This window comes from Curtobacterium sp. MCLR17_043 (assembly GCF_003224215.1).
GTDB lineage: Bacteria > Actinomycetota > Actinomycetes > Actinomycetales > Microbacteriaceae > Curtobacterium > Curtobacterium flaccumfaciens.
The window spans coordinates 221,494-278,564 of record NZ_QKLH01000003.1 but is presented as its reverse complement, the minus strand read 5'-3'; the positions used below and the strand labels follow the sequence as shown (position 1 = coordinate 278,564).

Sequence of the window (57,071 nt, the reverse complement as noted above, 5' to 3'; positions counted from 1 at the left end):
GACCCTCACCCTCGGACTCCGAGTGGAAGCCCTTCTCAGCGACCAGATCGTGCACGAGCTTGCGTTCGTACGACGACATCGGGGGGAGCGCAGCCGACGACGAACCGGCTTCGATGCGCTCGACAGCGGTGTCCACGAGCCGCTGGAGCTCGTCAGCACGGGCGTCCCGCGAGCCACCAACGTCGAGGATGAGCCGGCTGAACTCGCCGGTCTCGGCCTGCACGGCGATCCGGGTGAGCTCCTGCAGCGCCGTCACGGTGTCGGGCTTCGACAGCACGCGGAGTGCCTCGCCGTCATCGGTGACGGACAGGTACACCCGACCGGCGCGTTCCTCGATCTCGATGTCGCCGTCGAGGTCGCAGATGTCGAGGAGTTCCTCGATGTAGTCCGCTGCGATGTCCGCCTCGTCGCGGGCGTCCTCGGTCTCGGTCTCCGTCGTCTCGACGGCGCCTGCGGTGTCCTGCTCGGTCACTTACTTCTTCCCGTTCTTCTTCTGGCGCTGCTTGCCGACCGGCTGCTGACGCTGGGTGGTGACGCGCACGGGCTCGATCTCCGTCGCACCGGCGCCGGCACCGGCCTCGGCCAGGACCGGGGTGGCGGTCCCGCGACGCTGTGCCTTCTTGGCCAGGCGGGCTTCACGAGCCAGTGCGGCTTCGGAGCCGGGGGTCGGCATGCTGCGGATGACGAAGTACTGCTGCGCCATCGTCCAGAGGTTCGAGGCCAGCCAGTAGAACATGACACCGAGGGGGAAGCTCAGACCCGAGATCACGAAGACCAGCGGGAGGATGTACAGCATCATCTTCTGCTGGCGGTACATCGGAGACTCCTTGGTCTCCGGCGACATGTTCTTGGCGACGAGCTGCAGCTGCGTGATGAACTGCGACGCCGTCATCACGACGATCATGAAGCCCGCGATCGCACGGACCTCCCACCCGGAGGCGTTCGTGAACGTCTCGTGCAGGGGAGCACCGAACAGGGCCGCGTTGCCGAACGACGCCGCGAGGTCGTTCGTCAGCAGGCCGATGCCCGTCCTGTTGATCTGGGCCTCGTGCAGCACCGAGTACAGCGAGAAGAAGATCGGCATCTGCAGCAGCAGCGGCAGGCAGGAGCTGAGCGGGTTGGTCCCGGTCTCCTTGTAGAGCGCCATCGTCTCGCGGCTCATGGCCTCACGCGAGAACTGGTCCTTCTTTCCCTTGTACTTGTCCTGGATCTTCTTCAGCTGCGGCGCGACCTCGAGCATGCGGCGCTGCGACTTGATCTGCCGGACGAAGATCGGGATCAACGCTGCGCGGACGACGAACGTCAGGAAGATGATCGAGAGCACCCACGTGATGCCCTCGTTCGGGTCCATGCCGATGTTCTCGAAGATCCAGTGGAAGCCGACGAGGATGGCCGAGACCACCCATTTGAGCGGCCAGAGGATCGTTCCGATGATGTCCATGGGGACGGCTACGCCTTTCGAGTGCGCTGGGGGAGCAGGACCGGCCGAACCGTTCCGACCGCGGGGTGCGGCTGCTGCGGGATCGGCGCGAGGACGAACCCGAACCGGTTGACGACGAACGGGTGACGGCGTTCCTTGACGTCGTCGATGCCACCAGCAGCCCAGGGGTTGCAACGGGCGATGCGCCAGGCGCCCATGGCGGATCCGCGCACGACGCCGTACTGCTGGATCGCCTCGAGGGCGTACCGGGAGCACGACGGGTGGTAGCGGCAGACGTTGCCGTAGAGCGGGGAGATCACCGCACGGTAGGCCCGGAGCACGACGACGCACGCGTTGCGTGGGAGCAACGCGATGACCCAGGCAAGCCGGGTCCACAGAGTGCGGTTCATGCTGCCTTCTCCACCCCGCGCGCGAAGGAGCGCGTGACGTCTTCGAGCAGGGTAGGCCATCCGGCCTGCGATGCGGCTGGCAGTACACGGACCACCACGTCGAACCCCTGTGGGGTCTCGTCGAGCAGGTCGTGCGCGATCGCCTTGAGCCGCCGCCTGATCAGGTTCCGTGTCACCGCGTTCCCCACCGTCTTCGCGACGATGAAGCCGAACCGCGTCGGTCCGTTGCGGTCGACCGGCTGACGGACCACGGACACGACGACGTGCGCCGTGGCGCTCTTGCGACCACGACGCACGACGTTCCGGTAGTCATCCCCGCGCACGATGCGGTTGGCGCTGGCCAACACTGCGACGCCGGGGTCAGACCGAGGACCGGATCAGGCGATGAGCCTGATCAGGCCGAGAGCTCGGTACGGCCCTTGGCGCGGCGCGCCGACAGGATGGCACGGCCGGCACGCGTCCGCATGCGGAGGCGGAAGCCGTGCTTCTTGGCGCGGCGGCGGTTGTTCGGCTGGAAGGTGCGCTTGCTCATGATGTTCTCCACACGGCTGCTCGCGGCGAGCCGTCACGTATGTGTAGCCGTCCGGGTGTCGAACGACGCAGATGGGCGCGACCAAAGGGCCGCAGTCAACTGGTTAACGGTACGTGACAGCGGCGAGCAGGTCAAACCCCGCCCGGACCGGTTGCGTCGGCGCCGTCGGGTCTGCCGCTGCTCGAGCCCATTCTCCACATTGGGGACAACTTCCGTTCGGTGGGACTCGGTCCGGTCCTTTACAGTGGTGTGATCGATCGCCCCGATGGCCGGTACGACAGGGAAGTACTCCTGTCGGACGACTCGAGGTGGTCGTGGACAACACTGTGGACAACCCTGTGGGAACCTCCGCGGCAACGAGGCGTCGACGAAGCCCCCGGAGCCACCGACGATCCGCCGGCGACGACCTGGTCCCGAGTGCGGTCGCCGAGGACGCCACGGCATGTCCGACCCCGCAGGACGCACTCTCGTCCGACAGCGAACGCACGACACGACCCCTGGAGACGAGCGCGACATGACGATGCCGGCCGACCCCGTCGAGGACCTCTGGTCATCCGTACTCGGACTCCTCGCCGAGGACCCCCGCATCACGCCGCAGCTCCACGGGTTCCTGAACCTGGTCGAGCCGAAGGGCGTGCTCGCCGGCACCCTGTACCTCGAGGTCCCGAACGACCTGACCCGGGGCATGCTCGAACAGCGCATCAGGATCCCGATCACCGAGGCAGTCGGCCGCATCGGTGACGACTCGGTCGCGAACTTCGCCATCACCGTCAACCCGGACATGGCGTCGGAGCCGCGGGTTGACCCGAACGTCCCCGAGTACGCCGAGCCCGTGCAGGAAGCCGTCGAGCAGAGTGCCGCACCGCGCCAGTACATCGAGGCGCCGTTCGTCCCGAGCCAGATCGACTCTCCCGGCACCAGCGGTCGGCCCGAGTCGCGACTCAACCCGAAGTACAACTTCGACAACTTCGTCATCGGCTCGTCGAACCGGTTCGCCCACGCGGCAGCGGTCGCCGTGGCTGAGGCACCGGCCAAGGCCTACAACCCGCTCTTCATCTACGGGGACTCCGGGCTGGGCAAGACCCACCTGCTCCACGCCATCGGGCACTACGCCGAGAGCCTCTACCCGGGGATCCGCGTCCGGTACGTGTCGAGCGAGGAGTTCACCAACGACTTCATCAACTCGATCGCGAACAACCGCTCGAACCAGTTCCAGCAGCGGTACCGCGACATCGACATCCTGCTGATCGACGACATCCAGTTCCTGCAGGGGAAGGACTCCACGCAGGAGGCCTTCTTCCACACGTTCAACACGCTGCACGACCACAACAAGCAGGTCGTCATCACGTCCGACGTCGCGCCGAAGCACCTGACCGGGTTCGAGGACCGGATGCGATCGCGCTTCGAGTGGGGCCTGATCACCGACGTGCAGGCGCCCGAGCTCGAGACGCGCATCGCGATCCTCCGCAAGAAGGCACAGTCCGACCACCTGCAGGTGCCCGACGACATCCTCGAGTTCATGGCGTCGAAGGTGTCGAGCAACATCCGCGAGCTCGAGGGCACCCTGATCCGGGTCACCGCGTTCGCGAGCCTGAACCGGACGGCCGTGGACATGGCCCTGGTGCAGACGGTCCTCAAGGACCTGATCACCCTCGACGAGGACAACGTCGTCGCGCCGACGGACATCATCAACCACACCGCGGAGTACTTCAAGCTCTCCGTCGACGACCTGTACGGGTCGTCCCGCTCCCAGGCGATCGCCACGGCACGACAGATCGCGATGTACCTGTGCCGTGAGCTGACGAGCCTGTCCCTGCCCAAGATCGGGCAGCTGTTCGGCAACCGCGACCACACCACCGTGATGTACGCGAACAAGAAGATCACCGAGCTGATGAAGGAGCGTCGGTCGATCTACAACCAGGTCACCGAGCTCACCAGCCGCATCAAGCAGGACCGCCGTTACCGCTGAGATCGGCCCGTTCCCGGCCCCATCCACCATCTGAGACGGTTCCATGGGCCGGACTTCTCACAGTGTGGATAGCCTGTGGATAACTGTGGAGGACACGCCGCCCGGTTGTACACAGGTGGGGGGTCACCTGTGGAGACTGGGGATGGAAGTGGATAGATGAGATTCATTCATCCCGTTAACGCTCACACACCGCTCACAAGTCACAACCGTGTAGTTCCCTACTGCGGAGCGGGATGCACAGGGTTATCCACAGTGTGCACAGGCGTTAACACCATTACTCCTGGTTAACGATCAATCTCTGCGGGACAACCTTGTGGACGGCGGGATGACAAGAAATCCGGCCCCCGTCCGCCTGTGCCAGAATGGGGCGGCCGGACAGTCCAAGCCGATCGACAGGGGTTCCAGCTGTGAAGTTCGAGGTCAACCGGGACGTCTTCTCCGAAGCCGTCTCCTTCGCAGTGAAGCTCCTCCCGCAGCGCACGACCCTCCCGATCCTGTCGGGCGTCCTGATCCACGCCGACGGAGATCGTCTGACGCTCTCGTCGTTCGACTACGAGGTGTCGGCGCAGACGTCCATCTCGGCCCAGATCGACGAGCCGGGCACGGTCCTGGTCTCCGGTCGACTGCTCAACGACATCGCGAGCCGGCTGCCGAACGCCCCCGTGTCGTTCACCACCGAGGACGCCAAGATCTCCGTCTCCTGCGGATCGGCGCACTTCACGCTGCTGTCCATGCCCGTCGAGGAGTACCCGACGCTCCCGGAGATCGGCCCGCAGACCGGTGTGATCCCCGGCGACGCGTTCTCCGAAGCGGTGTCCCAGGTCGCCGTCGCCGCCAGCCGCGACGACGTCACCCCCGTCATCACGGGCGTGCAGCTCGAGGTCGGCGACAACGACCTCTCCCTCATCGCCACCGACCGCTACCGCGTCGCCGTCCGCACCATCGCGTGGGACTCCGGCCGAGTCGGCTCGGACCCCCTGCACGCACTGGTCCCGGCCCGCACCCTGCAGGAGGTCGGCCGCACGTTCGGTTCGGCGTCCACGGTGTCGGTCTCGATCAGCGGCAACTCCGACCGCGAGCTCATCGCGTTCCACGCCGACGACAAGACCGTGACGTCGTTGCTCATCAAGGGCAACTACCCGCCGGTCCGCCGGCTCTTCCCCGAGACCGTCAACGACCACGCGGTGATCAACACCGCGGAGCTCGTCGAGGCGGTCCGACGGGTCTCCCTCGTCCTGGAGCGCGAAGCGGCGCTCCGGTTCTCCTTCACGGTCGACGGGCTCACGCTCGAGGCGATCGGATCCGAACAAGCGCAGGCGTCAGAGTCGATCAGTGCGTTGTTGACCGGCGAGGAAACGGTGGTCTCGTTGAAGCCCGCCTTCCTCCTGGACGGGCTGAACGCGGTGCACTCCGAGTTCGTCCGCATCTCCTTCACCAAGACGGAGAACCCCAACAAGCCGGGCCCGGTGCTGATCACCGGCCAGACTTCGCAAGAGGCCGCAGAGACCGATGGATACCGGTACCTGCTGCAGCCGAACCTGCTGCTGCGATAGGCGCAACAGGCAACCTGCGCTGGCGCACACCACCGGCAGCATCAGCGCGACGACGAACAGAAGAGGAAATCATGCACATCGGTCTTGTCGGCCTTGGTCGCATGGGCAACAACATGCGTGCCCGTCTCCGCAACGCAGGGATCGAGGTCACCGGGTACGACGCGAACCCCGCCGTCTCGGACGTCGCCGACCTCGGCGCCCTCGCCGCTGCCCTCCCGGAGGGCAAGCGTCTCGTGTGGGTCATGGTCCCGCACGGCAAGATCACCGACGACGTGATCACCGACCTGGCCGGCGTCCTCGGCGAGGGCGACCTGGTCATCGACGGTGGCAACTCGAAGTGGCTGGACGACACCACGCACGCCGAGCAGCTCGCTGCGCGCGGCATCCGCTACATGGACGCCGGCGTCTCCGGTGGCGTCTGGGGCAAGGACAACGGCTACGGCCTCATGGTCGGCGGTGACGCCGCGGACGTCGAGTTCGCGATGCCCGTGTTCGACGCGCTGCGCCCCGAGGGTCCCCGTGAAGAGGGCTTCTCGCACGCCGGCCCGATCGGCGCCGGCCACTACGCGAAGATGGTCCACAACGGCATCGAGTACGCGATCATGCAGGCGTACGGCGAGGGCTACGAGCTCCTCGAAGCCAAGGACCTGATCACCGACGTCCCCGCCGTGTTCGCCGGCTGGCAGCGCGGAACGGTCGTCCGTTCCTGGCTGCTCGACCTGATGGTGCTCGCGCTGAACGAGGACCCGAAGCTCGACGAGCTCGAGGGCTACGTCGAGGACTCGGGTGAGGGCCGCTGGACGCTCGAAGAGGGCATCGAGCTCGCCGTGCCGATGCCGGCGCTCTCGGCGTCGATCTTCGCGCGCTTCGTCTCGCGCCAGGGCAGCGCCTCGCCGACGATGAAGGCCGTCGCGGCGCTCCGCAACCAGTTCGGCGGTCACGCCGTCAAGAAGTCCTAGGACTTCCCGGGGGAACCCGGACTCGGCCCGCGTGCACGTCGACCATCTCCAACTGTCCGACTTCCGGAACTACCGGGAGGCGGACGTCGACCTCGCACGCGGGCCGAACCTGTTCGTCGGGCGCAACGGACAGGGCAAGACCAACCTGGTCGAGGCGATCGGGTACCTCTCCACCCTCGGCTCGCACCGCGTCCCCACCGACGCAGCGCTCGTCCGCCAAGGATGCGACGCCGCGATCGTCCGGGCTCGACTCGCGCACGAGGACCGCAGCATCCTCGCCGAGGTGCAGATCAACCGCACCGGTGCGAACCGTGCGCAGGTGAACCGCTCCGCGATCAAACCGCGCGAGCTGCCGCGCTACTGCACGAGTGTGCTCTTCGCCCCGGAGGACCTCGCCCTCGTGCGGGGCGAGCCGGCCGGGCGACGCCGGATGCTCGACGAGCTCCTCGGCCAGATCGCACCGCGGATGCAGGGCGTGCTCGCCGACTACGACCGCACGCTCCGACAGCGGAACACCCTGCTCAAGTCAGCCCGTGCCACCGGCGCGAAGGCGAACGCCCTGTCGACGCTCGACGTCTGGGACGACCGGCTCGTCGGACTCGGCGCGGAGATCGTCGCGGCCCGTGACCACCTGACCCGGCGGCTCGCTCCCTTCGTGGCCGAGGCCTACGCGACCGTCGCCGGCGAGCACCACGACGCCTCGATCACCGGCGTCCTGTCGATCCGCGGTGGCGACCCCGAGTCCGCGGCAGCCACCGACCCCGTGCTCGGGACCCCCGACGAGCCCGTCACGGTCGCGTCGGCGGCCGAGGCCTTCGCGGCCGCGCTCGAGCGTCGTCGCCGGGACGAACTCGACCGCGGGCTCACCCTCGTCGGACCGCACCGGGACGACGTTCTGTTCCAGCTCAACGGGTTACCAGCCCGCGGGTACGCCAGCCACGGCGAATCCTGGTCCTTCGCGCTGGCCATCCAGCTCGCGAGCGCCTCGATCCTGCGCGCCGAGTCGAACCTGGGTGACCCGATCATCATCCTCGACGACGTCTTCGCCGAACTCGACGAATCGCGGCGGGAACGGCTGGCGAACGCCGTCGCCGACTACGAGCAGGTGCTCATCACGGCCGCGGTGTTCAACGACGTGCCCCCGAAGCTGGCGGCGCACACCGTGCGGATCGAGGCGGGCACGATCGTGACCGACGAGGCGGACGCGACCCGGGCCTCCAGTCCGGCGACGGACGCGACGGACGCGACCGACGCGACGGAGCCGACGGACGCGGACAGCAAGACCGACCCGACCGACACCCCCACCCCCGCCGAAGCCGACGCCTGATGCCGAAGCCCCGCAAGCCCACCGAACCCTCGCAGGTGTACCGCCACCTGCGCGCGGTGTTCGGCGACCCGTCCAAGCGCGGCACCGATGCCCGCCGCCGCCGTGCCCGCGAGTTCGACGCCGACACCGTGCCGTACGGGCGCGGCCGCGAGCCGAAGGGGCTCGCGGACATCGTCGGTTCGCTCGCTCAGGAACTCGGTTGGACCGAACCCCTCGCCCGCTCCGAGCTCTTCGTGGACTGGCCGAGCGTCGTCGGCGAGGAGCTGGCGAAGCACTCCCGACCGGTCACCATCGAGGACGGCGCACTCGTCATCCGGTGTGACTCGACGGCCTGGGCGACCCAGCTCCGACTGATGCGTGCGACGGTCACGACGACCATCGCGGAACGGCACCCCGAAGCCGGGGTCGAGTCGATCAGGGTTTCCGGCCCGGACGCCCCCACGTGGAAACGCGGCCCCAGGACGGTCCAGGGGCGCGGTCCTCGCGACACCTACGGTTGAGGCGACGAAATCATCCTGGAGTGCCAGAAAAGCCCGTCTGCGGGGCAGATGAGCCCTCGAAAGAGGGGGCTCTGCGATAGACTGGGAGATGCAGTGCGCGGGCGTTCCGCGCGCAGGCAGGAGCACGCTCGACATGGCATCAGAATCTGAAGACGACCCGCAGAACCCGCTCGACGCGGAGACCCCGCAGAGCGAACCGTCCTACGGAGCAGACCAGATTCAGGTGCTCGAGGGGCTCGAGGCGGTCCGCAAGCGTCCCGGTATGTACATCGGTTCGACGGGGCCCCGCGGTCTGCACCACCTGGTCCAGGAGATCGTCGACAACTCCGTCGACGAGGCCCTCGCCGGGTACTGCGACACCATCGACGTCACCATCCGTGAAGACGGTGGTGTCCGCGTGGTCGACAACGGCCGTGGCATCCCGGTCGGCATCCACGCGGCCGAGGGCGTTTCGACCGTGCAGGTGGTCCTGACGGTCCTGCACGCCGGTGGCAAGTTCGGCGGCGGCGCCTACGCGGTGTCCGGTGGTCTGCACGGTGTCGGTTCCTCCGTCGTGAACGCACTGAGCTCCGAGCTCGACGTCGAGGTCCGGCAGCAGGGTCACGTCTGGCGCCAGAGCTACACCGACGGCGTCCCGGTCGCACCGCTGACCAAGGACGAACCGTCCGACGAGCACGGCACCACGATCACCTTCTGGCCGAACGCCGAGATCTTCGAGACCGTCGTCTTCGACTACGAGACCCTGCGCACACGGTTCCAGCAGATGGCGTTCCTGAACAAGGGCCTGCGGATCAACCTGCGCGACGAGCGCACCCCCGAAGAAGGGGAAGAGGCGCGCAACGACTCCTTCATGTACGAGCGCGGTCTCGCCGACTACGTCGAGTACATCAACGCGCAGAAGAAGGCCGACCTCGTCCACCCCGACGTCATCGGCTTCGAGTCCGAGGACCCGGACCGCAAGATCGCGCTCGAGGTCGCGATGCAGTGGAACACCTCGTACCAGGAGAGCGTCCACACCTTCGCGAACACGATCAACACGCACGAGGGCGGCACCCACGAAGAGGGCTTCCGTGCCGCGCTCACGACCCTCGTCAACCGCTACGCGCGCGAGACGAAGATCATCAAGGAGAAGGACGACAACCTCACGGGTGACGACATCCGCGAAGGGCTGACGGCCGTCATCTCCGTGAAGCTCGGCGAGCCGCAGTTCGAGGGGCAGACGAAGACCAAGCTCGGCAACACCGAGGCGAAGTCGTTCGTGCAGCGCGTCGTCGGCACCGAGCTGACCCACTGGTTCGAGAGCAACCCGACGCAGGCACGCGACGTCGTCCGCAAGGCGATCCAGGCGTCGCAGGCGCGGCTCGCCGCCCGCAAGGCGCGCGAGACCACCCGCCGCAAGGGGCTGCTCGAGTCGGGCGGCATGCCCGGCAAGCTCAAGGACTGCCAGTCGAAGGACCCGACCGTGTCGGAGATCTTCATGGTCGAGGGTGACTCCGCCGGCGGTTCCGCCGTGCAGGGCCGCAACCCGATGACCCAGGCGATCCTGCCCCTGCGCGGCAAGATCCTGAACGTCGAGAAGGCCCGGCTCGACCGCGCCCTCGCCAACCAGGAGATCCAGTCGATGATCACGGCGTTCGGTGCCGGCATCGGTGAGGACTTCGACCCGGACAAGGCCCGGTACCACAAGATCGTGCTGATGGCCGATGCCGACGTCGACGGCCAGCACATCACCACGCTGCTGCTCACGCTGCTGTTCCGCTACATGCGTCCGCTCATCGAGCACGGCTACGTGTACCTCGCGCAGCCGCCGCTCTACCGCCTGAAGTGGTCGAACTCGGCGCACGAGTACGTGTTCAGCGACCGGGAGCGCGACGCCCTGATGCAGGCCGGCCTCGCAGCCGGCAAGCGCATCCCGAAGGACAACGGGATCCAGCGCTACAAGGGCCTCGGCGAGATGGACTACAAGGAGCTCTGGGACACCACCATGAACCCGGACACCCGCACGCTGCTGCAGGTCACGCTGGAGGACGCGGCTGCGGTGGACAGCACCTTCTCGACGCTGATGGGTGAAGACGTCGACGCACGTCGCCAGTTCATCCAGCAGAACGCCAAGGACGTCCGCTTCCTCGACATCTAACGGCCAGGAGGCGCGGCGTGAGCCGCGTCGACCAGTCCTGACCACCTGTGGTCGCGCCCGGTGCGACCAACGGAACCACAGCCTCCAGGCTGTCCAGAAAGGGAACGAAGCCACATGGCTGACGACAACGAGAACGGCGCCGACGAGCAGCCCGAGATCGTCCACGGCGACAGCGGGGACATCGTCGTCTCCGGTGACCGCATCTCGCAGGTCGACCTGCAGCTCGAGATGCAGCGCTCGTACCTCGACTACGCGATGTCGGTCATCGTCGGTCGTGCCCTGCCGGAGGTCCGCGACGGCCTCAAGCCGGTGCACCGCCGTGTGATCTACGCGATGTTCGACGGCGGCTACCGCCCGGACCGTGCGTTCTCGAAGTGCTCCCGCGTCGTCGGTGACGTCATGGGCCAGTTCCACCCGCACGGTGACTCGGCGATCTACGACGCCCTCGTCCGCCTGGTGCAGCCGTGGTCGCTCCGGTACCCGCTCGCGCTCGGCCAGGGCAACTTCGGTTCGCCGGGCAACGACGGCGCCGCCGCTCCGCGGTACACCGAGACGAAGATGGCGCCGCTCGCGCTCGAGATGGTCCGCGACATCGACGAGGACACCGTCGACTTCCAGGACAACTACGACGGCCGCACCCAGGAGCCGGCGATCCTGCCGGCCCGGTTCCCGAACCTGCTCGTCAACGGCTCGGTCGGCATCGCGGTCGGCATGGCCACGAACATCCCACCGCACAACCTGCGCGAGGTCGCCGAGGGCGCCAAGTGGGCGCTCGACAACCCCGACGCCACCCGTGAAGAGCTGCTCGCCGCGCTCATGCAGCGCATCAAGGGCCCGGACTTCCCGACGGGTGCACAGGTGCTCGGCACCAAGGGCATCCAGGACGCCTACCGCACCGGCCGTGGTTCGATCACGATGCGTGCTGTCGTCTCGGTGGAGGAGATCCAGGGTCGCACCTGCCTCGTCGTCACCGAGCTGCCGTACCAGGTCAACCCCGACAACCTGGCGATCAAGATCGCCGAGCTGGTCAAGGACGGCAAGCTCGCCGGTGTCGCCGACATCCGTGACGAGACCTCCGGCCGTACCGGGCAGCGCCTGGTCATCGTGCTGAAGCGTGACGCCGTCGCCAAGGTCGTGCTGAACAACCTGTACAAGCACACCCAGCTGCAGGAGAACTTCGGCGCGAACATGCTCGCGATCGTCGACGGGGTGCCCCGCACCCTGCCGCTCGACGGCTTCATCTCGGCGTGGGTCGCCCACCAGGTCGACGTCATCGTCCGCCGCACGCAGTTCCGTCTGCGCGAGGCCGAGAAGCGCGCCCACATCCTGCGTGGCTACCTGGCTGCACTCGACGCCCTCGACGAGGTCATCGCGCTCATCCGTCGCTCGCCCGACGTCGAAGAGGCCCGCACCGGCCTGATGGACCTGCTGTCCGTCGACGAGATCCAGGCGCGCGCGATCCTCGAGCTGCAGCTCCGTCGTCTCGCCGCCCTCGAACGTCAGAAGATCCACGACGAGGCCGAGGAGCTCGAGCGCAAGATCGCCGACTTCCAGGACATCCTCGGGTCGGAGAGCCGCCAGCGCTCGATTATCCGCGACGAGTTGAGCGAGATCGTCGACCGCTTCGGCGACGACCGCCGTACCGAGATCATGTTCGGCTACGACGGCGACATGTCGATGGAAGACCTGATCCCTGAAGAGGAGATGGTCGTCACCATCACCCGCGGTGGCTACGTCAAGCGCACGCGCAGCGACCAGTACCGCTCGCAGCACCGTGGCGGCCGAGGTGTCCGCGGGGCCCAGCTCCGCGCCGACGACATCGTCGAGCACTTCTTCGTCACGACGACGCACCACTGGCTCCTGTTCCTCACCGACCAGGGCCGGGTCTACCGCGCGAAGGCGTACGAGCTGCAGGAGGCCGGCCGCGACGCGAAGGGCCAGCACGTCGCGAACCTGCTCGCGATGCAGCCCGACGAGCAGATCCAGCAGGTGCTCGACATCCGCGACTACGAGGTGGCGCAGTACCTGGTCCTCGCGACCGAGCACGGTCTGGTGAAGAAGACCGCGCTCACGGAGTACGACACGAACCGCACCGGCGGCATCATCGCGATCAACCTGCGCGACGGCGACAAGCTCCGGCAGGCGCTGCTCGTCGACGAGCACGACGACCTGCTCCTGGTGTCCCGCCAGGGCATGTCGCTCCGGTTCACGGCGACGAACGACACCCTGCGTCCGATGGGTCGCTCGACCTCGGGTGTGAAGGGCATGTCCTTCCGCGACGGCGACTCGCTGCTCGCGGCCCGGGTCGTCTCCGACGACGGCTTCGTCTGGGTGATGACCGAGGGTGGCTACGCCAAGCGCACCGCGGTCGACCAGTACCGGGTGCAGGGCCGTGGTGGTCTGGGCATCAAGGTGGCCAAGTTGGCGCTCGACCGAGGCGATCTTGTGGGCGCTCTCATCGTCGGCGAGGACGACGAGGTGCTCGTCGTGCTGCAATCGGGCAAGGTGGTAAGGTCTGCCGTGGCCGAGGTCCCTGCCAAGGGCCGTGACACGATGGGCGTCGTCTTCGCGAGGTTCGCGGAGAACGACCGGATCATCGCGGTGGCCCGGAACACCGAGCGGAACCTGGACGACCAGGACGACGCCGAGATCGAGCCCGCGGGCCCGGTGGAGACGGTCAGCCCAGCCGAAGCGGCCCCGGATTCCACTGATCCCATCGACACCGAGCCCGTCGCAGACGAGGCCGGAGAGGACCAGTCAAGCAATGAGTAGTGTCGCCGAGAAGCTCCAGAAGAAGGCGAAGCGACCCGTCGGCACCCGCCAGGTGCGGTTGCGACTGGTCTACGTCGACTTCTGGTCGATGGTGAAGCTGAGCTTCCTCATCGCCCTGGCCGGCAGCATCGTGATCGTGGTCGCCACGGCACTGGTGTGGGTCATCCTCAACCAGACGGGTGTGTTCACCCAGGTCGACGCCCTGTTGAAGGACGTCACCGGGCAGAACAGTTACTCGATCATGGACCAGTTCTCGCTGGGCCAGGTCCTCGGGTTCTCCATCGTCGTGGGCATCCTCAACGTGGTCGTCGGCACCGTGCTCGGCGCCATCGTGAGCGTGCTCTACAACCTCAGTGTTCGGATCACGGGCGGTCTGCTCGTGGGCTTCACGAACAACTGACACACCCGGGCCGGATGGGCCCACTGCTCGATTTCGTTCCGGCGGGATCGTACGGTAGGCTTTCATCCGGTCTGAGGGGCTATAGCTCAGGCGGTTAGAGCGCTTCGCTGATAACGAAGAGGTCCAAGGTTCAAGTCCTTGTAGCCCCACCAGTTCTCCGGAACAGCACGACAATCCCATCCTGTCGCCGATCACCTCGGTGGCACTCGGGGCCTTAGCTCAGTTGGTAGAGCGCCTGCTTTGCAAGCAGGATGTCGGGAGTTCGATTCTCCCAGGCTCCACTCGCATCAGCCCCTGGTTGCCGACTCCGTCGTCTTCCCAGGGGCTTCGTTCTGTGCCCATGCGCGCCGCCGCCCCTGCGGCGCGATCGTCGCGGGCGGCTCGGTCGTCGTGCTGGTCTGCGTGCCTTCGGCGACGCGCCGCTCCGCGATGGCTGGGACCTCCACTCGCCGTGCGGCCGGCATCTTCTCGAGTGGTCACGACATGCCGCGTGTGGTTCGCCGAGGTCGCCGGAACTGTCGTCTGCGCGTCCTCCGCACGACAGGTTGCGACCTCTCGGCGGCGTCACCGGGGCGTGTTGCGTGAGCGCGTGGCGGACGGGAGGCGCGGGGCCAGGCCGGTACGGGCCTCCAGGTCGGTGGGTGGGTGCGTTCACGGCACGCGGTGCGCCGGTTCAGTGCGTGCCCGGGGAACGACGAAGGGCCCCGGCAGCAGCCGGGGCCCTTCGTACGAACCGGGAGGTCAGGCGGCGGGCTTCTCCGCCGTGTCAGCGTCGTCGGCGACCCACAGGTCGTCGTCGGCGCGGAGCGTCTGGTACGCGGCGTACGCAGCACCGGCGACGGCGACGACGCCGACGATGATGAGTGCGACTCCGCCGAAGCCGAGACCCTTCTTCTGCTGCGACGGGACGTACTTCGCGGCAGCCTTCTTCGCGCTCTTGCTCTTCTTGTGCGCGTTCTTCACGATCTTCTTGACCCGGGGGTCCTTCGCGAGGTCGGTCACGCTCAGCACCGAGCCAGCGGTCGAGACGAGTCCGGGGACCACCTCGGACTGGAACTTGTGCGAAGCGCTCTGCGCTGCCGAGGTGGCAGCGTGCACGCCGGTGGCGAACGCGGGACGGATCCCGTTGTCGATCGCGTTCTGCACGCGGGGTGCGATGTCCTTGCGAGCTGCGTCCGCGGCGTTCGACCGGGCCTCAGCCAGGATCGCGTTCGCGTGCTCGAGGACCTTGCGCTGCTCGCCGAGGAGCGAGGCGGTCTGGCCCTTGAGCTTCTTGATCTGCTTCCGACGCTTTCGCGGGATCTCGATCGTCGTCATCTGGTACCTCCATCGGATCGGCGTGACCCCATCCTGCCACCACACTGCCTGACAGGTCACGGAACCGCAGCTGTGCAATCCGTCCGCGGTCAGGAGTACATGCGAGAATCGGAACATGTCTCTGCACACCGCTGTCGCAACGATCCACACCAACAAGGGCGACATCCGCGTCAACCTGTTCGGCAACCACGCACCGAAGACCGTCAAGAACTTCGTCGACCTCGCCACGGGCCAGCAGGAGTGGACCCACCCCGGCACGGGCAAGGTCTCGACCGACAAGCTCTACGACGGCGTGATCTTCCACCGCATCATCAAGGACTTCATGATCCAGGGCGGCGACCCGCTCGGCCAGGGCATCGGTGGCCCCGGGTACCGCTTCGACGACGAGATCTCCCCGGAGCTCACGTTCCAGAACCCCTACATCTTCGCCATGGCGAACGCCGGCATCCAGGGCGGCCGCGGCACCAACGGCTCGCAGTTCTTCATCACCACGGTGGCGACGCCGTGGCTGCAGGGCAAGCACACCATCTTCGGTGAGGTCGCCGACGACGAGTCCCGTGCGGTCGTCGACGCGATCGAGGGCGTCCCGACCGACGGTCGTGACAAGCCCGTCGAGGACGTCGTCATCCAGAGCATCGACGTCGAAGGCGTCTGACCAGCACGTGACCGACCAGGCGTACAACCCGAACAACACCTGCTACCGGCATCCGGACCGGCAGAGCTTCGTGCTCTGCCAGCGCTGTGGGCGGACGATCTGCCCGGAGTGCCAGACGCCGGCGGCGGTCGGGGTGCACTGCCCGGAGTGCGTGCGTGAACAGCGCGCACAGTTCGCAGCGAACCGTCGAGCGTCCGGAGCCCCCAGTGGGTTCACGGTCGCTCGGCGGCGCTTCGCCATGCTCGACCAGAAGGGCACCACCGTCATCGTGGCGATCACGGTGGCGATCTGGTTGCTCGACCAGGTCAGCGGGCGGTTCTTCACGAGCTTGCTCGCCTACAACTCGTTCCTGCTGCCGACGCAGCCCTGGCGTGTGGTGACTTCGTTGTTCGTGCACTCGGGCCTCTTCCACATCCTGTTCAACATGTGGGCGCTCTGGATCTTCGGTCGGATGCTCGAGAACATGCTCGGCACCTGGCGGTTTGTGGCGCTGTACTTCATCACGGGGATCTTCGGCTCCATGCTCGTCACATTCCTGGCGCCCGGGACGACCGTGCTGGGTGCTTCGGGTGCGATCTTCGGGCTGTTCGCCGCGTTCTTCGTGCTGCAGCGCAGTCTGGGGAACAACGCCGTGCAACTCCTCGTGCTCATGGGACTGAACCTGGTCATCGGGTTCCTGCCCGGAGTCAACATCTCGTGGCAGGCGCACGTGGGCGGGATTATCGGTGGCTTCCTGATGGGCTTCGTCTTCGCACAGACGCGCAACGTCCGGAAGCGTCCGCTGCAGATCGCGCTGATCATCGGTGCGGCGGTGCTCGGCATCGCGCTCACCGCTGTGGGCTACGCGGTCACGATCGGCTGACACCGCCACAACGTTTCCCGAACGCCCCGTCGCACTGCGGCGGGGCGTTCGTCGTTCCCAGGGCTGCTCGCGTCCTGCTCATCCACAGCTGTCCACAGCGCTGCTGCGAGTTATCCACAGGTGTGGAGAAGTCGGTGAGTTACACCAGTGTGATTATCCCCACTGTGGAATCGGTTGTGGATAACTCCGGGGTCGGGGTGTGGATGACGGTGTGGAGAGTGGGGAAAGATGTGGAGAACGGCGAGATCCTCGAGGATGTGCGTTCCAGGAGCGCTTGAGCTTGTGGAGAACCACGACGCCCGCCGCACCTTGCGGTGCGACGGGCGTCGGGAGAACAGCGGGCTGAGGGTCAGCGCCAGCGAGTGGTCATGAGGAAGCCGACGAACATGATGCCGAAGCCGACGACGATGTTCCACGAGCCGAGGCTCGGAACCGGCAGCGTGGCGTTCGAGATGTAGAAGACGATCACCCACACCAGACCGATGAGCATGAAGCCGAACATGACCGGCTTGAACCACACCGGGTTCGGGGCGTCCCCCGCGGTGTCGACCGAGTCAGCTCGGGTCGTCCGGGCGGGCTTGGTGCGGTCCTTGTCCTTGGCCATGGCCGGTATCCTACCGTGACCACGTGTGTGGATCGGCCCGCGGACCGCCGCACACATCCCCCACGAGTACGGTGAACCGCCATGACCAGGATCCTCGTCGTCGACAACTACGACAGCTTCGTCTACACGCTCAACGGGTACGTGCAGCAGCTCGGCGCCGATACCGATGTCGTGCGCAACGATGCCTTCCCCGAGTCCGAGATTGCCGACCGCATCGCCGAGTACGACGGCGTGCTGCTGTCGCCCGGCCCGGGAACACCGGCGGCTGCCGGCGTCTCGATCCCTACGGTGCACGCGGCCATCGCCGCCGAGACCCCGCTGCTCGGCGTCTGCCTGGGACACCAGGCCATCGCGGAGGCACTCGGCGCCACGGTCACGCACGCCGAGGAGCTCATGCACGGCAAGACCTCCGAGGTCGACCACGACGACAGCGCGCTCTTCGCCGGTGTCCCGCACCCCTTCACGGCCACGCGCTACCACTCGCTCGCGATCGTCGACGGTACCGTCCCCGACGAACTCACCGTGACTGCGCGCACCGAGGGCGGGGTCATCATGGGCGTCCAGCACCGGGCGCACCCCGTGTTCGGCGTGCAGTTCCACCCGGAGTCGGTCCTGACCGAGGGCGGGTACCGCATGGTCGGCAACTGGCTCGAGACCACCGGGCTGTCCGGCGCAGCCGAGCGCGCCGCCGACCTCGGGCCGCTCATCGCGACGCACCGCGCCTGACGAGCGTCCCATGGCGGCAGACGCCGTCGTGTCACCGAGACGCCGCCGGATCCGGCGGCGTCTCGTCCGTTCCGGGGCGTCGTGCCGACACGACGGCGTCTTCCGGCACTGGACCGCACCGTCTGCGTGACGTGCCGTCGGTTGCGGGCGGGCACCGTGCCTCCAGGCCGTCAGGAGCGGAGGCGACGAGCAAACGTGCCTGTGGGCACGGAGGACGGACTGGAGGCCCGTCACCCGTCCGTCAGGACGGTCGCGTCACGAGACGGTCGGCTCAGCGGCCGTCGTCACCCTGGTCGTCGCCGCGATCGTTCTTCCCGCTGTCGCCGCTGTCGTTGTTGTTGCTGGACGAGGGTGCCTTCGGCGGCGCCGCAGCTCGTGCGCAGTAGGTGAGCGTGACGGCACTGCCCTGGGTGACGTCTCCGGCAGGGGTGTCCTGCTGGGTCACGAGCCCGCCGGTGCACGAGTAAGACGGCGCCGGGTTCACGGTGAGCCCGAGCTGCTCGACGGTGGCCTTCGCGGCCGAGTACTGCTGCTGCGTCACGTCGGGCAGCTGCACCTTGCCGTTGGAGATCGTGAGGTTGATCACGATGCCCTTGGTGTGCAGGGAACCCGACTCGGGGTCCGAGCTCAGCACCGTGCCCTCGGGGACGTCGGCCGAGTAGTCACTCGAGATCGCGCCGAGGCGGAATCCGGCATCGTCGAGGGACTGTTGCGCAGCCGCTTGCGATTGCCCGTTGAGCTCGGGCACGGGGACGCGTTCCGGGCCGAGGGAGACCACGACGTTGACGTTCTGGTTGCGCCCGACGTTCACCCCGGAGCCCGGGTCCGTCCGGATGACCGTGCCCTTGTCGACGCTGTCGGAGTTCTCCTCGACCTTGACGGGCTTGAGGTCCTTCTTGTCGAGGGCGCTGGCCGCGGCGCTGTAGGTCGACCCCGCCACGTTGGGCACGCTGACCGAGGACGACACGGGCGGCTTGCCCGGCTGCAGGTTCGCGACGAAGAACACCACGGCGACGATGACCGCGACGGTGAGCAGGATGCCGACCCAGATCCACGCGACCGGAGGTCGGTTCTGGGTGCGCTGGGGTCGGTGCTCGGCGGTGTCGTCGTCGAGTTCACGGAACGCCGATGCGGCGTTGGTCGTCGTGCGGGGGTCGACGCCGAAGAGCACGGTCGAGGCGTCGTTCGCCGCGTTCTGCTGCTGCTTCTTCGTGGACGCGGGCACCCGGCCGGCTGCGGCCTGCTGCAGGTCCGAGCGGAACTCGGCCGCGTTCTGGAACCGGCGCGTGCGGTCCTTGACCAGGGCGTGGAGGGTCACTGCGTCGAGGGCCGGTGACACGTCGGGCGAGATCGTCGACGGTGCGACCGGCTGCTCGCTGACGTGCTGGTAGGCGACCGCCACCGGGGTGTCCCCGAGGAACGGTGCGCGACCGGTGAGGAGCTCGAAGAGCACGACGCCGGTGGAGTAGAGGTCGGTGCGGGCGTCGACGGTCTCGCCGCGGGCCTGCTCCGGTGAGAAGTACGAGGCGGTTCCGAGGATCGACGTGGTCTGCGCGACCGTCGCCGAGGTGTCGGTGATGGCCCGGGCGATGCCGAAGTCCATGACCTTGACCTGGCCGGTGTGGGTGACCATGACGTTGGCGGGCTTGATGTCGCGGTGGACCACGCCCGCACGGTGCGAGTACTCGAGCGCGGTGAGGATGCCCTCGGTGATGCGCACGGCTTCGTCCGGGGCGACGGCGCCCTCGGCGATGATGTCGGAGAGCGGACGGCCCTCGACGTACTCCATGACGATGAAGGGGACCTGCACCTCGGCGCCCGACGGCTCGGAAACCGTCTCTTCGCCGGCGTCGTACACGCGGACGACGGTGGGGTGGGCCATGCGTGCAGCGGCCTGGGCTTCCTGCCGGAACCGCGTGCGGAAGGCCGGGTCGTTGGCGAGGCTCGGCTTGAGGAGCTTCACCGCGACCTTGCGGCCGAGGCGGGTGTCGTTGCCGAGGTGCACGGTCGCCATGCCGCCCCGACCGATGACGTCACCGATCTCGTAGCGATTGGCGAGGAGCGTGATCCCCGCGGTCACACCTTCTGGCACGTACTCCTCCGTCTGTTCGTCCGGGCTAGTGTACGGCAGCACCACCTGGTGAGACGCTGGTCGGGGATGGGTCGACCGAACCGTTACCGAACGGTGTCGACAGTCCCCTTCCGGGGGTCGTTCACAGGTCGTCTTGCGGGGTCTCGGTGGGGTTGATCCCGTCGTCCGGGTTCGTCGTCTCCTGGTCCGTGGGCTCGGTCCACTCGACCTGGGCGCCCGGCGAGGACTCGGAGACCACCGAGGAATCGGACTGCGGCGACTTGCAGGTCACCTTGTACGACAGGGTCACCTTGCCGTACTGGGCGCCGGCGACGGTCACCGCGGTACCGGAGGTGGAGCCGGAGCTGCTGCCGTTCGAGGGGACGGTGCCGTTGTCGATCGTGTACGTGTAGCTGACGTCCGAGTACCCGGCGGGGCAGCTCGTGTACGCGGGCCAGCTGAAGGTCACACGACCGGACTCGCTGACGGTCCCGCCGGTGGCACGCTCGGGCGCCGCTGCGGTCAGCACGTCGCCGAACGCCTTGACGGTGACGAGGGTCCCGGGGGCCAGACTGCCCTCGGGACTGAGCGACTCGACGGTGCCGACCTGGTCGGACGACGTCGCGTTCGACCCGGCGACGACCTCGGCCTGCAGGCCCCGGGCGCGGAGCTGGTTCGCGACCTGCTCGGCGTTCTGCCCCTGGTAGTCCGCCGCCGACACCGTGACGCGGGTCTCGGTCGGTTCGGGGGACGGGGTCTGCGTGGGCGTACGGGTCGCCTTCGGCGTGCTCGAGGACTTCGTGGGCTCGGGTTCCGGGGCGTTGTTCGCGTTCAGGGCGTACGCGGCGCCGGCGGCGATGGCGAGCACGACGACGATGCCGACGACCCACCAGATCCAGGCGCGCTTCTTCTTCGGTTCCTCGGGCTCGTCGGAGACGGGGGAGCGGGGGGTGCCTGGTCCGCCGGCCATCGCTCCGGCCTGGGTGCCGAGGAGTGCGGTCGCGGCGTCGTTCCCCTGGCCCTGCGGCGGGTTGAACGCGACGGTGCCGTTCTGCGCGATCGCGGGGACGGCCACGGTGGCCGCGGCGACGTCACCACGACGCAGCGCCTGTGCGGCGCGGGCGAGGTTCGCGGCCGTCGCGGGACGGTCGGCCGGCTTCTTCGCGATGCACGAGATGACCAGGGCCGAGACCGGCTCGGGGATGTCCCCGGGCAGCGGCGGCGGCTGCTCGTTGATGTGCGCCATCGCGATCGCGACCTGCGACTCACCGGTGAACGGACGACGACCCGCCAGGGCCTCGTACGCGACGATGCCGAGCGAGTAGATGTCGGTCGACGGCGATGCGGGGTGGCCGCTCGCCTGCTCGGGCGACAGGTACTGCACCGTGCCCATCACCTGACCGGTCGCGGTGAGCGGGACCTGGTCGGCGATGCGCGCGATGCCGAAGTCGGTGATCTTGACGCGGCCGTCGGGCGTGATGAGCAGGTTGCCGGGCTTGATGTCGCGGTGCACCAGGCCGACCGCGTGTGCGGCCTGCAGGGCGTTCGCGGTCTGCGCGACGATGTCGAGCACCTTGTCGACCGGGAGCGTGTGCTCGCGCTCGATCATGGTCGACAGGGCCTCGCCGGGGACGAGCTCCATCACGAGGTAGGCGCTGCCGTCCTCCTCGCCGTAGTCGAAGACGTTGGCGATGCCCTCGTGGTTGACGAGGGCGGCGTGCCGGGCCTCGGCGCGGAAGCGCTCGAGGAAGCCGGGGTCACCGAGGTACTCGTCCTTGAGGATCTTGAGTGCGACGGTTCGGCCGATGACGAGGTCGGTCGCCTGCCACACCTCGCCCATGCCGCCGATGGCGACCCGGGAGGAGAGCTGGTACCGCCCACCGAAGGTGAGTCCGCTGGTGGGTCTCATTTGTTCAGCACCGCCTCCATGACTTTCTTCGCGACCGGGGCCGCGACCGTGTTGCCGACTCCGGACTGCCCGAGCCCGCCGCCGTTGCCGACGACGACCGCGACGGCCACCTCCGGGTCCTTGGCGGGGGCGAACCCCGTGAACCAGAGCGTGTAGGGATCGCCGGTGCCACCTTCGGCCGTGCCGGTCTTGCCGGCGACGTCGACACCGTCGATCTTGGCATTGGTACCGGTCCCCGCGCTCACGACGCTCTGCATGGCCTCGGTGAGGTCAGCGGACTCGGAGGACGACAGCGGATCACTGTACTGCTTCGGGGAGAAGGACTCGACCGTCTTCAGGTCGCTCGTGGTGATCGAGTCGACGAGTGAGGGCTGCATGACCTTGCCGCCGTTCGCGATGCCGGCCGACACCATCGCCATCTGCAGCGGGGAGACCCGGACGCTCGCCTGGCCGAAGGCGCTCAGCATGAGCTGGGCCGTCGAGTCCACGTCGGGGTACTGGCTGGCGGTCGCCGCCATCGGTATCTCGATCGCGTCGCCGAAGCCGTACTTGTCGGCCATGCTCTTGATCGCGTCGTACCCGAGCTTCTGGCCGAGTTCGGCGAAGGGGATGTTGCACGAGTACTGGATCGCCGTGCGGAGCTTGACCTTGTCGCCGCCGCCGCAGGTGCCGCCCTCGGCGTTGTTGATGTACGAGCTCGTGCCCGGCAGCTGCAGTCGCGACGGGTTCGGGAACGTGGAGTCGAGGTTGTACTTGCCGCCCTCGAGTGCCGCCGAGGCCACCACGAGCTTGAACACCGATCCGGGGGTGTACAGGTCGCCGCCGATGGCACGGTTCTGCAGCGGAGCGGTGTCGGCCCCGAGCAGCGCGTCGTACTGCCGCTTGACCTCGGCCGTGTCGTGCGAGGTGAGCGAGTTCGGGTCGTAGCTCGGCTTCGACACCATCGCGAGGATCTTGCCGGTCTTCGGCTGGATCGCGACGACGGCGCCGCTGTTGGTGCCGAGCGCGTCGTACGCGGCCTGCTGCACGTCCGGGTCGATGGTCAGGTTGACGTTGTCGCCCTGGACGTCCTGGCCTGTGAGGATCGAGTTGAGGTTCTGGAAGAACGAGGCGTCCGAGTTGCCCGAGAGCACGGTGTTCTCCGCGCTCTCGATGCCGGTGTTGCCCTGCCCGATCGTGAAGTACCCGGTGACCGCGGAGTACAGGTCACCGTTCGTGTACTTGCGCTGGTACTGGTACTGGTCGTCCACCGGGGTCGACTCGGCGATCGGGCTGCCGTCGACGAGGATCGCGCCACGCTTGGTGGAGTAACTGTCCAAGATGGTTCGGGAGTTCCGGGAGTCGGCGCGCAACGAGTCGGCCGCGAAGAACTGGATCGACGTCGTCGACACGAAGAGTGCGACGAACATGAGCACGATGACGGTCGAGACACCGCGGAGCTGTCGGTTCATCGACGACGCTCCTTCCTGGTCGCGCGCGCAGACCGCCCGCTCGCGGCGGGGATCGCGCCCTGCTGGACGCGTTGTTCGGCTGGGATGGAATCGGTGAGTCGCAGCAGCATCGCGGCGATGATCCAGTTGGCGATGAGCGAGGAACCACCGGCGGCCATGAACGGCGTGGTCAGACCGGTCACCGGGATGATCCGGGTGATGCCACCGACGACGACGAACACCTGCAGGGCGATGATGAAGCCGAAGCCGACACCGAGCAGCTTGCCGAAGTCGTCCTGCGCCATGAACCCGACGCGGATGCCACGCGAGGCGAACACGATGAAGAGGGCGAGGATCGCGAAGACGCCGATCAGGCCGAGCTCTTCACCGAGCGACGCGACGATGTAGTCGGCGTTGGCGACCGGCGTGATGTACGGCCGGCCTTGCCCCAGCCCCGTGCCGGTGATCCCGCCGTTCGCGAAGCCGAACAGGCCCTGCACGAGCTGGTAGCTCGCCTGGGTGTCGCGGCTGAAGACCTCTTGGTTGAACGGGTCGAGCCACTGTTCGAAGCGACCGCGGACGTACTCCAGGACGCTCTGTGCGACGAGGGCTCCACCGATGAACAGCGTGAGACCGATCGCGACCCAGCTGATGCGTGCCGTGGCGACGTAGATCATCACCAGGAACAGGCCGAAGTAGAGCAGGGCGGTGCCGAGGTCGCGCTGGAACACGAGGACGGCCATCGCAGCGCCCCACATGACCAGGATCGGGCCGAGGTCACGGGCACGCGGGAACGTCATGCCGAGGAACTTCTTGCCGACGATCGACAGCGAGTCGCGGGCGGTGACGAGGTACCCGGCGAAGAACAGCGCCATGGTGATCTTCGCGAGCTCACCGGGCTGGAACGAGAACGGGCCGATCTTGATCCAGACCCGCGCGCCACCGATGTTCGTGCCGATGCCCGGCAGCATCGGCAGGAGCAGCAGGACGATCGTGAGCGCCATGAAGATGTACCGGTACCGCTGGAGGAACCGGTGGTTGCGGACGGCGACGAGCGTGATGATCGCCAGGACCATCGCGAGCATCGTCCAGACGATCTGCTTCACGCCGATGGCGTCCCAGCCGGACAGGCCGTTGTGGACGTCGATGCGGTAGATCTCGGCGATGCCGATGCCGTTCAGGACGAGCGCGATCGGCAGGATGAACGGGTCGGCGTTCTTCGCCACGACGCGCAGCACCACGTGCATGACCAGCGCGAGGCCGAGGATGCCACCGCCGACCCAGAGCACCGACTGGTCGAACAGCCGGCCCTTGGTGCCGAGCTGCACGAGCACCATCGCACCCGCGCAGATGCCGCACGCGATGACGAGCAGGAAGAGCTCGAGGTTCCGCGCGCGAGCGGGCTCCCGGAGCTTGATCGTGATCGCCTGGGTGAAGGACTGGGCGGCCGTGGCGTTGCTCATCGCGGGCTCCGCGTGGGGCTCGGCGACGGCGAACGGGTCGGCGAGGGCGACGGGGACGAGCTGGCGTCGCCGTCCCCACCGGTGCCGGCCTGGTCCTCACCGGTCGCGGCGGCCTTGCGCAGGCGCTCGACGATGTCACGGGCGTCGGAGAGTGACTGCGCGTTGATCGTCGAGCGGACGTTCTCGCGGGTGTAGTCCGGCAGCGACGAGACCGTGATGTCGCTGTCCTCGTACACGTCCGACAGCGCCAACGGCCCGATCGACTGCTGCACGCCCTTGTAGATCGCGACGGTGCCCCGGTCGGTGCCGACGTAGTAGTGGTCCTGCGTGATCCGCCAGCCGACGAACACCGCGCCGACGAGCACGGCGACCGCGACCACGAGCGCGACGGTCCAGGACACCCGACGACGGATGCGGCGTCGGCGGTCCTCGGCGATGAGCTCGGCGAAGAACTGGTCGGACTCCGGCTCGAAGTGCGAGTCCTCGGGCGCGGTGGTGACCTTGAGCGGGTGCAGCAGGATCGTGGGGAGACGGATCGGCTTGCGGCCGGTCGACGCCTCGAAGGTGAGCGGTGCCGCGGCGGAACCGACCGTGGTGGCCGCGTCGTCGTCGTCCTCGGGTTCGGTGTCCGTGACGTCCATCACCACGACGGTGACGTTGTCGGGGGCGCCGTGGTCGAGCGTCTCCTTCACCAGGCGCTGCGTGACCTGGTTGGCGTCCATGTTCGACGCCAGGGCGTGACGGATGCGCTCTTCGGCCAGGTACGAGGACAGGCCGTCGGAGCAGAGCAGCCAGCGGTCGCCCGGCTGGATGTCCATGATCGCCGTGTCGACCTCGGGTGCGGCGTCGACGTCGCCGAGCACGCGCATCAGCACGGAGCGACGCGGGTGGACCGCGGCTTCCTCCGGCGTGATCCGGCCGCTGTCGACCAGCCGCTGGACGAAGGTGTGGTCGGACGTGATCTGCTGCAGCTCGCCGTCGCGGTGACGGTAGATGCGGGAGTCGCCGATGTGCGCGATCGCGATCTGCTCGCCGACGCGGATCATCGCGGACACCGTGGTGCCCATGCCGGTGAGCTCCTGGTGCTCGAACACGGTCTCGGTGATCAGCTGGTTCGCCGCGATGAGCGCCGACTGCAGCGCGAACTCGGCGTCGTGCGCCGACGGGAACTCGCGGTCGACCTCGCGGATGCGTCGGATCGCGATCGCCGAGGCGACGTCACCGCCGGCGTGGCCGCCCATGCCGTCCGCCACCGCGAACAGGTGCGCCCCGGCGTAGCCGGAGTCCTGGTTGTTCGCGCGGATGCGCCCCACGTGGGACACAGCGGCGCTCAACGTGCGAGCGGTCATGCCGGGTTACCGCCGCAGCTCGAACGTCGTCGTCCCGATCGTGATGGGCGTGCCCTCTGCCACGAGGACGGGAGCGCTCACCTTCTGACCGTTGACGAAGGTGCCGTTCGTGGACTCGAGGTCGGTGAGGAGCCAGCCGTCGGCGCGGAGGTCGAGGCGGGCGTGGTTGGTCGAGGTGTAGTCGTCACGGATCACGACGTTCGACTCGCTCGAACGCCCGATCGTGATGGGGCCGCCACCCAGCGGCATCTCCATGCCCTCGCGCGCACCCTCGGTGATGACGAGTCGGGCCGCGGCCGGCGAGGCGGGCCGTTGCCCACTGCTCGGTTGACCGATCACGTCGGTGAAGGCACCGCTCGAGGCGGGCCCGGGGGCCGCTGCAGCGGGGACGGTGGGGGTGCTGGGCCCGGACGGCGCCGACTTGGGATCGGTCGGGATCGTGCGGACGCGCTGGCCGAAGAGATCGCTGCGCAGGGCGAACACGATCACGAAGACGAACAGCCAGAGCACCGCGAGGAACGCGAAGCGCAGGACGAGCAGGGTCAGGCCTGTGGTCATCGAGCACCTCCGTCGTTCTCCGGGATCACCCGGAACACCATACGGGTACGACCGATCTCGATGGTGGAGTCCGGCTCAACGATCGCCTGCTGGAAGTGCTGACCGTTCAGTTTCGAGCCGTTCGTGGAGCCGAGATCGGTGGCCTGGGCGTGCTTGCCGTCCCACAGCACCTCGACGTGCTTCCGGCTCGTCCCGGTGTCCGCGATGGTGATGTCCGCGTCGCTGCCGCGCCCGATCACCGTGCGTCCGCGGTGCAGTCGGTGTCGCTGCGAGCCGATGTCGAGCACCGGGATCCAGGCGACGTCGCGCTGCACGGTGGTGGAGTCGACCTGCAGGATGCCCGTCGAGAGCGTGCCGTCCTGCTGGAGCCGGATGGTGACCGGGCCGGAGAACGAGTAGTTCTGCGCGACGGCGTGTTGGTGCACCATCTGGGTCAGTTCGTCGATGAGCGGGCGACCGACGTCGTTCATGCGCGTGAAGTCCGGCGGTGCCAGGCGCACGGTGAACTCGTTCGGCACGAGGATGCGCTCGCGGGAGACCACCGCGGCCTTCGTGTCGAGCTCGCGCCGCAGGGCGCTCGAGATCTCGACGGGCTGCACCCCGGAGCGGAAGGTCTTCGCGAACGCGCCGTTGACGGCGCGTTCCAACCCTCGCTCGAAGTTGTCCAGCAGGCCCATGCGTCTCCCGTGTCGTCGGTCGTCAACCACTGCATGGTAGTGGTTGGCGTTGACACCCGTCTGTGCGTGGTAGTGTTTCGGGGCTGGCGCGAGTGGCGGAATTGGTAGACGCGCACGGTTCAGGTCCGTGTGCTGGAAACGGCGTGGGGGTTCAAGTCCCCCCTCGCGCACCAGGCGAAACAGGAAAGGCCCCGGAGGAATCCGGGGCCTTTCCTGTTTCTCGGGCCGGGCCGGGGACGGCCGTCGACGCGTCCGGCCTCAGCCCCGGTCGGCGTCCGTCGTGTGGTCGGCATCCGGCCTGGAGGCACGGCTCGGCCCCGACACGCCGGTTCCGCCGAACCCGTGGTCGGCTCTCCGGGCCTGCTGCGGGGCGAAGAACGGGCGCGCGCTGGGCAGGAACAGCAGGACCGCGGCGACGACCGACAGCGCGATCGTCAGGACCGCGAGTTCGCCGCCGGTGACGCTCAGGAGCGCACGGAAGGCCGCGACGACGACGAGCACGATGCGCGCGACGCGGGAGCCCGCGGCCATCCGGAACACCGCCCACGTCACCAGGGCCCAGAGCACCAGGGCGACGATCCCGGCGAGGACCGGCGCCTGGCCGACCGCCGCGTCCGTCGCGAAGAACTGGAGCACCGTGGCGGCGACGCAGGCTGCCACCCACACCAACCACAGCACGAAGGACACGGTGACCACCTGCGGTCGGTCCGGTCGTCGGAGGATGAACGTCCTGGTCATGCTGCACCGTCCTCTGCCGCTCCCTGGTGCGGCACGTCGAGCGTACCGAGCGGACGGAGTCCTGCCGAGGTGCCCCGCTACGGTGACCGGGTGACCGACGAACGCACCACCGTCCAGCGTCCCGGAGTGGACGTCCCCGACGACCGTGGTCGGACGGGCCTCGACGCCGTGGGCCGTGCCCTCGACCGCAACCCGGACGTCGTCGTGCGGGACGTCGAGGTGGTGTCGAACGGGTGGCACGTGCTCCGCCGCACGACCCTCGACGTCCGGCGCCGTGACGGTCGGTGGGACCGGCAGCAGCGCGAGACCTACGACCGCGGGAACGGTGCGAAGGTCCTGCCGTACGACGCCGAGCGCGGCACCGTCCTGCTCACGCGGCAGTTCCGGTGGCCCGCGTACGTGAACGGACACCCGGACGGCATGCTGATCGAGGCCGCGGCGGGACTGCTCGACGAGGACGACCCCGAGACCGCGGTCCGGCGTGAAGCCGCCGAGGAGCTCGGCATCCGGCTCGGCGCGCTCGAGCACCTGGGCGACGTGTTCATGAGCCCCGGTTCGGTCACCGAGCGGGTCCACTTCTACCTCGGCGCGTACACGCCGACCGACCGGGTCGAGGCCGGGGGCGGCATCGAGGACGAGGGCGAGGACATCGAGGTGCTCGAGGTGCCGCTCGACGAGGCGCTCGCGATGGTGGCGGACGGTCGGATCGCCGACGGCAAGACGATCATGCTGCTGCAGTGGGTGGCGCTGCGCCGGGTGTCACCCCGACAGGGCTGACCCGTCCAGGCCCACCGCTCGCGCGACCGTCGCGCGGACCAGGCCCTCGCGGGTCGGGCGGTCGAGGTAGTCGACCAGGGCGTACCCGTTGGTGGCGTCGACGAGCGCGAAGAGCAGGCGTCCGACGCCGTCCGGGTCGTCGGTGTGCAGCACCCCCGCGCGCACGCCGTCGACGACGACGGTGGTCGCGAGGAGCTGCCAGTCGTCCATGACGTCCCGTGCCGCGGTCGCCAGTGCCGCGTTCGTGCGGCCGATGCTCCACGCGTCGGCCCACAGGGTGGCGACGTCGTCGCGGGCGGGGTCGGCGATGCAGCCGAGCAGGGTGCTGAGGCCGGAGACGGGGTCGGGCGAAGCGGCGACGATCGCGCGGACCTCGGCGACCTCGGCGTCCGCGACGGTGCGGAACGTCTCGCCGACCAGGTCCTCCATGCTCGGGCGGTAGTGGGCGACGAGCGAGGGCGCGACCCCGATCACGGCGGCGACCCCGCGGAGCGTCACCGCCGCGAGGCCCTCGGCTCGCGCCAGTTCGACGGCGGCTGCCGTGATCTGGGATCCGCGTTCGGCCGGGCTCAGGCGCCGGCGGGCCGGTGTCGACGGCATCGTCCCACCGTATCCGCGCATCAGGCGCCCTCGACCACGAAGGCTGCCCAGAGGTCGGCCCGGGTCGAGAAGACGGAGAGGTCACGGTCGAGGAGCCGACCGGCGTGCTCCACCCGGGCGCGGGCGGTGTGCCGGTGGATGCCGAGGACCCGTGCGGTGCGGTCGTACTCGCAGTTCTCCTGCAGCCAGGTCCGGACGGTGCCCGTGAGCTCGGTGCCGGCGGTGCGGTCGTGGTCGAGCAGTGGCGCGAGGAAGGCGCGGGCGACGGCACCGGCGTCCACGTCGACGTGGGCGAGGTGGGCGAGCACCCCCTCTCGTGCGAGGTCGCCGAACTCGGTGGTGCCCGGGCGTCCTTCACGACGTCGGTCGAGTGCCTGCACGGCCTCGGTGCGGGCGCGCCCGAACGACCGGTACGCCGCGCCGTCGGACAGGCCGGCGCGCAGGTCGAAGCGGTCGACGAGTTCGGCGACGATCCCGGTGTCGTCTGCGTTCACGCAGAGGAACAGGGCGTCGTCGACCGCGAAGAACAGGTGGCCCGGCCGGTCCTGCACCCACAGTTCGAGCAGGTCCACCACGGTGTCGAGGTCGTGGTCGGGGACGTCGACAGCGGCGATCCGGACGGGTTCGGCGGGCAGCGGCCCCCACACCTCACGTGACGTCGCCTGCACCACCTCGGGTTCGCCGACGGACAGCATCGTGAGGAGTCCGGTCCGCAGGAGTCCGCGGGCACGGGCGAGCTCGCGGTTCTGCTGCAGGGCGAGGCCGGCCAGAGCGATGACGGCCGTGACGACCTCGCGTCCGGCCCGGTCGAGTGCTCCGCCGTTCGCGATCGCCAGCACGCCGCTCAGGTGCCCGCCGCTGCCGAGCGTCTGCAGGGTGTACCCGACGCCGCGGTCCGTGGCGACCGGCAGGCTGGCCCGCTGCCCGGAGCGCAGCAGCCGCAGCGCCTCGGTGCGCAGGAGGTCGAGGTCGGCAGCGGGCAGCCCGTCGGCGGGGTGGCCGCGGTCGAGCCGACCGGAGACGTCGAACAGGCCGACCCACCCGTCGAGCTGGCGGGAGAGCTCGGCGATGGTCGCGCCGAGTCCGTCCGGTCGCATCGCGGCGAGGGAGATGGCGCGCTGCGCGGCGAGGGCCCAGGCGCCGCGCGCGTTGGCGTCCCGCGCGACCGCTTCGGCGTTGGCCTGCGCGACCGCGATGAAGGAGGTCTCGTAGGGGACCTCGAACAGCGGCAGTCCGTGCCGACTGCAGGCGGTGACCAGGGCGTCGGGGGTGCCGGCGCGGACGACCTCGGTGCCGAACCCGAGTGCCACGACACCGCGGTCCACGAGCCGGCGGACGTAGGCCTCGGCGACGTCGTCGCGCACGTCGACCTCGGCACCGAACTGCGTGCCGGTCGTGAGCAGCCCCTGTCCCTCGGCGAGGAACGGCGTCGGGTCCTCGAGGTCCGAGCTGTGCAGCCAGGACAGCGGGGCATCGAGGGAGTGCTCGTCCGCGTCCGTGAGTGGGCGCAGGTGGAGTTCACGCCGGTGCAGCAGGGAGCGCAGCGTTGCGGGCATGCCGTCACCCTATCCACCGGGTCGATCCGCCTGGGGGTCGATGTACGCCGTGGACAGTACGAGTGTGCGGTGGTGGCTCCTACCATCGCGGCATGTCCTCCACCGCAGCGTCCGCGACCCGAGCGACCACCGGCGGCCCGTCGCTGCCCCAGGAACGACGGCTCGTCACCGCCGTCCCGGGTCCGCGATCGCAGGAGCTGCTCGCCCGGAAGGCCGGCGCCGTCGCGGCCGGGGTCGGCGTCGCCGTGCCCATCGCGGTCGTCGCGGCCGGTGGCGGCGTGGTGGTCGACGCCGACGGCAACTCGTTCGTCGACCTCGGGTCCGGGATCGCCGTGACGTCGGTGGGCAACGCCCACCCCGGCGTGGTCGCCGCCGTCACCGAGCAGGTCGCGGCCTTCACGCACACGTGCTTCACCATCGCCGCCTACGACGGGTACGTCGCCGTCGCCGAGGCGCTCAACCGTCTGACCCCCGGCGACCACGAGAAGCGGACGGCGCTGTTCAACTCCGGGGCCGAGGCCGTCGAGAACGCCGTCAAGATCGCCCGGAAGCACACCGGTCGGCAGGCCGTCGTCGTCTTCGACCACGCCTACCACGGCCGCACGAACCTGACGATGGCGCTGACCGCGAAGAACCAGCCCTACAAGGACGGCTTCGGGCCGTTCGCACCCGAGGTCTACCGCGTCCCGATGTCGTACCCGTTCCACGACGGGCTGTCGGGGCCCGAAGCGGCGAAGCGTGCGATCAGCCAGATCGAGAAGCAGGTCGGCGCCGAGAACACCGCCGCGGTCCTGATCGAACCGATCCAGGGCGAGGGCGGCTTCGTCGTCCCGGCACCGGGGTTCCTGACCGCGCTGTCCGAGTGGACCACCGCCAACGGCGTCGTGTTCATCGCCGACGAGGTGCAGACCGGGTTCGCCCGCACCGGGGCGATGTTCGCCAGCGAGCACGAGGGGATCGTGCCCGACGTCGTCACGACCGCCAAGGGCATGGCCGGCGGACTCCCGCTGTCCGGCGTGACCGGGCGTGCGGCGATCATGGACTCCGCCCACGTCGGTGGCCTCGGCGGGACGTACGGCGGCAACCCGATCGCCTGCGCCGCAGCCCTCGCGGCCATCGACGCCTTCGAGCACGACGGACTCGTCGAGCGCGCCGGAGCCATCGGCACGGTCCTGCTCGACGCCCTGCGCAGCGCCCAGGCCGACGACCCCCGCATCGGCGACGTCCGCGGCCGCGGTGCCATGGTCGCGATGGAGCTCGTCGACCCCGCCACCGGCGATCCCGACCCCGGGCTCACGGGACGGGTGGTGCGGTACGCGTTCGAGCACGGCGTCATCGCCCTCACGGCCGGCACGTACGGCAACGTCGTGCGCTTCCTGCCGCCGCTGTCGATCGACGACGACCTGCTCCGCGACGGCCTGACCGTCGTCCTCGACGGGCTGGCCGCGTCGTGAGCGCGACCATCCCCACGACAGCCTGGCCCAGCGTCCCCGACGCCACCGGACCAGCCGCCGAACAGGCGGTGCTCGACCGCGTCCCCACGGGCCTCCTGGTCGACGGTGTCTGGCAGCCGGCGGCCGACGACGCGACCTTCGCCGTCGTCGACCCTGCGACCGGCGAAACACTCCTGCACATCGCCGACGCCTCACCCGAGGACGGCCGGAAGGCGCTCGACGCCGCCGTCGCCGCACGGCACGGCTGGGCGACCACGCCCCCGCGGCAGCGCGCCGAGGTGCTGCGCCGCGCGTTCGACCTGCTGCAGGAGCGACGCGAGGAGTTCGCGCTCCTGATGACGCTGGAGATGGGCAAGCCCCTGGCCGAGGCCCGCGGCGAGGTCGCGTACGGCGGCGAGTTCCTCCGCTGGTTCTCGGAGGAAGCGGTCCGGATCGGAGGTTCGTACGGCACCAACCCCGAGGGGACCGGCCGCGCCACCGTCGCGCACAAGCCCGTCGGACCCGCGTTCCTGATCACGCCGTGGAACTTCCCGTTGGCGATGGCGACCCGCAAGATCGCTCCGGCGCTCGCCGCCGGCTGCACCGTCGTCGTGAAGCCGGCCGAACTGACGCCGCTGACCACCCTGCTGTTCGCCGACCTGCTCGTCGAGGCCGGCGTGCCCGCCGGCGTCGTCAACGTCGTCCCGACCACGCACGCCGCCGACGTCTCCGCGCCCGTGATCGCCGACCGCCGCCTGCGGAAGCTGTCTTTCACCGGTTCGACGCCGGTCGGACGGACGCTGCTCGGCCAGGCGGCGCAGAACGTGCTCCGGACGAGCATGGAGCTCGGGGGCAACGCCCCGTTCCTGGTGTTCGCCGACGCCGACCTCGACCTGGCGGTGGAGGGCGCGCTCGCCGCGAAGTTCCGGAACACCGGCCAGGCATGCACCGCCGCGAACCGGTTCCTGGTGCACGAGGACGTCGCCGACGAGTTCACGCGCCGGGTCACCGAACGGGTCGCCGCGATGCGGGTCGGTCGGGGGACCGAGGACGGCGTCGCCATCGGGCCGCTCATCGACGCCCGCGCCGTGGACAAGGCGCACCGCCTGGTCACCGACGCGGTCGACCGCGGGGCGACGGTCCGGACCGGCGGGCACCCGGTCGACGGGCCCGGCACCTTCTACGCGCCGACCGTCCTGACCGACGTGCAGCCGGGCAGCGCGATCCTCGACGACGAGATCTTCGGGCCCGTGCTCGCGATCCGCACGTTCCGCTCCGAGGACGAGGCCGTGGCCGCCGCGAACGACACCGAGTACGGTCTGGTCGGCTACGCGTTCACCGAGGACCCGGCACGCGGGCAGCGCCTGATGGAGCGGCTCGAGACGGGCATGCTGGGGCTGAACACCGGGGTCGTGTCGAACGCCTCGGCACCGTTCGGCGGCGTGAAGCAGTCCGGCCTCGGTCGCGAGGGCGGCGGCGAGGGCATCGCCGAGTACCTCGAGACCATGTACACGCTCACCCCGGACCCGTTCCGGCACACCGACAGCACCACGACCGCACAAGGAGCAGCTCGATGATCGAGAAGGACGTCGTCGTCATCGGAGCCGGTGTCGCCGGTCTCACCGCCGCGAACCGCCTGCGGGCTGCCGGCCTGCGGGTCGCCGTGCTCGAGGCCCGCGACCGCGTGGGGGGCCGCACCTGGACGAACGACATCGACGGGGTGACCCTGGAGATCGGCGGGCAGTGGGTCTCGCCCGACCAGACCGCACTGCTCGAGACCCTCGACGAGCTCGGCCTGCAGACGTACGACCGGTACCGCGAGGGCTCCAGCGTCTACGTCGACGCCGACGGCACCCGGACCGAGTACACCGGCGACATCTTCCCCCTGCCCGAGGCCACGGCGAACGAGATCGAACGGCTCGTCGCCGTCGTCGACGAGTACGTCGCGAAGGTCGACCCGGCGCGCCCCTGGGAGACCCCGGACGCAGCCGCCCTCGACGAGGTCTCGTTCCGCGCCTGGCTGCACGACCTCAGCCCGGACCGGGTCGCGACCGACAACGTCGAGCTGTTCATCGCCGGCGCCATGCTCACGAAGCCCGCGCACGCGTTCTCGGCGCTGCAGGCCCTGCTGATGGCGGCGTCCGCGGGCAGCTTCACCAACCTGGTCGACGCCGACTTCATCCTCGACAAGCGGGTCGTCGGCGGCATGCAGCAGGTGTCCGAACGGCTCGCCGAGCGCCTCGGCGACGACGTGCACCTGAACGCGCCGGTCCGGACGCTGCGCTGGGGCGACGACGGGGTCGTCGCGCTCGCCGACGGCGGGATCGAGGTGCACGCCCGACAGGCACTCGTCGCGGTCCCGCCGCCCCTGTACTCGCGGATCTCGTACGAGCCGCCGCTGCCCCGACGCCAGCACCAGCTGCACCAGCACCTGTCGATGGGCTTCGTGATCAAGGTGCACGCCGTCTACGACCGTCCCTTCTGGCGTGCGGCGGGCCTGTCCGGCACCGCGTTCAGCCCGTACGAGGTCGTGCACGAGGCGTACGACAACACCTCGCACGGTTCCGAGCAGGGGACCCTGGTCGGGTTCGTCTCCGACCAGCACGCCGACGACCTGTTCGCGCTGCCGACCGAGGAACGGCGAGCCCGGGTGCTCGCCTCGCTGGCGCACTACTACGGTGACGAGGCCCTGTCGCCGGTCGTCTACTACGAGAGCGACTGGGGCACCGAGGAGTGGACGCGCGGCGCCTACGCGGCGAGCTTCGACCTGGGCGGGCTCGTCCGCTACGGCGCCGACCAGCGTGCCGCGGTCGGTCCGATCCGCTTCGCCTCGAGCGACCTGGCCGGGCAGGGCTACCAGCACGTCGACGGTGCCGTGCGCATCGGTCGCGAGGTCGCCGAGGAGATCCTGGCGGTCGTTCCACAGGCCGCTGCGACGCGGTAACCACCTCGGTGGGTCACGGCTGGGTGACCTGTCCAGGTACTGACGTACCCAGGCGCTCGCGCGTACCGTCCGGGCCATGAGTGACGCAGCGAACGGGTCCAGCGACCCCACCAAGGACCAGGAGCAGTACACCGAGGACCTGCCGGACGGGTCGCCCACGGGCGACGCGACGGAGGACCCGCAGCAGGACAGCGACACGGACTCCGGCGGCGAGCCCGCCGACCCGCAGCAGTAGCGGCGACCGCACGGCGGCGCGGTGGTGCGGCGGCGTGAGACGCCGGCGTGTTCGCTCGACGCCTCCACGTCAGCGAGACGCCGCCGGATCCGGCGGCGTCTCGCGCGTTCCGCGGCGTCGAAGCGTGACGACGGCGTCTTCCGGTGGCGACGTGGGAGCGGCGACCGACGAGCGGACGGGAGGCGCGGTGCCAGCTGGCACCGCGCCTCCCGTCCGTCGTGGGTCCGGCTGCAACACACCGGCGTCTTGATCGGACGCCGTCCCGTCGGCGAGACGCCGCCATGTTCGGCGGCGTCTGGCGGAGACGCCGGCGTCTCCGCGCCGGTCAGCCGATGCGGATCAGCTTCTTGTTCACGAACTCGTCGGCCCCCAGGGGGCCGAGCTCGCGGCCGAAGCCGCTGCCCTTGACGCCACCGAACGGCAGCTCCGGGCTGTCCGCGCCGACGATGTTCACGTAGACCATGCCGGCCTCGATCCGGTCGGCGACCCGGAGTGCCTGGTCGGCGTCGGTGGTGAACAGGTACGAACCGAGGCCGTACGGGGTGTCGTTGGCCAGGGCGATCGCCTCGTCCTCGTCGGCGACGCGGTACACGGTGGCGACGGGGCCGAAGAACTCCTCGCGGTAGGCGTCGTTGTCCGGCGTGACGTCGGTCAGGATCGTCGGCAGGAAGGCGTTGCCCTGGCGGTCGCCGCCCGTGACGACGGTCGCACCCTGCTCGACGGCGGACGCGAGCTGTTCCTGCAGCCGATCGGCTGCGGCCGGGGACGACAACGGACCGAGTTCGGCACCGGGCACGCTCGGATCCGTCGGTGCGACCGCAGACATCGCAGCGGTGAACTTCGCCAGGAACTCGTCGTACAGGCCGTCGACCACCAGGAACCGCTTCGGGGCGTTGCAGACCTGGCCGTTGCCCTCGAGCCGGGTGGTGACGGCGGACTCGACGACGGCGTCCAGGTCGTCGGTGGACAGCACGATGAAGGGGTCGGAGCCGCCCAGTTCGAGCACCACCTTCGTCAGGTTCCGGCCGGCGATCTCGGCGACCGCGGCACCGGCGCGCGCCGAACCGGTGAGCGAGACACCCTGCACGCGCGGGTCGGCGATGACGTCGGCGACCTGGTCGTTCGTCGCGAACACGTTCGTGTAGGCCCCGGCCGGGAAGCCGGCGTCGTGGAAGATCCGCTCGATGGCCAGGGCGGACTCCGGGCACTGCGGTGCGTGCTTCAGCAGGACGGTGTTGCCGATGACCAGGTTCGGTCCGGCGAACCGGGCGATCTGGTAGGCGGGGAAGTTCCACGGCATGATGCCGAGCACGACGCCGATGGAGGCCTTGCGGATGAACGCGGACCCCTCGGACCCGTCCGCCAGGGTGATCGGCTGGTCCGCCAGGAACTCCGACGCATGATCCGCGTAGTAGTCGTAGATGTCGGCGCAGAAGTCGACCTCGCCCTCGGCCTGGTCGATCGGCTTCGCCATCTCGCGCACGATCGTGGCGGCGAGCTCGGCGTGCCGCTCCCGGTACAGGTCCGCGACCCGGTGGAGCAGGGCTGCACGGTCGGAGACCGTCGTCGTCCGTGACCACTCGGTGTGCGTGTGGTCGGCGACTGCGACGGCATCGTGCAGCTCGGCGTCCGTGATGGTCGGGTAGGTCTCGAGGGTCGTGCCCGTGGTGGGGTCGGTGACGGCGTACATGGCGTCCTCTCGTGGTGGCCGGTCAGGCCTGGTCGGTCAGCTGCTTGTTCACACCGGTGACGGGCTGGTTCTCGTCGAAGCCCTTCGGTGCGACCCGGAAGCCCTTCGTGATGACGAGCAGGTAGACGAACCCGATCGCCGCCCACACTCCTCCTGCGATCAGGGCGTCGGCATGGAGCTGTGACCAGAGCACCCCGGTCAGGAGCATCGCGACCCCGGGCAGCACGATGTAGCGCCAGCGGTCGCCCGCCGTGTGTCGACGCCCGTTCCGGATCGCGAAGTGCACGATCACGGTGGCGTTGACGAAGGTGAACGCGATCAGGGCGCCGAAGTTGATGTAGGCCGCGATCGTGTCGAGCGAGAAGCTCATCGCCAGCAGGGTGACCGCGCCGACGAAGACCACGTTGAACACCGGGGTGTGCGTGCGGGGGTGCACGTAGCCGAAGACCCGCTTCGGCAGCACGTTGTTCCGCCCCATCACCATGAGCATGCGGGCGACGCTGGCGTGCGACGCGAGACCCGAGGCGAGTGCGGCGACGAACCCGGCCGACACCAGGACCGCCTGGAACACCGGACCGCCGACGAGCAGGCCGATCTGGGGGAGCGGGTCGTCGGTGAACTCACCGAACGGTGCGTTGGTGGGGAAGCGCAGCTGGGCGAAGTAGGCGGAGACCAGGAAGATCGCGCCGCCGAGCAGGACGGTCAGCATGATCGCCTTCGGCATGATGCTGATCGACTTCGCCTCTTCCGTGTACATCGTCACGGCGTCGAAGCCGATGAACGAGAAGCACACCACCGTCGCCCCGGTGAGCAGGGCAGACATCGTCACGCCGTCGTGCACGAAGGGTTCGGCGCTGACGATCGTGCCCGCACCGGCACCGTGGGTGAGCTCGATGACGGTGAAGACCACGAACGCGATCATCGCCAGGACCGCACCGATGAGCAGCACCATGTTCAGGTTCGACGTGCCGCGCATCGACAGGCAGATCACCGTCGTCACGAACACCGTGTACACGACGACGGTCACCCACGGGGGCAGCCCCGGGAACACCTGCTCCAGGTAGAGCCGGATGATCAGGGCGTTCACCATCGGCAGCAGCAGGTAGTCGAGCAGTGACGCCCAGCCGACCATGAAGCCGAGGTTCGGGTGCATCGACTCCCGGACGTACGTGTACGCGGAACCGGCCGCGGGGTAGACGCGCACCATCTTCCCGTAGCTGATCGCGGTGAGCGCCATGATGACGAGGGCGATCAGGTACGCGCTCGGCACCGCGCCGTCGGTCTGCCCGGAGACGATGCCGAAGGTGTCGAACACGACCGTCGGGGTCATGTAGCCGAGGCCGAGTCCGACGATCGCCCAGAGCCCGAGGCTCCGCTTCAGCGACCCGCCGCGCACCGGTGCTGCCGGCGCGGTGACCGCGATCGGTGATGCCATGTGACTTCCCTGCTCTTGGGGCCGGGCAGCGTCGCCCGGATCAGTTCGGAGCACCATACCGACGGGTCGGCAGTGGGCGGACCGGCCGCGGTGTACAGGTGATCGGCACCCGCTGTACACCGCGGCAGTGGTTCAGGCCACCGGTTGCTGCTGTGTGATGCAGTGCAGCCCACCACCCCTCGCGAACACCTGTCGCGCGTCGATCGAGCGGACCCGTCGGCCCGGGTACACCTCGGCGAGGATGCCCCTGGCGTGGTCGTCAGCGACCGGGTCGCCGAAGGCGCAGGCGATCACGGCGTCGTTCACCACGACGTGGTTCACGTAGTTCCAGTCCACCGGTCCACCGACGTCCGACAGCGTCGAGGGGGCGGGCAACTCGATGATCGTCGCGTCGGTCGCCTGCTCGAGCGCTCGCCGGATCTGGGGCATCACCAGGTGGTCCGGGTGGCCGGCATCCGGCTGGGCGTGCAGCAGGACCGTGCCCGGATCCGCGAAGGTCGCCACCATGTCGACGTGGCCCCGGGTGCCGAAGCCGTCGTAGTCGCGCGTCAGACCGCGGGGCAGCCAGACCACCCGTGTGGCGCCGATCGTGCGCGCCAGCTCCAGCTCGACGCGCTCCCGGTCGGCGTACGGGTTCCGTCGCGGGTCGAGCTGCACCGTCTCCGTCACCAGGACGGTGCCGGCGCCGTCGACGTGGATCGCCCCGCCCTCGTTGACGAGCAACGACGGGATCCGCGTGGCTCTCGCAGCATCGGCGACCGTGGCGGCGACCGCGGCGTCACGCGTCCAGGTCGACCACGGGTTCGCGCCCCAGCCGTTGAAGACCCAGTCGACCGCGCCGAGCGCACCGGTCACGTCGTCGACGACGAACGTCGGGCCGATGTCGCGCATCCAGAAGTCGTCGAGGGGTGCCTCGAGCACGTCCACGCCGGACGACAGCAGGCGACCGGCATCCCCCCGTGCGACCGGGTCCACGACGACGGTCACCGGCTGGTGCTCGCTGATCGTGTTCGCCGTGGTCGCCCAGGCCAGGCGCGCGGCCTCGGCGCTCGCCGCGTGGTCGCCGAGCGTCAGGCCGGGGCGCGGGAACGCCATCCAGGTGCGTTCCTGCGGAGCCGTCTCGGGAGGCATCACCCAGGTCATGCGCGCGCCTCGCGCCCGGCGGTGGCCGGTTCCACGGCCAGGGCCGCGTCGATCGCGTCGCGTGCGCCGTACGCGTGGCGTTCCTCGTCGACGGGGTCGACGAGCCCGGCGTACAGGTCGGGTCGCCGGGTCAGGTAGAAGGGGAACAGCCGGAGCCACTCCGTCCGGGCGTCGAGGTCGAGGTCGGCGACGAGCACCACGCTCGCGTCACGGGGCGCCTCGACGAGCACGCGGCCGAACGGGTCCGAGATGAAGGACGAGCCGTAGAACGTGATGTCGCCCTCGTCACCCCACCGGTTCGGCACGACCATGAACTGCCCGGCGGTGATGCCGTTCGCCACGATCACCCGCTGCCAGATCGGCGCGGTGTCGAAGTCGGGGAAGGTCGGTTCGGAGCCGATCGCCGTCGGGTAGACGAGCACCTCGGACCCGGCGAGGCCGTAGGACCGGGCCACCTCGGGGAACCACTCGTCCCAGCAGGTCGGCAGCCCGAGGCGCGCGCCGAGTCCGGCCGGCTCGTACACCGGGAAGGCATCGTCGTCGGTCCCCGGGCGGAAGTACGTGTCCTCGTGGTAGCCGGCGCTGATCGGGATGTGGGTCTTCCGGGTCCGGCCGACCAGGGTGCCGTCGGGGGCGACGAGGACGGCGGTGTTGTAGCCGCGGGGGTCGTCGGGCTGGTCGTCGTCGCCCGGCCGCTCGTACAGCGAGGCGTGCACGAACACCCCGTGCTCGATCGCCTGGGCACGGGCGAAGGCGACGGTCGGGCCGTCCTGCAGCGACTCGGCGAGGTCCTTCGGGGTCCCGCTCGCCAGGGTGTCACCCGGGTAGCGGCGCAGCGTGAGTTCGGGCAGGAACACCGCGGTGGCTCCGTGCGCTGCGGCGGTCGCGATGCCGTCGGCGAGCTGGGCCCGGTGCTCGTCCGGGTCGGGGAGCCACCGCATCTGCACGAGGGCGACGCGGAGCGATCGGCGGTGTGCGCCGGTGTCGGCCTGCAGCGGCGACGGGAGCGAGGGTGCGGTGACGACGTCCATGTCGCCATTGTTGATCATGCGATCAACGGGAGCAAGGCGTCAGCTGATGATGTTGACCGCGCGCGAGATGACCAGCGCCAGCAGGATGAACCCGCTGAGCGCCTGGTAGGCCATGATCATCTTCGCCCGGACGGTCATCGGCATCGTGTCCGTCGGGCTGAACGCCATCATGTTCGTCATCGCCACGGAGAGGTAGTCGAGGTAGACCGGCCGCCAGTCCGCGGTCTTCGGGTCGGTCTCCTGGGGGAACTGGAAGTCCGCCTCGGCCGTCGACCACAGTTCGGGGCGCCGCCGTGCCACCGGGCCCCCGCGGTCGAGCTCCCAGTAGACGAGCCCGAACACGATGATCGTGCTCACCCAGACCTGCAGCGCGGTGAGCAGCACCGCCGCACCGTCCGCGTGGCCGCCGAGCAGCTCGGTGATGGTCCGGATGACGGTGAGCTGGCTGGCGACGGTGAGCAGAGCCGCCAGTGCGAACGACAGCCACCGGGACCAGGTGGTCTCGCGCGTCAGACGCCGCGGGTTGAAGACGATGAGCGGGGCGAGCAGCAGGACGCCCAGGACGGGCACCACCCACGACGGGAAGAACAGCACCTCGTCGGGCAGGAACAGGCTCAGCGCCAGGTTCACCAGGACCGCGACGGCGACCGGTGCCCGGTGTTCGTGTCGCGGTCGGGTCCTCGTCGGGGTCACGGAGCGAGTGTCGCACGGGCCGACACCAGCGGGGGTGTGGCGCTCAGGGCCTGGACAGCGGGTCGGCGAGCGAGAGCGGTTCGACCTGGGCGCCGAGCAACCGCCCGGCTGCCCGCAGCCCGGACAGCAGCGCACCGTGCACCGTCGCCGGGTCGTCGCTCCAGGTGGCCTCGCCGGCGAGCTGCACCCGGCCGGACGGGGTGCCGAGCAGGTCGTGGTCGTCGGGTGACGCCCCGACGTGGAGGTACGAGTACGAGCCCCGCGAGAACGGGTCCTCGGCCCACCGGGTGATCCGGAACGCCTCGGGCTGGGGGACGGACGGGCCGAACATCTTCCGCAGCGCCGCGACCCCCTCGTCGACGACCATGGCGTCCGGCAGGGTCTCGAGCCGACGGGCTCCGGCACCACCGACCAGGGCGGCGAGCACCGGCGCACCGGTCACCCGGGACATGTCGTACCAGGAGTGCCAGTCGACGCCGGCGGACCCCTGCTGCCGGATCACCCACGAGTCGCCCCAGAACCGTGTGGGGAACCGCAGGAACACCTTGTCGTAGGTGCCCATCCCGAGCCGGTCGAGCGCTCCGGTCACCGGCGCGGACAGGGGCGGTTCGAAGACCACGTCGCCGGCCTGCAGCACCCCGAGCGGCACCGTGACGACGACCTGCGGCGCGACGACGGTGGTGCCGTCGGCGAGCCCCACCGTCACCGAGTCGCCGGCCTGGGTCACCGACCGCACGACCGACGACAGCCGGACGTCGAGCCCCTCGGCCAGCGCGCGGGCGTACTGGGCGTAGCCGCCGGGGAACACCACCTCGTCGCCTGGGACGTGCTCCTCGTCGAGGCCGTGCGCGTCGAGGACGGTGACGGGTGCGCCGCAGAGGTCCTCGGACCGGTGGGCCGTGTACTCGCGGACGCGCGCCGCTCGGTCGCCCTCCCACCGCAGCGAGCGGAGCACGGTGTCGACGGCGGCCGCGTAGGTCGAGGGCGGGGGCGCTTGCGCGACGACGGCGTCGAGGGCCGCGTCGACGGTGTGCAGGTCCGCCACGAACGCCGACGTGTCCTCGGCGGAGAGAGCGGCGCCGGACGGGTCGTGCCACGCGATCGGCCGGCCGTCGAACTGGAAGCTGCCGACCGTGAACTCGACGGTCTCGATGCCGAACCGGGGTGCCAGGGCCCAGAGCGGGTTGCCGTCGACCCCGTGGATCCACGAGGCGCCGAGGTCGACCGGCACCCCGAGTGACGCATCGGTCCAGGTGCGCCCGCCGATCCGGTCGCGGGCCTCGAGCACGACGACCCGCTGCCCGCCGAGTGCGAGCGCCCGGGCGGCGGCGAGCCCGGCGACCCCCGCCCCGACGACCACGACGTCGGCGTCGAGACCGGCAGCCATCAGTGCCCTCCGGTCAGTGGTGCCATGAGCCGAGCGGCCAGACTCGGCCGCCCGGTCAGTGCTTCCTCGCGGTCGGCCAAGTCGGTCGCGACGAGTCCCGCGTTCGCGCCGAAGAACCGCAGCGGCTCGGGCTCCCAGTCGGGCGATCGGTGGTTCACCCACGGCAGTGCGGTCAGTGCCGTCGACTCCCCGCGCACGAGGTCGGCGAGGGTCCGTCCGGCCAGGTTCGTCGTCGACAGGCCGTCCCCGACGTACCCGCCAGCGCTGCCGACGTGTCCGTCCCAGGTCACCGAGGCGCACCAGTCGCGCGGCACCCCGAGCGGGCCGCCCCACGTGTGGGTGACCGGGGCGTCCGAGACGACCGGGAACAGGTCGACCAGGGCCTTCCGCAGGTGCTCGAAGACCCGCGGCACCCGATCGTACCCGGGCGTGATCGAGGACCCCCAGTGGTAGCGGGCTCCGCGGCCGCCGAACGCCAGCCGGTCGTCGGCCGTGCGCTGCCCGTACACGAGCAGGTGCCGGTAGTCGGAGAACGTCTGCCCGTGCTCGAGACCGATGCGTTCCCACGCGGACGCCGGCAGCGGGGCCGTCGCGATCATGAGCGAGTACAGCGGCAGGATCCGCCGCTTCGTCTGCTCCAGCTGGGCGCCGTAGCCCTCGACTGCGATCACCACGGCACCTGCCGTGACGGTGCCGCGCGACGTGACCACACGCCCGCGATCCCAGGACGAGACGGGCGTGTGCTCCGCGATCCGGACGCCACGGGCCTCCAGGGCGGCCGCGAGGCCACGCACCAACGCGGCGGGCTGCACGCGCGCGCAGTCCGGGGTCCACGCGACCCCCGCCGATCCGGCGGCGTCGCCCGCTCGCGCGGGTCGCCACGTCATGTCGTCGCCCCATGCCGCGGAGGACGCGACCTCGTCGTGGGCGGCGCGTTCCTGCACGGCGGAGCGTGCGTACAGGACGGTCCCGCCCTTCACGTAGTCGCAGTCGACCTCGGCTTCGGACGCTGCGCGGCCCACCTCGTCGACGGTGTCGCGCATGGCGGCCCGCAACGCGAGCGCGGCGTCGCGCCCGTGCTCCTCGGCGATCGCCGCGGCGGACCGCGGGAACAGCGCCGAGCACCAGCCGCCGTTGCGACCGGACGCGCCGAAGCCGGCGATCTCGCGTTCCAGGACGACGATCTGGAGGCCCGGGTCGGCCTGGTGCAGGTACCACGCGGTCCAGAGACCCGTCAGTCCACCGCCCACGATCGCGACGTCGGCCGTCGTGTCGCCGTCGAGCGGCGGCCGGGGCGTCAGGTCGTCGCGTCCGGTGGACGCGAGCTGGTCGAGCCAGAACGAGACGCCCCGGTAGCCGCTCACGGTCAGATCTTCGTCCAGGCCTCGGACAGGACACTGCGCAGGATCGACGTCATCTCGCGGAACTCCGGCTGCCCGATCGTCAGCGGTGGTGCGAGCTGCACGACGGGGTCACCGCGGTCGTCGGCCCGGCAGTACAGCCCCGCGTCGAACAGTGCCTTCGACAGGAACCCGCGCAGCAGCCGCTCGGACTCGTCGTCGTCGAAGGTCGTCTTGGTGGCCTTGTCCTTGACGAGCTCGATGCCGTAGAAGTAGCCGTCACCGCGGACGTCCCCGACGATCGGCAGGTCGAGCAGGGTGTCGAGCTCGGCGCGGAAGAGCGGGGCGTTCTGCTGCACGTTGGTGAGCAGCCCCTCTTCCTCGAAGATGTCGAGGTTCTCCATCGCGACGGCGGCCGACACCGGGTGCCCGCCGAACGTGTAGCCGTGGTAGAAGGTCGTGTCCCCCTTGGAGAACGGCTCGAACAGCCGGTCGCTGATGATCGTCGCGCCGATCGGGGAGTACCCGGAGGTCATCGCCTTGGCGCAGGTGATCATGTCCGGTACGAAGCCGTAGGTGTCGCAGGCGAACATCGTGCCGATCCGGCCGAAGGCGCAGATGACCTCGTCCGAGACGAGCAGCACGTCGTACTCGTCGCAGATCTCGCGCACCCGCTGGAAGTACCCGGGCGGCGGGGTGAAGCAGCCGCCGGAGTTCTGCACCGGCTCGAGGAACACCGCGGCGACGGTGTCGGGGCCCTCGAACTCGATCATCTCGCGGATCCGCTCCGCCGCCCAGAAGCCGAACTGCTCCTCGGTGCCCCCGGGGAAGCCCATCTCCCCGGCGCGGTACGAGTTCGTGTTCGGCACCCGGAAGCCGCCGGGGGTCAGGGGCTCGAACATCTCCTTCATCGCCGGGATGCCGGTGATCGCCAGGGCGCCCTGCGGGGTGCCGTGGTAGGCGACCGCACGGGAGATCACCTTGTGCTTCATCGGCTTGCCCTGGAGCTTCCAGTAGTACTTCGCGAGCTTGAAGGCGGTCTCCACCGCCTCGCCGCCGCCGGTGGAGTAGAAGACCTTGTTGAGGTCACCGGGGGCGTGCTCGGCCAGCCGGTCGGCGAGCTCGATCGCCGCGGGGTGCGCGTACGACCAGATGGGGAAGAAGCTCAGCGTCTCCGCCTGCTTCGCGGCCATCTCGGCCAGGCGCTTCCGCCCGTGCCCGGCGGCGACGACGAACAGGCCGGACAGCCCGTCGATGTACTCCTTGCCGTGGCTGTCGTAGACGTGGTGGCCCTCGCCGCGCACCATGATCGGCACGTCGGCGCCAGCCTGGTTCGCACCGTGACGGGCGAAGTGCATCCACAGGTGGTCCCGGGACTTCCGCTGCAGGTCGGCGTCGTCGACCGGTGCGAACGGGTCGTAGGAGCCGAGGCGGGTGGGCTGTTCGATGGTCATCGCGTTCCCCAGTCGTAGAGCTGTTTGCGGAGTTGCAGGTAGACGAAGGTCTCGGTGCCGGCGACGCCCGGGATCGCCCGGATGGTGCCGTTGAGCAGTTCGATCAGGTCGTCGTCGTCCTCGCACACGACCTCGACCATCAGGTCGAAGCTGCCGGCGGTCATCACGAGGTAGTCGACCGCCGGCAGCTGCTCCAGGGCATCGGCGACGGTTCGGGTGTCGCCGCTGACCCGGATGCCGATCATCGCCTGGCGGTGGAAGCCCAGTTGCATCGGGTCGGTGACCGCGACGATCTGCATGACGCCGGTCTCGGTCAGCTTCTGCACACGCTGCCGGACCGCCGCTTCACTGAGACCGACGGCCTTGCCGATCTCGCCGTACGGGCGGCGCCCGTCCGCCTGGAGTTGTTCGATGATCCGCTTCGAGGTGTCGTCGATCGGTCCCGGACGTCGTGGTGCTGCCGCCATGCCGGACAGCATGGCAGCGAGGTTCGGGGTGCGCAAGGGATTCCGTTGTGAACTCCGTGTTTCGCGACGATTTCCGTTGTTACAGTTCTCCACAACCTCCGGATCCTTCTTCCGCACCGCCGGAATCCGTGTCAGTATCACCGCCATGCTGGACGCACAGAGCACGGCGACGGCGGACACCGACACCCGGGTCCTGCGGAACTTCGTCGGGGGCGCCTCCGTCGAGTCGACCGCCGACACCACGTTCGACCTGGTCGACCCGACCGATGAGCACGTCTACGGCACGTCCCCGGTGTCCACCCCCGCCGACGTCGACGCCGCCTTCGGTGCGGCCGCGACCGCGTTCGAGACCTGGCGCCGCACCACCCCCGGCGAACGGCAGCTCGCCCTGTTCCGGATCGCCGACGCGATGGAGCAGCGGGCGTCGGAGTTCGCCGACCTCGAGTCGCTCGACACCGGGAAGCCCCGCGCCACCCTGGTCGAGGACGAGATCCTGCTGTCCGTCGACCAGATCCGCTTCTTTGCCGGGGCCGCCCGGAACCTCGAGGGCCGGAGCGCCGGCGAGTACCTGGCCGACCACACCTCGTTCGTCCGGCGTGAACCCATCGGTGTCGTCGCCCAGGTCACCCCGTGGAACTACCCGCTCAACATGGCGGTGTGGAAGTTCGCGCCGGCGCTCGCGGCGGGGAACACCACCGTGCTCAAGCCGAGCGACACGACACCCCTGTCGACCCTGCTGCTCGCCGAGGTCGCCGCCGAGTTCCTGCCGCCGGGGGTCCTGAACGTCGTCGTGGGGGACCGCACCACCGGCGCAGCGATGATCGACCATCCCATCCCGCAGCTCGTGTCCATCACCGGCTCCGTCCGCGCCGGCATGGAAGTCGCCCGTGCCGCCGCCGGTGACCTCAAGCGCACCCACCTGGAGCTCGGCGGCAAGGCACCCGTGATCGTGTTCGACGACGCGGACATCCCCTCGGCGGTGGCCGGGATCGTCGCCGCCGGGTTCTTCAACGCCGGACAGGACTGCACCGCGGCCACCCGGCTGCTCGTGCAGGACGGCATCCACGACGAGTTCGTGGCGGCGCTCGCCGCAGAGGCACGGCTCAACGCGAGAACCGGGTCGGACGGTCACTACGGCCCCGTCAACAACGCGAACCAGCTCGCGCACGTGCAGTCGTTCCTGGACACGCTGCCCGACCACGCGACGATCGAGCTCGGCGGCGCACGACAGGGCGACCGCGGGTACTTCCACGAGGCCACGATCGTCGCCGGCCTGCGCCAGGACGACCGGGCCGTGCAGCAGGAGATCTTCGGCCCCGTGCAGACCGTGCAGCGGTTCTCGACGGAACAGCAGGCCCTGACGTGGGCGAACGGCGTCGAGTACGGCCTGGCGAGTTCGGTGTGGACGACCGACCACGCGCGGGCGATGCGCTTCGCCCGCGACCTGGACTTCGGCTGCGTGTGGATCAACACGCACATCCCGATCGTCGCCGAGATGCCGCACGGCGGGTTCAAGCACAGCGGCTACGGCAAGGACCTGTCCCAGTACGGCTTCGACGACTACACCCGCATCAAGCACGTCATGTCCTACATCGGCTGAGGCCGACCACCCCCTGGAGGCACCATGGCAATGACCGGAACGTTCGCCGAATCGGGAGCCGATCTCCGGCTCGACCAGATCACGAAGTCCTTCCCCGGCCACACCGCGGTGGACAGCCTCGACCTGACGGTGCCCGCCGGCTCGTTCTTCGCGTTGCTCGGTCCGTCGGGCTGCGGCAAGACGACGACCCTGCGGCTCGTCGCCGGGCTCGAGGAACCCACGAGCGGCACCATCACCATCGGCGGCCAGGACGTCACCGACACGAAGCCGTACCAGCGGCCCGTCAACACGGTGTTCCAGAACTACGCGCTCTTCCCGCACATGAGCGTGCTCGACAACGTCGCGTTCGGGCTGAAGCGGCGCCGGATCCCGGACCCGATGACGAAGGCCACGGAAGCGCTACGGCTGGTCGAGCTCGAGGGGTCGGCGTCGAAGCGGCCCGCCCAGCTCTCCGGCGGCATGCAGCAGCGCGTCGCCCTGGCCCGCGCGATCGTGAACCGGCCGGCCCTGCTGCTGCTCGACGAGCCCCTCGGCGCCCTCGACCTGAAGCTCCGCCACCAGATGCAGCTCGAGCTGAAGACGATCCAGGCCGAGGTCGGGCTCACGTTCTTGCACGTCACCCACGACCAGGAAGAGGCGATGACGATGGCTGACACGGTCGCCGTCATGAACGGCGGTCGGATCGAGCAGATGGGCAGCCCGCAGGACCTGTACGAGCTGCCGCGCACGGCCTTCGTCGCGAACTTCCTCGGCCAGTCGAACCTGCTCGAGGGCGAGGTGCGCGGCACCGATGCCGGCCTGCTCGTCGTCGCGACCGCGGCCGGTTCGGTCGCCGTGCCGGCCGACCGAGCCGTCGCCACGACCGGTCGCGTCGTCGTCGGCGTCCGGCCCGAGAAGCTCAAGATCCGCACCGCCGAACCGACCCCCGAGGCCGGACGGAACATCCTCGGCCCGGGTCGCGTCGTGGACGTCTCGTTCTCCGGCGTCAGCACCCAGTACCTGGTCGACGTGCCGGGTGCCGGTCGCGTCTCGGTGTTCGCGCAGAACTCGAAGGGCGGGCCGCGGATCGCGACCGGTACCGAGGTCTGGCTCACGTGGGGCGTCGACCACGGTTTCGGTCTGGAGGCGCACCCCGCGTCCGACGCGACCGTCACCACCCAGGACGACCCGGGCCTCCAGAGCGTCCCCGCCACGGCAGGATCGCTCGCGTGACCGGCGCGGTGCCCGGTCCGGACCTGCTGCGCGGGCTGACGTCGGCCCGCGTCAGCCGACGCGGCCTGCTGGCCGGCGGCGGGGCCGCCGCGCTGGCCGCCCTGCTCACCGGGTGCAGCATCAAGGGCTCCGCGGCCGCCGGCGCCGAGGACACCGTCGACTGGGCGGCGTTCTGGAAGGACGCGAAGGCGACCGGCACCCTGAACTTCGCGAACTGGCCGCTGTACATCGACTCCGACCACGGCAAGTCCGAGTCCCTGGCGCTGTTCAAGAAGGAGACCGGCATCGCGGTCGACTACCAGGCGGTGATCCAGGACAACGCGACCTTCTACGCGACCGTCTCACCGATCCTGCGGGCGCACGGTGCGACCGGCTACGACCTCGTCGTCATGACGAACGGGTTCGAGCTGACCCAGATGATCAAGAACGGGTTCGTGTGCGAGCTCGACCACTCGCGGTTGCCGAACTTCGCCGCGAACGCCTCGGATTCCGTGAAGGACCCCATCTACGACCCGGGCAACAAGCACTCCGTCGTGTGGCAGACCGGGTTCACCGGGCTCGCCTACAACCCGAAGTACACCGGGCGGAAGATCACCTCGCTCAAGGACCTGCAGGACCCGGCGTTCAAGGGCCGCATCGGGCTGATGAGCGACAACACCGAACTCGGGTCGCTCGGACTGCTCGCGCTCGGCATCGACCCGGAGACCTCGACGCCCGCCGACTGGCGGAAGGCCCAGGCCTGGCTGCGCGAACTGCGGCCGAGCGTCACCGGCTTCTACGACCAGAGCTACATCAACCGGTTGGAGAACGGCGACACCTGGATCACCCAGGCGTGGTCGGGCGACGTGTTCCAGGCGCAGCAGTCCGGGTTCCCCGACCTGGAGTTCGTCACGCCGGAAGAGGGGCAGATGACCTGGCACGACAACATGCTCATCCCACGGCAGGCCGAGAACCCGGTGTCGGCGCTCGAGTGGATGAACTTCTACTACACGCCGAAGATCGCCGGGATCGTCGAGGACTGGGTCAACTACGTCTGCCCGGTGCCCGCTGCCGAGGACTACGTGCGGGACGAACTCGACGACGCCACCGTGGCGGACAGCCCGCTCGTGTTCCCCTCTGCCGACGTGCTGGAGCAGTCGCACGAGTTCCGTGTGTTCGAGAACTACGACGAGTACTCGGAGTGGAACGGCATCTTCAACGCGGTGGTGCAGTCGTGAGCGCGGTCGGAGTGGCACCGGGGCTCGGTCCCGGTGGTTCCGCCGGTCCTTCCGGTTCCGCGCCGGTGCGGCGGGGACGCCGTCGGAGCACGCCGTTCTTCCTGGCGCTCGTCGGCACCGCGTACCTCTGCGTGTTCTTCGTCATCCCGCTGGTGTCCGGGCTGATCGTCTCGCTCATGACCGGCAACCCGGACGACGGCTACACGTTCACCTGGAACTTCGGGATCTACGGCTCGCTGTTCGTCGACCCGCAGGTGCCCTACCTGACGTTCCTGCTCCGGTCGCTCTGGTACGGCGCCGCCGCCACGATCGCCTGCATCGTCGTCGGGTACCCGGTGGCGTACTTCATCGCGTTCCGGGTGTCGCCGCGGTGGAAGAACCCGCTGCTCATGCTGGTGTTCATCAGCTTCCTGGTGTCGTTCATCATCCGGACCGACATGTGGGCGTTCGTGCTGGCGTCGCAGGGGCCGGTCGTCACGACGCTGCAGGCGCTCGGGCTGGCCGGCAAGGACTTCCACATCCTCGGCACCGGCGGTGCGGTGATCTTCGGCGACGCCTACAACGACCTGGCCTTCATGGTGCTGCCGATCTACGCCGCCCTCGAGCGCATCGACCCACGACTCGGCGAGGCCGCGAACGACCTGTACGCCGGAAAGTTCCGGGCGTTCTGGCACACCACGCTGCCGCTGTCCCGCTCGGGCATCTTCGCCGGGGTGCTGCTCGTCTTCATCGACAGCGTCGGCGACCCGGTGAACTCGGCCCTGCTCGGCGGCACGAACACGTACACGATCGGTCAGGCGATCCAGGACGCCTACTCCGGCAACCAGCAGTACAACGTCGCCGCAGCCCTGTCGACCGTGCTCATGGTCGTGCTCGGCATCATCCTGTTCATCTACGCCCGCGTCTCCGGCACCGACGACCTCGAGGACCTCGTATGACCGCCGTCGCACCGTCCCGCTCGTCCGCCGCTCCGGCCTCGCCCGTGACCGGTTCCGTCGCCGGCCGCCCGCGTCGTCACGGGGTGAACCGTCGTGGGCCCTGGCTCGCCATCGTGTACTGGGTGACGATCGCGATCACCCTGGTGCCGATCGTCTACATGATCGTGTACTCGTTCAACGACGCCCCCACCAACCGGCTGTCGTTCGCCTGGAACGGTTTCACGACCTACTGGTACGCGAACCTGGTGAACGTGTCCGGGCTCGGGGCGGCGTTCGTCACCTCGGTGCTCGTCGCGTTCCTCGCCGCGATCATCTCCGTCGCGATCGGGCTGCCCCTCGCGCTGGCGCTGGAGCGGTACCGGTTCCCGGGTCGCGGTGTCGTGAACACCGTCGTGTTCGCCGACATCGCTGCGCCGTCGATCGTCGTCGGTTCCGCGTCGCTCTCGTTCTTCCTGTCGGTGGGGCTCGGCACCGGGTTCCTGACCGTGCTCATCACGCACGTGGCGTTCGACGTCGCCTACGTGGTGGTCGTGCTGCGGGCTCGGATCGCGGGGACCTCGCGGGCACTCGAGGAGGCCGCGGGTGACCTCGGGGCGACACCGTTCCAGGCCTTCCGGCTCGTCACCCTGCCGCTGCTGGCGCCGGGCATGCTCGCCGCCGGGTTGCTGGCGCTCGCCATGTCGATCGACGACTACGTGATCACCTCGTTCGTCGCCGGGCCCGCGGTGACCTTCCCGCTGTTCGTCTACGGCGCCGCGAAGGCCGGGATGCCGCCGCAGGTGCTGTGCTTCGGGACGCTCGTGTTCGCGGTGGGGCTGCTCGTCGCGCTGCTGAACGGGGCGCTCAATCGGCGGTTGGCCCGGACGCGGGGGTAGGCGCCGGCACGCACGGTGCAGGGTTGCGCGGGGTGGTGCGGGGTTGGCGCGGGGCGCACGGTGCGGGTTGCGTGGGCTGGTGCGAGGTTGGCCGCGTGGTGCGTGCTTGTAGCGGCGCACGGTGCGTGGAACCTCGCACGGGGTGAAGAGGTGCGCACGGTGCGGACGGGAGGCGCGTGGTGGGCTAGCGCCGTGCCTCCCGACTGCGGGTGGTGCGTCCAGAGCACGGTGCGGGTTGCGCGGACTGGTGCGGGGTCGGCGCGGGTCACACGGTGCGGGGTGCGTGGGCTGGTGCGCGGTTGCGCGCGTGGTGCGTGCTTGTAGCGGCGCACGGTGCGTGGAACCTCGCACGGGGTGGCGCGCCTCGCACGGTGCGGGCGGGAGTTCAGTGCTCGTGACGCTCGGTGGACGGGAGTGTTACGGGCACGAGTCGGGCGGTGTGCCGCGGTGCGCGCCACAGCCGCCACGCGTAGGTTCCAGCCATGAGTGCAGAGCTGACGCTCGGCGCCGAGGAAGAGCTGCACCTCATCGACCTCGAGTCCGGCCGACTTTCCGCGAAGGCCCCGCGCCTTCTGCCCAAACTGCCCACCGACCGCTTCGGCGCGGAGCTGCAGCGCACGACGATCGAGACGAACACCCCGGTGGTGCGGACCCTCGACGACCTGCGGCGGGTGATCGTCGACCTGCGCAGTGAGCTCAGTGCCGCGATCGCCCCGGCCGGCGTCACGATCGCGGCCGTCGGCACCGCGCCGAGGTCGGAGTACGCCGACTTCGAGCTGAGCTCCGGCGGTCGGTACGGCCGGATGCAGGAGCAGTACCGGATGCTCGTCGACGAACAGCTCATCTGCGGCCTGCAGGTGCACGTCGGGGTGAGCGACCGCGACCTGGCGGTGCTGATCGCCCAGCGGGTGGCGCCGGTGCTCCCGGTGCTGCTCGCCCTGAGCGCGTCGAGTCCGTTCTGGAACGGGCAGGACACCGGGTACGCGTCGTTCCGCAGCATCATCTGGCAGCGGTGGCCGTCGGCCGGCAGCTTCGGTCCGGTGGAGGACGCCGCCGAGTACGACCGGGTGCTCGACGACCTGATCGCCTCGGGCGTGATCGCCGACAAGAAGATGGCCTACTTCGACGTGCGGCCGTCGTCGCACGCGCCGACGCTCGAGCTGCGGGTCTGCGACGCGACGCCGGTGGTGGACGACGCCGTGCTCATCGCCGGACTCTTCCGCGCCGCCGTGCGCAAGGCCGAGAAGTCGGTCGTGTCGGGCGCCGAGTGGCACCCGCGCAGTGAACCCCTGCACCGTGCGGCGATGTGGCAGGCCGCCCGCTCCGGGTTGAGCGGGGAACTGGTCGGCCTCGGGCAGCACCCCGAACGGCTGCCCGCCGAGGTCGCGGTGCGCCAGCTCGTGTCCCGCCTGCGTCCGGAGCTCGAGGAGCTCGGCGACTGGGGAACGGTGACGGAGCTGCTCGACGCGACCCTGGCCCGCGGCAACTCCACCGACCGGCAGCGCACCGCCTACGCCGAGCGCGGGGAGATGGACGACGTCGTCGCCCTGGTGGTGGAGGACACCGCGGGGCTCCCGTCCGGACGCGACGAGGACCCGGTGGTCCCGATCCACGGGTACCGCGTCCGCGCCGGCGACGAGGCGGTCGGCCCCGGTGCACGCCCTCGTCCGGCGTTCCGAGACCTGGCGGCGTTCTTCGACGGCTGGGACGCCGAGACGGCGATCGAGCGCTGCACCGCCCGCGACGTCTGGACCCGCGAGCACCACGTCGGCTTCGTGGTGGACGGCGGGGCGCAGGAGTTCGGCTGCGACCTGGTGCCCCGGACGATCAGCGCGTACGAGTGGTCGCAGCTCGAGCGTGGCCTGGGGCAGCGTGCCCGCGCGATCGAGCTGTTCCTGCGTGACGCGTACGGCGACCGGCGGATCGTGGCCGACGGCGTGCTGGACGCGGACCACTTCGTCGGCGCGAAGGGCTGGGACCCGGACGCCACCCGGCTGCCGGCGACCGCCGTCCGTGCGCCGGTGCTCGGGTTCGACCTGGTGCGCAACGAGTTCGGCGGCTGGCGGGTGCTCGAGGACAACGTCCGCTCGCCCTCGGGCGTCGCGTACGGCATCGCCCTGCGCGAGCTGATGGACGACGTCGTGCCGGACGCCCCGCGGCCGGCGCACCTGCGCGACCCGCACGGCGTGATCGACCGGCTGCGCCGGACCCTCTGCGCGAACACCACCGCGGTGACGGGCGCGACCGACCCCGTGATCGCACTGGTCAGCGACGGCCCCGCCGCCGGCGCGTGGTTCGAGCACCGCAGGCTGGCCGACGGGGCCGGATTGCGCCTCCTGTCCGGGTCGGACCTGGAGGTCCGCGACGGACGCGTGGTCGACGCGACGACGGGTGACGTGCTCGACGGGCTGTACCTGCGGATCGACCGCGACGTCAGCGCGCTGACGGCGGAGCACGCTCCCGACCTCGGAGCGCGGATCCTCGACGCGGCGGAGGCGGGACGCGTCTACCTGGCGAACGCGCCGGGCAACGCGCTGGTCGACGACAAGGCGATGTACGTCACCGTGCCGGACCTGATCTGGTACTACCTGGACGAGAAACCCCTGCTGGCATCGGTGCCGACGTACCGCACGAGCATCGAGGTCGAACGGCTGTCGGTCCTGGACCGCGTCGGGGAACTCGTCACGAAGCCGGTCGACGGCGAGGGCGGACGCGGGGTCCTGATCGGACCGAGCGCGAGCGCCCCCGAGGTGGCCGAGCGACGGCGCGAGATCGCCGCGGACCCCGCCGGGTGGGTGGGGCAGGAGGTGGTGCAGCTGTCCTCGCACCCGACGATCGGACCCGCCGGTCTCGACCCGCGGCACGTGGACCTGCGGGCCTTCGTCTACGCGACGGGGACCGGACCGAACGACGTGCACCTGGCCGACGTCGCCCTGACGCGCGTCGCGCCCGAGGGCAGCATGGTCGTCAACTCGTCGCAGGGCGGCGGCGCGAAGGACACGTGGATCGTGGGGAACGCCCCGGCGGACACCGACTCCGCCCCGGCGGACACGGACTCCGATGTGGCGGACACCGAGGGAGAGCGCTGATGTGTGGACTCGCGGGTGAGATCCGGTTCGACGGCCGAGCGCCGGACGTCGGGGCGGTCGCCCGGATGACCGGCTGCATGACGCACCGCGGCCCGGACGGCGACGGCCTGTGGGCTCGCGGCCCGGTCGCCCTCGGCCACCGAAGGCTGTCCATCGTCGACCTGTCCACCGCGGGCGCGCAGCCGATGGTGCTGGCCGAGGCCGGGCTGACGATCGCCTACAACGGGATGGTCTACAACTACCGGCAGCTCCGCGACGAGCTGCACGGCAAGGGGCACCGGTTCGCGTCGACGTCGGACACCGAGGTCATCGCCCTGGCGTACGCCGAGTGGGGCACCGCGTTCGTCGACCACCTGATCGGGATGTTCGCCATCGCCATCTGGGAGCACGCCAGCGGTCGGCTGGTCCTGGCCCGGGACCGGCTCGGTATCAAGCCGCTCTACGTCGCGCCCGTCCCCGGCGGGCTCCGGTTCGCTTCGTCACTACCCGCGATCCTTGCGGGAGACGGTGGGTCGGGCATCGACACGTCCATCGACCCCGTCGCCTTCGCCTCGTACATGAGCTTCCACTCCATCGTCCCCGCACCCCGCACGATCCTGGCCGGCGTCGGCAAGCTCCCGCCCGCGACCGTCCGCGTGATCGACCCCGACGGCACCACGCACGACACCGTCTACTGGGAGCCGCGCTTCGAGCGTGACCCCGCCCGGGCCGACTGGTCCGAGCGGGACTGGGAGCAGGCGTTCATCGGCTCGCTCCGCACCGCCGTCGAGCGCCGGATGGTCGCCGACGTCCCGGTCGGGGTGCTGCTCTCCGGCGGGATCGACTCGTCGCTCGTGGTCGGGCTGCTCGCCGAGGCCGGGCAGCAGGACCTCGCCACGTTCAGCATCGGGTTCGAGGCAGCCGGCGGTGAGTCCGGCGACGAGTTCGAGTACTCCGACCAGGTCGCGAAGCACTTCGGCACCGACCACCACCGCATCCACATCCCCTCGTCGCGGCTGCTCGACGGCATCGACGGTGCGGTCGCCGCCATGAGCGAGCCGATGGTCAGCCACGACTGCGTCGCCTTCTACCTGCTGTCACAGGAGGTCTCGCAGCACGTCAAGGTGGTGCAGTCCGGCCAGGGTGCCGACGAGGTGCTCGCCGGCTACGACTGGTACCCGCCGCTCGCCGACGTCCCGCGCGACCAGGCCGCCGAGGCCTACCGCTCCGTGTTCATGGACCGCCGGTGGCCGGCGCTGCAGGGCCTGCTCGGGGAGCGGTGGAAGAGCGACGACGACACCCCGTCGGCGTTCGTGGACCGCCAGTTCGCACGGCCGGGCGCGGAGACGAGCGTGGATGCCGCGCTCCGCAGCGACACCACGATCATGCTCGTCGACGACCCGGTGAAGCGGGTCGACAACATGACGATGGCGTGGGGGCTCGAGGCCCGCGTGCCCTTCCTGGACCACGAGTTCGTCGAGCTCGCCGCCGCGATCCCGCCGTCGATGAAGCTCACCGACGGCGGCAAGGGCGTGATGAAGCGCGCCTCGCGCGGGATCGTCCCCGACGCCGTCATCGACCGCAGCAAGGGCTCGTTCCCGGTCCCCGCCATCCGGCAACTCGAGGGCCCGTACCTGG

Annotated in this window: 49 protein-coding genes and 3 tRNA genes (2 of these 52 only partly in view); 26 read left to right on the top strand and 26 right to left on the bottom strand. The window is 69.6% G+C overall.

Annotated features, from left to right (window positions below):
* The 5 genes in view from DEJ03_RS04665 to rpmH are tightly spaced (at most 47 nt apart) and all read right to left on the bottom strand, a layout consistent with a single transcriptional unit that may run on beyond the window.
* Window positions 1–472: the 5' portion of a R3H domain-containing nucleic acid-binding protein gene (locus tag DEJ03_RS04665; protein ID WP_110863687.1), read on the bottom strand. 29 nt of this gene lie to the left of the window's left edge; the window shows 472 of its 501 coding nt (coding positions 1–472); it begins with the start codon at window positions 470–472; its stop codon lies beyond the left edge, outside the window.
* Window positions 473–1,441, bottom strand: coding sequence for a membrane protein insertase YidC (gene yidC / locus DEJ03_RS04660; RefSeq protein WP_110863686.1), 969 nt, complete (start codon window positions 1,439–1,441; stop codon window positions 473–475). It lies immediately after the preceding gene.
* An 8-nt stretch (window positions 1,442–1,449) separates the two neighbouring features.
* A complete protein-coding gene (gene yidD / locus DEJ03_RS04655; RefSeq protein WP_071248636.1) occupies window positions 1,450–1,830 on the bottom strand; it encodes a membrane protein insertion efficiency factor YidD in 381 nt (126 codons plus the stop codon).
* Window positions 1,827–2,177, bottom strand: a complete 351-nt coding sequence (rnpA, locus tag DEJ03_RS04650) for a ribonuclease P protein component (RefSeq protein WP_110863685.1) — start codon at window positions 2,175–2,177, stop codon at window positions 1,827–1,829. The genes yidD and rnpA overlap by 4 nt, the downstream gene beginning before the upstream one ends.
* 47 nt (window positions 2,178–2,224) lie before the next feature.
* A complete protein-coding gene (rpmH, locus tag DEJ03_RS04645; protein WP_022889115.1) occupies window positions 2,225–2,362 on the bottom strand; it encodes a 50S ribosomal protein L34 in 138 nt (45 codons plus the stop codon).
* Between the two features lie 514 nt (window positions 2,363–2,876).
* Between rpmH and dnaA the strand changes: the two genes are divergently transcribed.
* The 10 genes from dnaA (at window position 2,877) to DEJ03_RS04595 (ending at window position 14,260) form a co-directional block, all read left to right on the top strand.
* Complete coding sequence (gene dnaA, locus DEJ03_RS04640) at window positions 2,877–4,331, top strand: chromosomal replication initiator protein DnaA (RefSeq protein WP_071404155.1); 1,455 nt, start codon at window positions 2,877–2,879, stop codon at window positions 4,329–4,331.
* A gap of 407 nt (window positions 4,332–4,738) precedes the next feature.
* Window positions 4,739–5,884 carry a DNA polymerase III subunit beta gene (dnaN, locus tag DEJ03_RS04635; RefSeq protein ID WP_110863684.1) on the top strand — a complete coding sequence of 382 codons (1,146 nt, stop codon included), beginning with the start codon at window positions 4,739–4,741 and terminating at the stop codon, window positions 5,882–5,884.
* 71 nt (window positions 5,885–5,955) lie between these two features.
* Window positions 5,956–6,843 (top strand): phosphogluconate dehydrogenase (NAD(+)-dependent, decarboxylating), encoded by an 888-nt coding sequence (gene gnd / locus DEJ03_RS04630; RefSeq protein WP_110863683.1) that lies wholly within the window; start codon window positions 5,956–5,958, stop codon window positions 6,841–6,843.
* Window positions 6,844–6,874: 31 nt separating this feature from the next.
* Entirely contained in the window at window positions 6,875–8,170 is a 1,296-nt protein-coding gene (gene recF / locus DEJ03_RS04625; protein ID WP_110863682.1) for a DNA replication/repair protein RecF, read from the top strand.
* On the top strand, window positions 8,170–8,670 hold the full coding sequence (locus DEJ03_RS04620) for a DUF721 domain-containing protein (RefSeq protein ID WP_027466919.1): 501 nt from the start codon (window positions 8,170–8,172) through the stop codon (window positions 8,668–8,670). Before recF ends, DEJ03_RS04620 begins: the two co-directional genes overlap by 1 nt.
* 133 nt (window positions 8,671–8,803) lie before the next feature.
* A complete protein-coding gene (gene gyrB / locus DEJ03_RS04615; RefSeq protein WP_110863681.1) occupies window positions 8,804–10,807 on the top strand; it encodes a DNA topoisomerase (ATP-hydrolyzing) subunit B in 2,004 nt (667 codons plus the stop codon).
* A 114-nt stretch (window positions 10,808–10,921) separates the two neighbouring features.
* Window positions 10,922–13,579 carry a DNA gyrase subunit A gene (gene gyrA, locus DEJ03_RS04610; RefSeq protein WP_071404135.1) on the top strand — a complete coding sequence of 886 codons (2,658 nt, stop codon included), beginning with the start codon at window positions 10,922–10,924 and terminating at the stop codon, window positions 13,577–13,579.
* Entirely contained in the window at window positions 13,572–13,979 is a 408-nt protein-coding gene (locus DEJ03_RS04605; protein ID WP_027466922.1) for a DUF3566 domain-containing protein, read from the top strand. Before gyrA ends, DEJ03_RS04605 begins: the two co-directional genes overlap by 8 nt.
* Before the next feature lie 75 nt (window positions 13,980–14,054).
* Window positions 14,055–14,131, top strand: a tRNA-Ile gene (locus DEJ03_RS04600).
* 56 nt (window positions 14,132–14,187) lie between these two features.
* Window positions 14,188–14,260: transfer RNA gene (locus DEJ03_RS04595), tRNA-Ala, on the top strand.
* Between the two features lie 460 nt (window positions 14,261–14,720).
* Here DEJ03_RS04595 and DEJ03_RS04590 read toward each other — a convergent pair.
* Complete coding sequence (locus DEJ03_RS04590; RefSeq protein WP_110863680.1) at window positions 14,721–15,296, bottom strand: hypothetical protein; 576 nt, start codon at window positions 15,294–15,296, stop codon at window positions 14,721–14,723.
* A gap of 115 nt (window positions 15,297–15,411) precedes the next feature.
* Here DEJ03_RS04590 and DEJ03_RS04585 point away from each other — a divergent pair, with 115 nt between their 5' ends.
* The gene (locus tag DEJ03_RS04585) at window positions 15,412–15,951 is read left to right on the top strand and encodes a peptidylprolyl isomerase (RefSeq protein ID WP_027466924.1); all 540 of its coding nucleotides are present in this window, start codon (window positions 15,412–15,414) and stop codon (window positions 15,949–15,951) included.
* A 7-nt stretch (window positions 15,952–15,958) separates the two neighbouring features.
* Window positions 15,959–16,813 (top strand): rhomboid family intramembrane serine protease, encoded by an 855-nt coding sequence (locus DEJ03_RS04580; protein ID WP_110863679.1) that lies wholly within the window; start codon window positions 15,959–15,961, stop codon window positions 16,811–16,813.
* A 349-nt stretch (window positions 16,814–17,162) separates the two neighbouring features.
* On the opposite strand, the gene DEJ03_RS04575 is transcribed toward DEJ03_RS04580, so the two are convergent.
* Entirely contained in the window at window positions 17,163–17,417 is a 255-nt protein-coding gene (locus tag DEJ03_RS04575) for a cell division protein CrgA (protein ID WP_071404137.1), read from the bottom strand.
* 81 nt (window positions 17,418–17,498) lie between these two features.
* On the opposite strand from DEJ03_RS04575, the gene DEJ03_RS04570 reads away from it, so the two are divergent.
* The gene (locus tag DEJ03_RS04570) at window positions 17,499–18,143 is read left to right on the top strand and encodes an aminodeoxychorismate/anthranilate synthase component II (protein WP_110863678.1); all 645 of its coding nucleotides are present in this window, start codon (window positions 17,499–17,501) and stop codon (window positions 18,141–18,143) included.
* Window positions 18,144–18,414: 271 nt separating this feature from the next.
* On the opposite strand, the gene pknB is transcribed toward DEJ03_RS04570, so the two are convergent.
* The 7 genes from pknB to DEJ03_RS04535 form a co-directional block, all read right to left on the bottom strand.
* Window positions 18,415–20,235, bottom strand: coding sequence for a Stk1 family PASTA domain-containing Ser/Thr kinase (gene pknB, locus DEJ03_RS04565; protein WP_258370500.1), 1,821 nt, complete (start codon window positions 20,233–20,235; stop codon window positions 18,415–18,417).
* A 121-nt stretch (window positions 20,236–20,356) separates the two neighbouring features.
* Complete coding sequence (locus DEJ03_RS04560) at window positions 20,357–22,123, bottom strand: serine/threonine-protein kinase (protein ID WP_110863676.1); 1,767 nt, start codon at window positions 22,121–22,123, stop codon at window positions 20,357–20,359.
* Complete coding sequence (locus DEJ03_RS04555) at window positions 22,120–23,574, bottom strand: penicillin-binding protein 2 (protein ID WP_110863675.1); 1,455 nt, start codon at window positions 23,572–23,574, stop codon at window positions 22,120–22,122. Before DEJ03_RS04555 ends, DEJ03_RS04560 begins: the two co-directional genes overlap by 4 nt.
* On the bottom strand, window positions 23,571–25,016 hold the full coding sequence (locus tag DEJ03_RS04550; RefSeq protein ID WP_071404142.1) for an FtsW/RodA/SpoVE family cell cycle protein: 1,446 nt from the start codon (window positions 25,014–25,016) through the stop codon (window positions 23,571–23,573). Before DEJ03_RS04550 ends, DEJ03_RS04555 begins: the two co-directional genes overlap by 4 nt.
* Complete coding sequence (locus tag DEJ03_RS04545; RefSeq protein ID WP_071404143.1) at window positions 25,013–26,365, bottom strand: Stp1/IreP family PP2C-type Ser/Thr phosphatase; 1,353 nt, start codon at window positions 26,363–26,365, stop codon at window positions 25,013–25,015. The genes DEJ03_RS04550 and DEJ03_RS04545 overlap by 4 nt, the downstream gene beginning before the upstream one ends.
* Before the next feature lie 6 nt (window positions 26,366–26,371).
* Window positions 26,372–26,923, bottom strand: coding sequence for an FHA domain-containing protein (locus DEJ03_RS04540; RefSeq protein ID WP_071404144.1), 552 nt, complete (start codon window positions 26,921–26,923; stop codon window positions 26,372–26,374).
* Window positions 26,920–27,600, bottom strand: a complete 681-nt coding sequence (locus DEJ03_RS04535) for a DUF3662 and FHA domain-containing protein (protein WP_110863674.1) — start codon at window positions 27,598–27,600, stop codon at window positions 26,920–26,922. Before DEJ03_RS04535 ends, DEJ03_RS04540 begins: the two co-directional genes overlap by 4 nt.
* 86 nt (window positions 27,601–27,686) lie before the next feature.
* Here DEJ03_RS04535 and DEJ03_RS04530 point away from each other — a divergent pair.
* Window positions 27,687–27,773, top strand: a tRNA-Leu gene (locus DEJ03_RS04530).
* Window positions 27,774–27,858: 85 nt separating this feature from the next.
* Here DEJ03_RS04530 and DEJ03_RS04525 read toward each other — a convergent pair.
* Complete coding sequence (locus tag DEJ03_RS04525; protein WP_110863673.1) at window positions 27,859–28,338, bottom strand: hypothetical protein; 480 nt, start codon at window positions 28,336–28,338, stop codon at window positions 27,859–27,861.
* A gap of 90 nt (window positions 28,339–28,428) precedes the next feature.
* Here DEJ03_RS04525 and DEJ03_RS04520 point away from each other — a divergent pair, with 90 nt between their 5' ends.
* Complete coding sequence (locus tag DEJ03_RS04520; RefSeq protein WP_110863716.1) at window positions 28,429–29,115, top strand: NUDIX domain-containing protein; 687 nt, start codon at window positions 28,429–28,431, stop codon at window positions 29,113–29,115.
* Here DEJ03_RS04520 and DEJ03_RS04515 read toward each other — a convergent pair.
* Both DEJ03_RS04515 and DEJ03_RS04510 read right to left on the bottom strand, forming a co-directional pair.
* Window positions 29,098–29,715: a TetR/AcrR family transcriptional regulator gene (locus tag DEJ03_RS04515; protein WP_181422604.1), complete on the bottom strand. Its 618-nt coding sequence runs from the start codon at window positions 29,713–29,715 to the stop codon at window positions 29,098–29,100. The genes DEJ03_RS04520 and DEJ03_RS04515 overlap by 18 nt on opposite strands.
* Before the next feature lie 20 nt (window positions 29,716–29,735).
* A complete protein-coding gene (locus DEJ03_RS04510) occupies window positions 29,736–31,271 on the bottom strand; it encodes a PucR family transcriptional regulator (RefSeq protein ID WP_110863671.1) in 1,536 nt (511 codons plus the stop codon).
* A gap of 92 nt (window positions 31,272–31,363) precedes the next feature.
* Between DEJ03_RS04510 and gabT the strand changes: the two genes are divergently transcribed.
* The 4 genes from gabT (at window position 31,364) to DEJ03_RS17835 (ending at window position 35,883) form a co-directional block, all read left to right on the top strand.
* A complete protein-coding gene (gabT, locus tag DEJ03_RS04505; RefSeq protein WP_110863670.1) occupies window positions 31,364–32,725 on the top strand; it encodes a 4-aminobutyrate--2-oxoglutarate transaminase in 1,362 nt (453 codons plus the stop codon).
* Between the two features lie 68 nt (window positions 32,726–32,793).
* Window positions 32,794–34,281, top strand: coding sequence for an NAD-dependent succinate-semialdehyde dehydrogenase (locus tag DEJ03_RS04500; RefSeq protein ID WP_110863715.1), 1,488 nt, complete (start codon window positions 32,794–32,796; stop codon window positions 34,279–34,281).
* On the top strand, window positions 34,278–35,648 hold the full coding sequence (locus DEJ03_RS04495) for an NAD(P)/FAD-dependent oxidoreductase (RefSeq protein WP_110863669.1): 1,371 nt from the start codon (window positions 34,278–34,280) through the stop codon (window positions 35,646–35,648). The genes DEJ03_RS04500 and DEJ03_RS04495 overlap by 4 nt, the downstream gene beginning before the upstream one ends.
* Window positions 35,649–35,724: 76 nt before the next feature.
* The gene (locus DEJ03_RS17835; protein WP_155896911.1) at window positions 35,725–35,883 is read left to right on the top strand and encodes a hypothetical protein; all 159 of its coding nucleotides are present in this window, start codon (window positions 35,725–35,727) and stop codon (window positions 35,881–35,883) included.
* Between the two features lie 325 nt (window positions 35,884–36,208).
* On the opposite strand, the gene DEJ03_RS04490 is transcribed toward DEJ03_RS17835, so the two are convergent.
* The 9 genes from DEJ03_RS04490 to DEJ03_RS04450 form a co-directional block, all read right to left on the bottom strand.
* Window positions 36,209–37,573: an NAD-dependent succinate-semialdehyde dehydrogenase gene (locus tag DEJ03_RS04490; protein WP_110863668.1), complete on the bottom strand. Its 1,365-nt coding sequence runs from the start codon at window positions 37,571–37,573 to the stop codon at window positions 36,209–36,211.
* Between the two features lie 22 nt (window positions 37,574–37,595).
* On the bottom strand, window positions 37,596–39,008 hold the full coding sequence (locus tag DEJ03_RS04485; protein WP_110863667.1) for an APC family permease: 1,413 nt from the start codon (window positions 39,006–39,008) through the stop codon (window positions 37,596–37,598).
* A 132-nt stretch (window positions 39,009–39,140) separates the two neighbouring features.
* Window positions 39,141–40,151: an agmatine/peptidylarginine deiminase gene (locus tag DEJ03_RS04480; RefSeq protein WP_110863666.1), complete on the bottom strand. Its 1,011-nt coding sequence runs from the start codon at window positions 40,149–40,151 to the stop codon at window positions 39,141–39,143.
* Window positions 40,148–41,182, bottom strand: a complete 1,035-nt coding sequence (locus DEJ03_RS04475) for a nitrilase-related carbon-nitrogen hydrolase (RefSeq protein ID WP_110863714.1) — start codon at window positions 41,180–41,182, stop codon at window positions 40,148–40,150. The genes DEJ03_RS04480 and DEJ03_RS04475 overlap by 4 nt, the downstream gene beginning before the upstream one ends.
* A gap of 39 nt (window positions 41,183–41,221) precedes the next feature.
* Window positions 41,222–41,875, bottom strand: a complete 654-nt coding sequence (locus DEJ03_RS04470; RefSeq protein WP_110863665.1) for a DUF1345 domain-containing protein — start codon at window positions 41,873–41,875, stop codon at window positions 41,222–41,224.
* A 43-nt stretch (window positions 41,876–41,918) separates the two neighbouring features.
* Window positions 41,919–43,262, bottom strand: coding sequence for an NAD(P)/FAD-dependent oxidoreductase (locus DEJ03_RS04465; protein WP_110863664.1), 1,344 nt, complete (start codon window positions 43,260–43,262; stop codon window positions 41,919–41,921).
* Window positions 43,262–44,626 (bottom strand): FAD-binding oxidoreductase, encoded by a 1,365-nt coding sequence (locus DEJ03_RS04460; protein ID WP_110863663.1) that lies wholly within the window; start codon window positions 44,624–44,626, stop codon window positions 43,262–43,264. The genes DEJ03_RS04465 and DEJ03_RS04460 overlap by 1 nt, the downstream gene beginning before the upstream one ends.
* A gap of 2 nt (window positions 44,627–44,628) precedes the next feature.
* Window positions 44,629–46,056: an aspartate aminotransferase family protein gene (locus DEJ03_RS04455; RefSeq protein ID WP_110863662.1), complete on the bottom strand. Its 1,428-nt coding sequence runs from the start codon at window positions 46,054–46,056 to the stop codon at window positions 44,629–44,631.
* Complete coding sequence (locus tag DEJ03_RS04450) at window positions 46,053–46,535, bottom strand: Lrp/AsnC family transcriptional regulator (protein WP_035809531.1); 483 nt, start codon at window positions 46,533–46,535, stop codon at window positions 46,053–46,055. The genes DEJ03_RS04455 and DEJ03_RS04450 overlap by 4 nt, the downstream gene beginning before the upstream one ends.
* 133 nt (window positions 46,536–46,668) lie before the next feature.
* On the opposite strand from DEJ03_RS04450, the gene DEJ03_RS04445 reads away from it, so the two are divergent.
* From DEJ03_RS04445 to DEJ03_RS04415, 7 genes are all read left to right on the top strand, one after another.
* Complete coding sequence (locus tag DEJ03_RS04445; protein WP_110863661.1) at window positions 46,669–48,123, top strand: gamma-aminobutyraldehyde dehydrogenase; 1,455 nt, start codon at window positions 46,669–46,671, stop codon at window positions 48,121–48,123.
* Between the two features lie 30 nt (window positions 48,124–48,153).
* Window positions 48,154–49,335, top strand: coding sequence for an ABC transporter ATP-binding protein (locus DEJ03_RS04440; protein WP_375334803.1), 1,182 nt, complete (start codon window positions 48,154–48,156; stop codon window positions 49,333–49,335).
* Window positions 49,332–50,552 (top strand): PotD/PotF family extracellular solute-binding protein, encoded by a 1,221-nt coding sequence (locus DEJ03_RS04435; protein WP_220034107.1) that lies wholly within the window; start codon window positions 49,332–49,334, stop codon window positions 50,550–50,552. The genes DEJ03_RS04440 and DEJ03_RS04435 overlap by 4 nt, the downstream gene beginning before the upstream one ends.
* Window positions 50,549–51,490: an ABC transporter permease gene (locus DEJ03_RS04430; protein WP_146237652.1), complete on the top strand. Its 942-nt coding sequence runs from the start codon at window positions 50,549–50,551 to the stop codon at window positions 51,488–51,490. Before DEJ03_RS04435 ends, DEJ03_RS04430 begins: the two co-directional genes overlap by 4 nt.
* Entirely contained in the window at window positions 51,487–52,365 is an 879-nt protein-coding gene (locus tag DEJ03_RS04425; protein WP_110863659.1) for an ABC transporter permease, read from the top strand. Before DEJ03_RS04430 ends, DEJ03_RS04425 begins: the two co-directional genes overlap by 4 nt.
* Window positions 52,366–52,847: 482 nt before the next feature.
* Complete coding sequence (locus DEJ03_RS04420) at window positions 52,848–55,454, top strand: carboxylate--amine ligase/circularly permuted type 2 ATP-grasp protein (RefSeq protein WP_110863658.1); 2,607 nt, start codon at window positions 52,848–52,850, stop codon at window positions 55,452–55,454.
* A protein-coding gene (locus DEJ03_RS04415; RefSeq protein WP_110863657.1) for an N-acetylglutaminylglutamine amidotransferase crosses the window boundary here: on the top strand, window positions 55,454–57,071 show its 5' portion. It continues 176 nt past the right edge of the window; 1,618 of the gene's 1,794 nt are visible here — the first part of the coding sequence; its start codon is at window positions 55,454–55,456; the stop codon falls past the right edge of the window. The genes DEJ03_RS04420 and DEJ03_RS04415 overlap by 1 nt, the downstream gene beginning before the upstream one ends.

Excerpts from the sequence above, each read along its gene's own strand:
- DEJ03_RS04510 (WP_110863671.1), bottom strand. The coding sequence starts at position 31,271 with ATGCCCGCAACGCTGCGCTCCCTGCTGCACCGGCGTGAACTCCACCTG.
- DEJ03_RS04475 (WP_110863714.1), bottom strand. The coding sequence starts at position 41,182 with ATGGACGTCGTCACCGCACCCTCGCTCCCGTCGCCGCTGCAGGCCGAC.
- DEJ03_RS04570 (WP_110863678.1), top strand. The coding sequence starts at position 17,499 with ATGACCAGGATCCTCGTCGTCGACAACTACGACAGCTTCGTCTACACG.
- DEJ03_RS04555 (WP_110863675.1), bottom strand. The coding sequence starts at position 23,574 with ATGAACCGACAGCTCCGCGGTGTCTCGACCGTCATCGTGCTCATGTTC.
- DEJ03_RS04490 (WP_110863668.1), bottom strand. The coding sequence starts at position 37,573 with ATGTACGCCGTCACCGACCCCACCACGGGCACGACCCTCGAGACCTAC.
- yidD (WP_071248636.1), bottom strand. The coding sequence starts at position 1,830 with ATGAACCGCACTCTGTGGACCCGGCTTGCCTGGGTCATCGCGTTGCTC.
- DEJ03_RS04495 (WP_110863669.1), top strand. The coding sequence starts at position 34,278 with ATGATCGAGAAGGACGTCGTCGTCATCGGAGCCGGTGTCGCCGGTCTC.
- DEJ03_RS04560 (WP_110863676.1), bottom strand. The coding sequence starts at position 22,123 with ATGAGACCCACCAGCGGACTCACCTTCGGTGGGCGGTACCAGCTCTCC.
- gyrA (WP_071404135.1), top strand. The coding sequence starts at position 10,922 with ATGGCTGACGACAACGAGAACGGCGCCGACGAGCAGCCCGAGATCGTC.
- DEJ03_RS04425 (WP_110863659.1), top strand. The coding sequence starts at position 51,487 with ATGACCGCCGTCGCACCGTCCCGCTCGTCCGCCGCTCCGGCCTCGCCC.
- DEJ03_RS04550 (WP_071404142.1), bottom strand. The coding sequence starts at position 25,016 with ATGAGCAACGCCACGGCCGCCCAGTCCTTCACCCAGGCGATCACGATC.
- DEJ03_RS04450 (WP_035809531.1), bottom strand. The coding sequence starts at position 46,535 with ATGCTGTCCGGCATGGCGGCAGCACCACGACGTCCGGGACCGATCGAC.
- DEJ03_RS04575 (WP_071404137.1), bottom strand. The coding sequence starts at position 17,417 with ATGGCCAAGGACAAGGACCGCACCAAGCCCGCCCGGACGACCCGAGCT.
- gyrB (WP_110863681.1), top strand. The coding sequence starts at position 8,804 with ATGGCATCAGAATCTGAAGACGACCCGCAGAACCCGCTCGACGCGGAG.
- DEJ03_RS04455 (WP_110863662.1), bottom strand. The coding sequence starts at position 46,056 with ATGACCATCGAACAGCCCACCCGCCTCGGCTCCTACGACCCGTTCGCA.
- dnaA (WP_071404155.1), top strand. The coding sequence starts at position 2,877 with ATGACGATGCCGGCCGACCCCGTCGAGGACCTCTGGTCATCCGTACTC.
- DEJ03_RS04535 (WP_110863674.1), bottom strand. The coding sequence starts at position 27,600 with ATGGGCCTGCTGGACAACTTCGAGCGAGGGTTGGAACGCGCCGTCAAC.
- DEJ03_RS04590 (WP_110863680.1), bottom strand. The coding sequence starts at position 15,296 with ATGACGACGATCGAGATCCCGCGAAAGCGTCGGAAGCAGATCAAGAAG.
- gnd (WP_110863683.1), top strand. The coding sequence starts at position 5,956 with ATGCACATCGGTCTTGTCGGCCTTGGTCGCATGGGCAACAACATGCGT.
- DEJ03_RS04540 (WP_071404144.1), bottom strand. The coding sequence starts at position 26,923 with ATGACCACAGGCCTGACCCTGCTCGTCCTGCGCTTCGCGTTCCTCGCG.
- DEJ03_RS04420 (WP_110863658.1), top strand. The coding sequence starts at position 52,848 with ATGAGTGCAGAGCTGACGCTCGGCGCCGAGGAAGAGCTGCACCTCATC.
- rpmH (WP_022889115.1), bottom strand. The coding sequence starts at position 2,362 with ATGAGCAAGCGCACCTTCCAGCCGAACAACCGCCGCCGCGCCAAGAAG.
- DEJ03_RS04480 (WP_110863666.1), bottom strand. The coding sequence starts at position 40,151 with ATGACCTGGGTGATGCCTCCCGAGACGGCTCCGCAGGAACGCACCTGG.
- DEJ03_RS04525 (WP_110863673.1), bottom strand. The coding sequence starts at position 28,338 with ATGACCAGGACGTTCATCCTCCGACGACCGGACCGACCGCAGGTGGTC.
- DEJ03_RS04605 (WP_027466922.1), top strand. The coding sequence starts at position 13,572 with ATGAGTAGTGTCGCCGAGAAGCTCCAGAAGAAGGCGAAGCGACCCGTC.
- DEJ03_RS04440 (WP_375334803.1), top strand. The coding sequence starts at position 48,154 with ATGACCGGAACGTTCGCCGAATCGGGAGCCGATCTCCGGCTCGACCAG.
- DEJ03_RS04585 (WP_027466924.1), top strand. The coding sequence starts at position 15,412 with ATGTCTCTGCACACCGCTGTCGCAACGATCCACACCAACAAGGGCGAC.
- gabT (WP_110863670.1), top strand. The coding sequence starts at position 31,364 with ATGTCCTCCACCGCAGCGTCCGCGACCCGAGCGACCACCGGCGGCCCG.
- DEJ03_RS04545 (WP_071404143.1), bottom strand. The coding sequence starts at position 26,365 with ATGACCGCTCGCACGTTGAGCGCCGCTGTGTCCCACGTGGGGCGCATC.
- yidC (WP_110863686.1), bottom strand. The coding sequence starts at position 1,441 with ATGGACATCATCGGAACGATCCTCTGGCCGCTCAAATGGGTGGTCTCG.
- DEJ03_RS04485 (WP_110863667.1), bottom strand. The coding sequence starts at position 39,008 with ATGGCATCACCGATCGCGGTCACCGCGCCGGCAGCACCGGTGCGCGGC.
- DEJ03_RS04465 (WP_110863664.1), bottom strand. The coding sequence starts at position 43,262 with ATGGCTGCCGGTCTCGACGCCGACGTCGTGGTCGTCGGGGCGGGGGTC.
- DEJ03_RS04620 (WP_027466919.1), top strand. The coding sequence starts at position 8,170 with ATGCCGAAGCCCCGCAAGCCCACCGAACCCTCGCAGGTGTACCGCCAC.
- DEJ03_RS04515 (WP_181422604.1), bottom strand. The coding sequence starts at position 29,715 with ATGCCGTCGACACCGGCCCGCCGGCGCCTGAGCCCGGCCGAACGCGGA.
- DEJ03_RS17835 (WP_155896911.1), top strand. The coding sequence starts at position 35,725 with ATGAGTGACGCAGCGAACGGGTCCAGCGACCCCACCAAGGACCAGGAG.
- DEJ03_RS04445 (WP_110863661.1), top strand. The coding sequence starts at position 46,669 with ATGCTGGACGCACAGAGCACGGCGACGGCGGACACCGACACCCGGGTC.